The organism is Paenibacillus allorhizoplanae (assembly GCF_927798215.1).
GTDB lineage: Bacteria > Bacillota > Bacilli > Paenibacillales > NBRC-103111 > Paenibacillus_E > Paenibacillus_E allorhizoplanae.
On record NZ_CAKMMW010000007.1, the window covers coordinates 114613 to 171530 of the forward strand.

A 56918-nucleotide genomic window follows, 5' to 3' on the forward strand; every position below is an offset into this window, starting at 1 on the left:
TGCCTCCTAGCTTGCGCAATTCAATGAAACTTGAATACTAGTAGTGGTCTTGATACGATTAAACAATAATGACTAGGGAGTGTGGCTTATGTCCTCAGAAAGATTTCAAATTAATCTTGAAGAATCGGAGAAGTCAATTCAGCTCATTATCCATGGGGAGCTTGATTTGGCAGCAGCACAAGCCTTCCGCCAGGCACTTGAGGCCGTCGTTCATCGTGAAGATAAAGCATTAATTCTCAATGTGAAGCATTTGCGGTATATCGATAGCACGGGGATTGGCATCGTGGTATCTACTTTGAAAATTCGCGATGAAATCAAAGCACCGTTCGCCGTTCGTGATATTCAGCCAGGAATACGGAAATTGTTTGATCTGACGGGGATTACTGGATTTCTGAATGAAGGGATCGAAGGCACCTTATGAAGGTCATTCGCTTACATATTCCAGCAGCAGCGGAGCATTTGGAGATCGTAAGACTTAGCTTGTATGGTGTAGCAACGAAACTGGGCTTCTCGTATGAAGACATTGAAGACATGAAGGTGGCTGTATCCGAAGCTTGTAATAATGCTATTCTGCATGCGAAGCCTGGAGATAACAGCGGTCACATCGACATTAGTTATGAACTTAGTGATGATGCCCTCCGAGTGAAAGTGAAGGATAACGGTACTGGCTACGACGCGTCTAGCGAAAGTCGGCAATCGGGTCCTTTCACGGGAACGATGCCGAGTGAGCTTACCGCCGGTGGTCTGGGTATTTATCTGATGGAAGCGTTGATGGATGAAGTTCTGGTCGATACAACGGGTGGCACTGAGGTTACTTTAGTTAAATATGTTCACAGCAAAAACCACGGAATGACGGAATAACCGCCAAACCGTGGTTTTTCTTACATGTCTATTTGCCGAGATAGGCTGCCAGCATCCAGCTGTGTTTCTCCAAGGAAGAACGGATGGTAATTAGCATATCCGCTGTGGGCTGATCCTTTTGGTCTTCAGCCAGCTCGATCCCTTCGGTCAATTCGGAGCATAACAAAGTGAAATCATCAACGAGCTGTTCCACCATGAGGTTAGCATTATTTTCAGTCTTCTTGGCTTCTTTAATTGAAGCCATTTGCAGATGCTCTTTCAGAGTGGCAGTCGGAATCGCACGCAGGGAAAGCATTCTCTCAGCTATTATATCCAAATGGAGAGTGGCTTCCGTGTACAATTCTTCGAATTTGATATGTAGGGTGAAGAAATTCTCACCTTTCACATACCAATGGTAATTATGAAGTTTCATATAGAGTACCGAGAAGTTGGCGACCTGTTTATCGAGCATGTCTGTTAGCGGGCTAGCCTTCGTTATAGTTGAATTAACCATGATCATTCCTCCACTTAATTGATTTAGTTGTGTCTACAACAAATAAGTACCCTTATGAGGGCTAAGTGAAACAGTTAAGTTTAGATGAACTATTTTGTGCCTGATGTGTTTCAACTTTTTCTAACTTGGGTAACTACGTATTAACACGGCAAAATAGGAGGGATTCCCATGCTGCTTCAAATAAGTGTATGTGTTGTAGCAATTGCATTTGTGTTTCTGGTTTTTTATTTGATCCAAACCTTAAAATCCTTAAAGCATTCCCTTGATGAGATAACCTCAACAATGGGACAGATGAAAAATGAAGTGACGGAGATCAGTTCTGATGTGAAGGATGTCATTCTCAATACGAATGAGGTTGCGATCGATATGCGAATGAAACTTTCCACACTTAATCATCTATTCGGAACTGTGCAGGATGTTGGTCAAGTACTTCATGAGCTATCTTCTTCCGTTAAACAATCAGCTTCAAGCCTGATCGCTTCCGTCAAGCCAACTGAAGTGTCTGCGAAAACATCCCCGCTTAATGGGAAGTTGAAGGCTATTCTGCAAGGAGCGACTATGACGCTCGAGATTTGGGATAAAATTAAAGTGAAGAAGTCATCACCGCCAGCCGGTTCGATGAAATAGAGAGGGGTCATCACGTGAACGCTATACGTAAATTTATGTTTTATAAACAGTCAGATGGGAAAGAAAATAGGATATATCTCAGTGGAGAGCTTGATCTCTCAGCGGCGTCTTCCCTTGCTAACGTACTGGATTCTGTAGTAAGGAAAGAGGAAGAAACGCTTATCCTAGATTTGAAAGAACTAAAATATATAGACAGCACGGGAATTGGGCTCATCGTATCCGCGATTAAAGTCAGGGCTGCTATGCACGCAGCGTTCCAGATCGATCATATCCCAGCTAAAGTTAGGCGGTTATTCGATATTACAGGCGTTTCCAGTTATTTGCATAACAATGGTAGCTTAAGAGAAAATCAACGTGTAACTGAAAGGAAAGAAGAAATCATATGAGCCCATACATTGGCCTGACCATACCTGCACAAGCGGAATATTTGGATATTGTTCGACTCACCTTATACGGCGTTGCAACCAAAGCTGGCTTCTCCTTTGAGGATATTGAAGATATGAAAGTCGCTGTCGCGGAAGCGTGCAACAATGCCATTCTTCATGCCTATGCAGAGGGGCAGTCAGGTATCGTAGAGATTCAATTTGAGCCTAGCGAGGGCTATATGAAAATAACGGTGAAGGATGAAGGCGATAGCTTTCATTACATTCAAACGGCCCCCGAAGAAGTAACGCTGCACCACAAATCGATTCAAGAAGCTGCGGTTGGTGGACTCGGTCTCTTTCTAATGCAAGCATTAATGGACGATGTGCAGGTGTTTGCGCGCGGAGGCCAAGGAACTGAGGTCATTCTGACCAAGCAGGTGTATAGAAAAGAGGAGATTGTATGAATGCGAAGGGAACTGTCTCTTCCTCCGACCCTTTATATGAGATCTATGAAAAGAAGAAGATTTATAAGGAAACCGGATGTCAAGAGGCAGCTACCGCATTGCTCCTGCACTATGAACCGATTGTGCGAATGGCAGTAGCCAAAATGTCGCGAAGCCGCCCTGACCTCTATGAGGACCTCTTTCAAGTCGGTCAGATGTCGATGCTCAGGTTGTTTACGCAATATGACCATGCGATGGAAGTACCTTTTGAAGGCTATGCCATGAAAAGCCTCATTGGGCATCTCAAAAATTATTTGCGTGACAAATCCTGGTACATACAAGTCCCCAGACGCATTAAGGAAAAGGGAGCGCAGATTCAGCGTGCGTTGGACGAATTGACAGCTAAGCTGGAGCGCTCGCCGAAGGTGGATGAAATTGCAGCTTATCTAGAACTGAGTCCTGAAGAAACCATGGAGATCTTAGCGGGTCGTGATTATTATCACTACACGTCCCTAGATACCCCGCTCACAAGCGAGGGAGATGGGGCTACGATTGGGGATATGATTGCAGGTACTTCCGATGACTATCAAGCTATAGAACGGCGTATGGATCTTGCAGAAGCTATGGATTGCTTGAAGGAAGAGGAACGTACCGTCATTGGGATGATCTACCAAGAAGGGCAGTCCCAACGCCATATTGCCGATCAGCTAGGCATCTCTCAGATGAGTGTATCTCGTATTCAGAAGAGGGCGATGACGAAATTGAAAACAGCATTAACCTCGAACGTATAGAAGGTTAGTTACCTGCTAGGGGCTGAAAATGTGGTATAGTAGATTAGTACAATGTTATCTTACATTTGCTACCAACTGTACCAGGAGGCACTTTCTTATGTTTAATTCCATCCTATTTAAGATTAAACCCAAGATTATGCTGGGTTACATCTCAATTATTATCTGTCTAGGTCTAGCGCTACTAGTTGTAAGTAGTCGCGTAACGGATCTGCAGAAAGAAGTTAGTTTCATCTCATCCCATGATATGGAAGTACACGATCAGCTGCACGAATTACAGAAAAATATGCTCGATATGGAAACGGGCTTGCGCGGCTTTGTCATCACAGCGGATGACCAATATCTAGAGCCTTACAATGACGGAAATCGAGCTTGGCTAGAAACGTTTAATAAAATTCATCAGCTTGTCAGTGATAATTCCTCCCAGGTGCAAAGCTTGGATGCGATTAAAGAGACGATTCAGACCTGGTTGAAAACGAGCGGAGACAATGTCATCCGCATGAAAAAGGAAAACAATACAGCAGCAATCAATGACTATTTTAAACAGAATGCAGGCAAAAAAGTGATGGATCAGTTGCGGACGCAATTTGATTCCTTTCTCATCACGGAGAAGAAGCTTACCTCTTTAAGAGTCGAGCAAATCGCCAAAAGCAACTATAATCTTAAAGTTGTTCTTTTTACTATTTTGGCTCTTATTTCCATTGTGGCTATAGTTGTGGCATTCATTCTATCGAATTCGATAACGAACACCATTAAACAAGTTACCCAGAAGATTCGCGATATTACCGCAATGGAAGGGAATCTAGCTTCTCGGATTGAAGTGAGGACGAATGACGAGATCCGTGTGTTGGCTGAAGCAACGAATGAGTTGTTGGCGAGTTTAGAAAAACAGAGCTGGATTCAATCGGGTATCACAGAAGTTGCAACACTATATCAAGGCATACGTGATATAACATCGCTAAGTGAAGCCTTTATCCATAAGCTGGCACCCATGTTGGATGCCAGCTATGGCGTTATCTATCTAAGGTTGAACGAAGAAGGACAACCTTCTTATGAGAAAATTGCTGGATATGCAGCCTCCGGACAGGATCAAGCTGCTTCCCGGTTTCAACTAGGCGAAGGCTTAGTTGGACAGTGTGCAGTTGATAAACGAATTTTCCTGATGGATAACCTTCCTGATAATCATGTAAAAATAACGTCTGGGTTAGGAATCTCAACGCCTCGGAGCCTTCTATTAGCACCGATTCTTGTAGATGGAAAAACCGAAGCCGTGATTGAGTTGGCTTCTATTCATCAATTTCAGTCAAAGCATCTGACTTTGGTTGATTCTCTGCAAGAGAAGTTCGGGACGGCGATTACGAGTGTGCGCAGCCGTATGGAAGTGGAGCGTCTCCTCTCAGAGTCGCAAATTCTGACGGAAGAGTTGCAAACGCAATCGGAAGAGCTTCAGACACAGTCCGAAGAACTCCAAATGCAGCAGGAACAGCTGCGGATGACGAATGAGTTTCTGGAGGAGCAGAATCAATTTTCTGAGCAGAAAGCAGCGGAGCTCGAGAAAGCCAAAGACGAGCTTGAAAAGTATTCGTTGCAGCTGAAGACAAGTTCTCAGTACAAAACCGACTTCTTGGCTAATATGTCTCATGAATTGCGTACACCGCTGAATAGCATCATGATTCTTTCGCAAATGCTAGTGGAGAGTAGCGGAGACATGCAAATGTCCGAGGTCGTGGAGTATTCGCGTGTGGTGAATGCGGCGGGTCATGATTTGCTGTCACTGATCGACGACATTCTGGATTTATCCAAGGTTGAAGCTGGGAAAATAGAGATTATGCAGGACGAGGTTAATGTGACGGAGATTCCACAGTCCATGGAGCTTATGTTCGCACCAGTGGCTGCTAAGAAGGCGCTTGATTTCCATGTTATTCTGGATTCAGATGTGCCGTCCGTCATTGTTACTGATGGTCAACGCCTGCAGCAAATTCTGAAGAACCTGCTGTCAAATGCTTTTAAATTCACCGAAACAGGTTCTGTTACGATGAGAATAGCTCTCTCGGATTCAGCGCGTATTAGAGAACTTCTCCATCGAGGTTCCGAGGAAATGATTCTTGCAATCTCGATCAAGGATACAGGGATTGGGATTCCAATTGATAAGCAGCACATTATTTTTGATGCCTTCCAGCAAGTGGATGGTACAACCAATCGTCAGTATGGCGGGACAGGTCTTGGTCTATCGATCTGCCGCGAGTTTACCCGATTGCTTGGAGGCACGATTGTTGTGAAGAGTGAGCTGCAGGTAGGCAGTACATTTACCTTATATATTCCAAATTGCCCAGAAGAACGAGTTCATCCTGACGGTACCTCCGCACAAGATCAGATCGCCGCTTCTACTGAGCAGGTGATTTCGTATATGGGGGGAGCTTCCTATCCGAAGAGTTACTTTAGCGATGCTGAGCTATCCATAGATGTGCCAATTAACGCAGATGCACAACTGTTCGAAGGGAAGAGAGTTTTGCTTGTCGATGATGACGCCCGTAACGTATTCGCACTCGTTAGCGCATTAGAAATAAAAGGAGTAACGGTCGTTGTCGCCGAGAATGGCAGAGAAGCTATCGATCTGTTAACCGTGGAGTCAAATTACGATTTGATATTAATGGATATCATGATGCCAGTTATGGACGGTTACGACGCCATGAAGGAGATACGGGGAGGGCTGGAGTTGCGCCACTTACCCATCATTGCCTTGACAGCGAAAGCTATGAAGAGTGAGAAAGAGAAATGTCTCGAAGCGGGAGCATCGGACTATATTACGAAGCCGCTGCAGATGGAACAACTCTTCTCACTGATGCGGGTGTGGCTCACGAAGCAGGTGAAGAAGCATTGACACGGGAACCTCAGGATGTATGGAATGAGTTGGAAGAGTACGTCGATGAGAGGGAAACTATTGAGATCAATCTGCTCCTGGAGGGCTTATATCAAATGTACGGATTTGATTTCCGTCATTATGTGCGCTCCTCTTTACGCAGACGTATTCTAAATCGTATGAAGATGGAAAAGCTGCCAACGATAACAGCGCTTCTGGAGAAAGTGCTGCATGAGCCGTTATTCATAGACAAGCTACTGGGCGATATGTCGATTCGCGTGACGGAAATGTTCAGAGACCCCAGTTTCTTCAATGCTTTTCGGACCCAAGTCGTGCCAGAGCTTCGAGACTATCCGGAGATTCGAATATGGCACGCGGGTTGCGCAACAGGCGAAGAAGCCTATGCCATGGCAATCCTCATGCAAGAAGAGGGCTTGGCGGAGAAGACGCGAATATATGCTACTGACATGAACGAGCAAGCCATAGAATCGGCGCAAAAGGGCGCCTTCCCGCTGAAGCAGATGCAATTGTATACGACTAATTATTTGGAATCCGGTGGTACCAAAGCGTTCTCGGAGTACTACACGACGGATCATCAGTATGCGTATTTCAAACCGCAGCTGAAAGAAAATATGATGTTTGCTCAGCATAACCTAGTGACGGATGGCTCCTTTAACGAATTTCACGTTATCCTCTGCCGGAATGTGATGATCTACTTCGATCCGAAGCTGCAGCAGCAGGTGCACAGTTTGTTTTACAGCAGCTTAACCCCGCAAGGTTACTTGGGTCTCGGGAAGAAAGAGTATATTCTTCACGTGCCTGAAGGTGTGCAGTATGATGACTTTGTACCACATGAGCGTATATACCGTAAGAAATCATAGTAGGTGTTATCGGAAAGGGTGTCCCAAAGCCATGTATATGGTGGGGGCACTTTTTTTCTTTTGCACGAATGACCACATTCGTGCAAAAGCCTGTTTCAATCCTAGGAGGGATGGGTAATAGAAAGCATAGCAAGATGAACACTATCGAAAAGGAAGAGAGAGGTGTTGGGTATGTTAGGATGGGCTATGACGTTTCTAGTAATTGCGTTAGTTGCAGGTGTTTTTGGATTCTTTGGGATTGTCTCAACAGCAGTAGGTATCGCCAAAATCTTGTTCTTCGTTTTCCTTATTATGTTCGTAGTATCACTAATTTTCGGCAGACGTCGAAGCATTTAGAACAAAGTAGCTACTCAAGGTAACACGGTAACACCCTATAAAACCCATTGACGAGGAGGAATTGCCATGAGTACGTATACCAGAGTAAGTGTGACATCCAGTCTTGAGGATACGCAGAAGAAAGTACAGCAACTGCATAACGAAGGCTTTAAAAAGGATCATATTTATGTTCTGACACACAGTGCTGAAGGTACAAATTACGTCGCGGAGTATGCGGGTGCAGAGCAGATTTCGATGGCCGAAGAAGGGTTGTTCACGTCGATCGCCAATCTGTTCCGATCACGTGGCGAGGAGTTGAGAGCGAAGATCCTGGCGCTCGGCGTGCCTGAAGCGGAGACGGACAGACTCGTAACTGAGTTGGAGTGGGGGAAAATTCTCGTATTAGCTACCCCTCATATGAGTGAGGAAGATACCTTGATGATGTACCAAGGCGAAGCATTTCAGCGAACTATATATTAAGTGGATTAGCATTATATAGTCCTATAACAAGAAGAGCCCTTGTCTCCATTGGAGACAGGGGCTCTTCTGTGCCGGATTCATCGCCTGCTGCTTGTGTTCGATAAGGTTGGGAGCATCTTTAAATCCTTGACCATGGATGAATTGCAAATCGGACATGCGGGACTATCCGCGAATGAAAAGTTATCTCTCATCCAGCAAGAGCACTGATCAGTGCTGCAGGTCCAGATGCTGGTTTGTTCCTCCGGTACTGGTTCCAATGATTTTTTTGAAAAGTACAATCGAACTCCTCCTTGTCATAATTGACTCTGACGCGCAAGCAGTTAAAGCAATATGTGATGAAGGACTACAGCTTGACTACATTTTCAGCTTGCGGTCCGCGGTTACCTTGAACAACTTCGAATTGCACACGTTGGCCTTCATCCAAGCTTTTAAAACCTTCCCCTGTAATGGCGCTGAAATGAACGAATACGTCATTACCGCCTTCCATTTCGATAAACCCAAATCCTTTTTCTGCGTTAAACCATTTTACTGTACCTGTTTCCATGTGTTCATAAACCTCCAACAATAATTTGTGCCTGCGATTCTCATCGGCGGAATCAACTCGTTCCGAAGAGCTTGTAAGTCATTAACGCAGCTTTGATAATATATCCATTATTAGGGAAGCTTATTCCACTTTTCTGAAAAAACATCATAGTTATTTTCAACGGCAACCCTCTTGACGTTTCTTTATTAGCTGATCTATACTATTCCTAAATTTAGCAAAAGTTTACGACAATTTCATAGTTCGTATAACCTCGATAATTCGGTTCGGGGGCTCTACTGGGAACCTAAATCCTAACTACGAACACAATATATGCGTATATTGTGTTTGTGGTTAGGATTTTTTTGGTTCCCTTATTCTATTTTAGGAGGCTTATTAAAATGGGTTCCATCTTGATTCAAAATGCGAAGGCAATTGTAACGGTAGATGCAGAGGACCGCGTGTTGGAGCAGGCGGATCTGCTGATCGAGGGCAATCAAATTGTACAGATAGGGAAGGGATTATCTCCGAAGGATGCCTCCACGCAAATTATTGATGCATCCAACATGTTCGTGTATCCTGGTCTCATCAATGTGCATCATCACTTGTATCAGACGTTTACGCGTAACCTGCCGCAGGTGCAGAAGCTTGAGCTATTCGATTGGCTCCGCTATCTGTATGAGATCTGGAAAGGTCTTACGCCGGACGCTGTTTATCATAGCTCACTAACCGGAATTGCCGACCTCATGAAGAACGGTTGTACGACCGTATTTGACCATCATTATGTTTTTCCTGAGCAACATAGTGCTCATTTCATCGATAAACAATTCGAAGCGGCTGATCGGCTAGGCATGCGTTTCGTGGCTTCTCGTGGATCAATGACGCTGGGCAAGGATCACGGCGGATTGCCGCCGATGAGCGTCGTGCAGGATATTCAGACGATCCTCACGGATAGTGAGCGGCTTATTGACCTGTATCACGACGCAAGGGCAGGCTCGATGCGACAGGTCGTGCTAGCGCCGTGCTCGCCATTCAGTGTGTCCGCAGATATTCTGCGGGAATCTGCGGCACTTGCAAGAGCTAGAGACGTGCGTCTGCATACACATCTCGCCGAGACGAAGAATGAGGAAGCCTATACGCTCGAACGATTCGGCATGCGGCCACTCGCCTATATGGAAAGCTTAGGCTGGTTAGGCTCCGATGTGTGGTATGCGCATGGCATTCATTTCAATGATGATGAAATGAAGCTGCTCGCGCAGACGAAGACCGGCGTCGCCCATTGCCCCATTTCCAATATGAAGCTATCCTCTGGCATTGCCAGAGTGCCTGAGATGCTGGAGATGGGCATTCCAGTTGGTTTGGCTGTCGATGGCAGCGCTTCTAATGATGGCTCGAATCTGCTGGAGGAGCTTCGCATCGCCTACCTGCTTCACAGGCTGCAATCTAGCGCATTGGCGCCAACCGGATATGATCTATTGAAGGTAGCAACGAGGGGGGGAGCAGAGATCCTGGGTAGATCCGACATTGGGTCGCTGGAGGTAGGTAAATCTGCTGACTTGTTCATGGTGCGAATCGATCAGATAGACGCTGTCGGAACACATACCGACGCTAAGTCGTGGTTGGGGACAGTAGGCCTCAAACGCGCGGTCGACTACACGGTCGTCAATGGCCGAATCGTAGTGGAGAAGGGGATTCTAACGGGAGCAGATGAGGGAAGGCTGTATGAGGACTGTCAGGCCTCCTACCAGCGCTTCATTCAGCAATAACGAATAAAGCTCGCTCTCTCAGCCTAAGTGGCCTTGAGGAGCGAGCTTAATGTGTTTTAGGCAAGCAGTAGAATAACTAACAGTTCAAAAAGCACAAGCGTCAAAATTTGATTATATTGTGCTGGTGTGTAGATCGGTCTTTGGTGACCTTGTTGGTGTCCATGATGAGGATCCGTATTCAGATACACGTGATGACCATCTGCATTAATGAGAACACCTTCATGTGTATGCCCATCAATTGTCGTGACACGAATCTTACGGCCCATGTGTGGATGCAATGCATGCATGAGGGCATCTCTTTTGTGCTTCATCATGTGCTGCCAGTTGGGCTCAGCCTGATACAACATATGAGGTCCTTGGTGTCCGTGATGACCTTGCGGCCCTTGTTGATGCATAGGGTTTGTATACATAAACGTTCACTCCTTCTCGTACAACTGCGCTCTCGCAGCAGGCTTTCTGCCTAGGTTCATTACTAGACTATTCAGCTATACGAAAAGGGTGATCGCCTATCTTGAATTTACTTAGTCGCGGTGGATCGTGACAACACGCGTCTCATTATTGAATGAAACTACGCAGCCAAGCTGCTCAGCAATGAAGCGAATAGGAACAAAAGTTGAGTTGTCAGACAATGTAGCGGCACTCTCCAGCTCAGGAACAGCGGAGCCGTTTACAGTTGCATTTTTGCTATCCAATGTCAAAAGCAGTGTTTTCCCCGTGAGGAAATCAGTAATCGTAACTTGGCGTAGATCACCATTCCAGCCAACCTCAGCACCTAACTGCTCGGAAACAAAGCGAACCGGTACCATCGTCGTGCCAGTGGCATTAATAAATGGTTGAGGTGCGTCGTCTTTAGCTCCCGACCCGTCGGTAACCATATTGATATCTTTTTTGGTCACTTGCAGATCGTTTTTAAGCATTTTATAAAGCGTAGATTGCTTATCTAATGTAGCAAGCACCCTGAAGATTGCCGTAGCATCTGGTTTAAGTTGAAGTGCACCGGACGTATCTACCTTGCTAGCCGTAACCGGTTTATTCAAATTCCAAGATTCACTCACATAGGAAATCTTAATCGCGGAAGCTCCATTGTTTGATTTCGTAAGAGGCATATTGATCGCAATGTTCTGCTTACGAATTTGCTTGTCACCATCAATGAAAAGATCTGCTTGAAGCGATGCTTTGCTACTAAACATATCTTTCGTTGGATCAATGGAATCTGCCAATCCCGCTAGGTAATCATGGATAGGGGAGTACACAAAGCCAAGAGTCAGATTTTTATTCGTTAGAAGACTCAAAGCAATGCTTTTATCTCCAGCAGCGATCTGTTCTTGAATCACAGGAGCAAGTGCATCGTACAACTGGCTAAGCACTTTTTTGAGGCCAGCTTCATCGGCAAGAACGTTAGTTAGCAGCTTTTGCAGAAGAGAAGCTAATTCCGTGCCGCTAAGCTCTACATGTGCTTTTTGCAACGAGAGCGATTCATTATTGACTTTATCCGTTACGGAAGTAATTGCTAGATTAGCAGGATCCGTGGTATTCGCTAAAATAAGTTCAATGAGTCCTGATTTAATTTCAAGTAATTTATTACCGAATTGTTCTTGGATGGCCTTAGGTAAGAAACTTAAGAAAGAAATATCAGCCCCGCCTAAAAGATCAATAACGATCGGCTGTTTCGCACCTTCAATGCTAAGGTTGATCTTCGTACCCTCCATGGCAACGTTAAAAGGGATGCTACCTTTACTGTAAATAATCTTACCTTCAGCAGATAGACGTTGACTATCCTGCGTTTTTACTGCGAGCTCAACCTTTACATCCTGCAGGGCTGCAAGTGCGGCCTTTTCCCCCGCGGATAGCTTAGACGTATCGCCTGGGACAAGCTCAAGCTGCAAAGTACCTTTCGACTCGGAAGACTTCACATTAGCGCCATTCTGAACGGCTTTCGCCAGTTCCAAACCTTGTATTGATTGACAACCCGTTAGCGTCAACATCATGATTACCAGCGCTGCCGAAATTAACCAAGTCCATTTTTTTGAATGCATGGGATAATCTACTCCTTTTGTTTTAATAGATTTAACGATAAGTCATCGAATGATTATACGCAAGTAGTACGAGAAGGATGCGCTTTGTATGTTTAAAATAAACGAAGGGGAATTGCTGTCCTCCTATGCGATATAGGGGGATTTTTCTTTGAAGCGAAACCTTTTATTCCCAATTTCGTCTACATTTATGTGGGAGGTAAAGCCGATGATGACGATGTTTATTGTTTGTTTTTTTGTAGGTCTCGTACTTACGTTACTCATCACACTTTTCGGTGTGGACAGCTTTGAGCTGCATGGCGATGCAGGCGGTACACATGGACACGGGCATAGCAGCCCATCTTGGTTCAATATGTCTTCGTTGCTCGCGGGTTTGACGGTGTTCGGCGGCATGGGGTACATCCTTAACAAGGTTGGCATGACAAGCGGTTTACTCATTCTTCTCTGTGCTATTGCTGCTGGGTTAGTGATGGCGTGGCTCTTCTTTCTTTTGTATGCGAAGGTTATTTATAAGCACGATGACAGTATGAAGGAGAGCGATTTTGAGCTCAGCGGTCAGTTAGGGAAGCTTACAGTTCCGATTATTGGAAAAGGCATGGGTGAAATGGTGTATGTCCTCCAAGGAACCACGCGCTCCATCAGTGTTCGTTCCGAGAACGGTGAGTCCCTAGCGAAAGGGACGAAGGTTGTTATTTTGAACATGAGCAAAGGTGTGGCAACGGTGACGGAATTTAGTGAATTTGAATAGTAGGTTCTTGCTTTAAACAATAGTGAGGAATGACAGGGAGGTAGGGCAGGAATGATGTATTCAGTGCTTATCATGGTTGTTGCCATTGTAGTTGTTGTTTTTATCTTACTGGCTTCGATTGTAAAAGCGTATAAGAAAGTGCCGCCGAATGAAGCGATGATCGTGTTTGGTTTAGGTGGCAAAAGAGTCGTGCAAGGCGGCGGAACGTTCGTCATCCCCGGTTTTCAAAGTTACAAAACGATCTCGATGATGCTCACGAGCTTTGACGTGAAGCCTGATCAACCGATGTTCTCTCTGCAAGGTATTCGTCTCAAAATTGAAGCTGTCGCTCAAATCAAAATTCAAAGTGATCCCATCGCGATCGCAACCGCTTCCGAGCAGTTCCTGGATCATTCGATGGCGGAGCGGGAAGCGATGATTTTGCACTCAGTAGAAGGGCATCTGAGGGGGTTAGTTGGGCAGTTGACAGTAGAATCGATCCTCAAGAACCCGGATGAGCTTAATAGTAAGATGAGGGAAACATGTTCGGAGGACTTGGATAAAATGGGGCTAAACCTCATTTCCTTCGTGCTGAAACGGGTAGCGGACGATCAAGGCTACATCGAGAATTTGGGTGTACCTGAAGTGGAGAGGATTCGCAAAAGCGCGAGTATTGCCAAAGCGGAAGTCGAGCGAGATATTCAAATCCGGCAGGCGGATACGGAGAAGGAGTCGGCTATTCGCAAGGCGGAAGCCCATCAATTGACGATTGAAGCAGAGAGCGCGGCTTCGGCGAAGGAAGCTCAGTACCGCAAGGAGCTCAGCATGAAGGAAGCTGAGTTCAAGCAGGAGACGACGAGTCGTCAGGCGGAAGCGGATTTGGCCTATGAATTGAAGCAAAAACAAATTCAACAGCAACTCGTGACGGAGCAGGTACGGATCCGTCAGATGGAAGCGGAGGCGAACAAAACCGTTCGCCAGATCGAGGTTGAGCTGAAGCAGAAGGAGCTCGAGGCTTCTGTTATTAAACCAGCCGAAGCGGAGAGGCTGGCGGCCATTATGCGCGCCGAGGTAAGCAAGCAACGGCAAATCCTTGAGGCCGAGGCGGAAGCGGAGTCGACGAGAAAGCGCGGCGAAGCCACGGCGGAAGCGGAACTCGCCATAGGGAAGGCGAACGCGGAGGTCGTGCGCTTAGCGGGGCTTGCGGAAGCGGAGGCGCTGGAGAAGAAAGCCGAGGCCTACAAGCAGTACACGCAGGCGGCGGTGACGGTGGAAATCCTCCGCATCCTGCCGGAGCTGGCGGAGAAAATTGCGGCGCCGCTTAGCAACGTGGATAAGATCACCGTGATCTCGCAGGACGGTTCGACGTCCGGCGTCAACCGGATCACCGGCGATATTGCCAAAATGATCGCGCAGGTGCCGGAGATCACCCAGACGCTCACAGGCAAAAGCGTGACCGACTTAGCACGCGCGTTCCTTGGAACGGATGCTGACCCGACGTTGAAGCGGGAAGGATAGGGAGGGGCTTGTGCGGGTGCGGTAAGGCCCGAAAAGGCCCGAAAAGGGCCTTGAATTCTCGGACACGGAGCTAACGTGAAAGCTACACTCTTAACTGTAGAGTGTGGCTTTTTTCTTTTGCCAGAATAGCTAGCAAGTTAGTAAACTCTAATAGAGATATCGAGCGGGAATTGCCAGATTACGGTACAATAGAGGTGATGCGAGTCAACTTCGCAGTGAGGAAAGTTTTGGATAGAGGCGGGTGTTGTATGCTGATATATAGGAAGTTTCTACGAGATCTTTTGCGAAATTATATGATGGGGTCGGGTATTGCTGTGCTTGTTGTAGGCGGGGTCATTATTTCGACGACGCTCACGATATCGGGCGTTGAATTGTTCCGCTTATTAATCATTATGATTTTATCGTTATGTGTCATGATGTTTGCGGAGTTTCTGATATTTCAGAGGCACATAGGGCCAATTCGCGAAATGATGGGGCAAGAGAAGCCAGCGCTTACGACTATTCGTGCAGCCTACTTACAGACACATCGCTTTCCTGCCTTGTCGGTGATGCGGATCATGGGGCCGCACTTTTTGGGGCTATCAATTCCGGCAATGACCATGGCGAGCCTAGGGATTGCGTGGGGTTGGTTGACACTGCCTGCTTTTTACATAGGGCTGGCGGGCATCGGTGCCATACTGATTGCTAGTATGCATGCGTTGCTTGAGTTTTTTATGACGGCGCAAGCCATTCGGCCCATGCTGATACATATACGTGAGTTGGGGCAGCAGATTCATGGGGAGGACGTCTCGTTGGATGGACGCGTCATCGTGTCAATTCAGCGGAAGTTCCAGCTGAGTGCGTTTCTCATCGGCACGATGCCGCTATTTCTTTTTAGCTTAGCAACGCAAATTCGGTTGAGCACAAGCGTGGATTCCTCCCAGTTGATCGCTGATTATTGGAAGTGGGCGGCGATTATTCTGTTGCTGGGCGTTGGCTTCTCGTCTTTGGGAGCACGCTTGCTGGCCAGTGATATTCAACAGCCTATTGAGGATTTACATCGCGTGATGAAGCAAGTGCAGTCCGGTGATCTCAAAGTTAGGGCGTCTGACTTATACTCGGATGAGTTCTCGCGGTTGATTGCGGGCTTTAACCATATGGTGAAGGGCCTCGATGCCCGTGAAAAAATGAACAATCAGCTCCTGCAGAGCTATTACGCTACGCTTGCGGCAGCTCTAGATGCGCGAGATGCTTATACGGCAGGGCATTCAACGCGCGTCGCCAGGTACTCCTTGTTGATTGGACAAGCGGTTGACCTGAGCGAACAGGAGCTTGACTGGTTGTACAAAACGGCGCTGCTGCACGATATCGGCAAAATCGGCGTGCGCGATGCGGTGCTGTTAAAGGATGGCCGACTCACCGACGAGGAATTCGAGCAAATCAAGCGTCACCCGGATCTGGGTGAATCGATTTTGAAACAAATTGAGCCCGCTGAGGCGATGGCTCCTTTGCTTCCAGGCGTGCGCTCGCATCACGAGCGCTACGATGGCGCGGGCTATCCGGATGGCCTGAAGGGCCAGGATATCCCGGTGTTCGGCCGCATCATTGCGGTAGCCGATGCGTTCGATGCGATGACGTCCGATCGGCCGTATCGGAAGGGAATGCCTACCCGGAAGGCGATGGCCATTCTCGCAGATGGGAAGGGGAGCCAGTGGGATCCCCGTTTTGTTCAGGGCTTTATGGATGCGTACAAGGCCTAGTTGCTGAGAGTGGTAGTCAGGGAGTCAGAGGCTACAGGGGAGTAGATAGCTGAGTAAGCTGAGTACTTGTGGCACCAACTAAATGGAAAACATACAGCTAATTCATCCGTATTTGATGGAATCGAACGAATAGATGGAAAAAGTGAAGCTAAAATTGCCAGGATTGGTGATATTGCCGTTTTGGGCGGGAATTACCTACATGAAATCCAGCTATTCTCACGTTTGCGTGAAAATCAACAAAATTAGCTACATATAATCCAGTTAAATTTGTTGAAGTGCATCTGGAGCGGCGGGGAGACGTTTGGGGCGTAGAAGTAGAAGTAGCTAACCCAACCGAAACCACATAAAACCCGCTGTCCAAGAGGACCAGCGGGTTTTATGATCTAGCGGGTTTTCACTTGTGCTTCCACTTCCACGGGCCGAGACTCTGTCGCAATGGACAGGTAGCGCCCGACCTTGTCGATCCACTCCTGAACGTAGTGATCTGTGGCCCATTGTGCCATGACCAGCTGTTCACCAGGCTCCAGGTCTAAGGTAAGCTGGGGAATGCTGCCAGGTGCTTGCCCGTAGGAGTAGAATTTGAGCGTATCTCCCTCGAAAATGACGAGCATATCGTCCAAGGGGGAGGTTAGCGCATCCGTAGCTTTCGGCCACGAGGACTTGATATTGGTCCAAGAACAACAGATCTCGTCGTGATTAACGACTTTGTCAGGCAATTGGCGTGGGAAATCACGCAGTACGTAAGAATCAGGTCTCGATAAACTAGCTTTCGGTGTTTCAGCAACCTTGCCAACCCACTGTCCTGCCTCACGCTGCACGGTCCAACTCTGTCCCGATACCTCGCTCATTGCATTGTCTGCCATGGTCGACATCCTCGCTAGATCCGTACTCGTACTTGTGCCAAAGACATCCATCAAGGACACGTGGTTCTTGTCCACTGGCTTTTTGTAGAATTGCAAGGTGCGTGCTTCCTTCAATTGTGGAAGCGTGCGCACCCAGATGCGATCCGCATGATAAGGCGCATTGCCATTCCAAGTTGCCTCCGACTCGGCAATGGAGACGTACTGGTTGCCTGCAAACAACAGTGTTTCTACGCGATTAAATTCTTGATCCTCTGGCTCTGTGAAGCGTTCTGTCTTGATGGGCTGATCAGCCAAATGAGCAGATAAATAGTGAGACTCACCTTTGTTCGTCAGATGTGTGAGGGAGTCGATTTTCCAGAAGTTTTGCTTATACGGCATCAAAATACCAGTGCCTTCGGAGGTCTTCTGTAATTGCCCGCGAACGGGCGCTATGAGCATCGTCCGATAGGTGCTGTAACGAAGTGGCGACAGCACGCGCCCTTGGCCGCCACTTGTGGCAGACTCATGCTCTGTCCGTAGCCCAATGAGTAAGGCTGTGTTGATGGGAGCAGGAGGGGGTGTGGAGACGGTAACCGCCGCCGGCATCAATTTCCCTTCGAGCGCAGCAGCCTCACTTTGCGTATGCATCGTATGCCATGGGAAAAGAAGTACAACAGCCATGACTGTACCTATACCAGCAACGCAGAGAAGAGGCTTTACCTTGGACTTGTTGCGCTCCTTCTTTCGAATCTTTTGCTCAATATCCTGCTGAAGCTTGGAGGTGAACCCCTTCTGTACGAGGGGCGCATCTTCCAATTGCTTCTGGAAGTCATCCGGCTCAGGAGTGTTCAAGCGCTTCACGCTCCTTCAGACTAAGAACCTTAAGTCTGGCGTGGTGAAGTCTGGATTTAACGGTTCCTTCCGAAATATCCAGAATAGCTGCCATTTCCTTGGTTGTCATCTGATAATGTGCGTGAAGAATTAAGATTTCTCTATATTTTGCGGATAAAGACATGACCTTCTGCCAAATTTCACTTGCATATAAATTTTCAACCGCTTCTGTTTCAGCCGAACTTGCGGTACCTCCCGATTGCACGAATCCAACCAGAGTCACCTTGCGCCAAAACGCTTTGCGCATATAATCATAAGCGGTATTGCGGGTTATCGTAAGCAACCAGGTTTTAACCGCAGCTTCACCACGGAAAGTCGTCAGATTGCGATATACTTTTAAGAAAGCATCCTGTGCAATATCGTCAGCTGCATCTTTATTGCGACAAATACTGAAGGCATAATTCCACACATCATTCCCGTAGGTTTCCATTAAATTACGAAGGATCACCTTCTGATCTGTTGTTTCTGCAATGTACTTCAAATAATCAAATACATGGACACCCGTCGTTTCCAATTCTCTCACCTCTCCTATATAGACGCATCTATTCCCGAAAAGTTCACCATTGGAAATAAAAACTTTACTTATAACTTTCGTAAGCCCCTGCCCCTTTGTGCCTCATCAGAGCCTATTCTTTATTGAAACTGTTCATGCCCAATAGTTAGAGCGTGATCGGCAGGAAATTGTACCTAGAAAACAGAACAATTAAAGATAGAAACTGGAACGTATGCGTTCTTGCTTGACAACGAAGCGCTTTAGCACGCAATATGAAGGAAGGACTAGATCCTTCGGAGAGGAAGAGCAGCATGAATTTCGTTGAGCATATAGCAGATCATTTGCGATCCGGGCTAATAAGCAATTATCCGCAGCCGATTGCCCTGAACCTAGGTTTAGTGTACACCGTGAAGCTAGAAGACAAGAAGACGAATTTAATTTGGCTTCCTTATGAATATACAGGTTTAGCTTACATCGATATGGGCCTGCAGGTGAATATTTACCCGTACTACCGGGGCACAATTATCGAGGAAATTGAACTTTCCCGAGGAACGGATCTCTACAAGCCACAGACGGAAGAAGCGTTCACGAAGACTCTCTATACAAAGGGGTACGAGCTGCACCAACTGCTGCAAGAAGAGCAATACAGTCATTTACAGGGGAGTGCACCTGATTACCTAGCGAAAATGATGTACATTGTCGACTGGATGCGCTATTACAATTCTGCTAAAGCGGTAGCAGGGACGAAAAAGAAAGAGTAATCATGTTCACGATAGCGGATCTTGCTTTCTACCTAGTAGAGGGCAGGGTCTTTTTAGCCTTTTATATGGCTATAGACCCAGTTAAGGGGGGCTTATCCTGCCTCAATGAATGGGCTTTTTAGCATGTTCTCAAAGACTAGTAGAAGGCTTATCCTAGAGAATGGTAGAAGTTGGTGCCGAAAATTAGGATAGAAGCGGAGAAATTGGCGATGATACGATGGAATAAATGGCTGACAATTGCGACGATCGGTTGCCTATTAACAATAGGTGGCCTGCAAGGTAGAAGCGAGGCAGCAGGGTTTAAGGATATTGGGGGCCATTGGGCGGAGCAGACGATCGATCAGATGGTGCAGCAAGGTTTATTGGACGGCTTTCCAGATGGAACATTCCGACCAGATGAGACCGTTACCGCAGATCAATTTGTGAAAATTGTACTGCTGGCCTTCACAGATAAGTTCCCAAATGGGGAACGGAAGTGGAAGACAAGCTTTTTGCAAACGCTGAGTGCAGGTAATCAAAATATTTTACAACAGGATTACCGGGATTTCACGTTTAAGCCGAACACGGTTGGTTACTGGGCTAAGCCATATTTGGATTTGGCAAGTGATCTTCATTTTATAAGCAAGGGGCAATTCAGTGATTATAAAGCTTCATTGAAGCGAGAAGATGTCGCGGAGATTTTGTACTATTTATTGAAGGAAACGGAATATTTGGAGGACGAGACGTATAGTCTTGCGGCAGCATCTCATTTCGGAGATTTACAGAGCGCAACGAGCAGGCAGCAGAAGTTTATCGGAGAGTCGATGACGAAGGGGATCATGGAAGGGTATCCGAATGGTTACTTCGGGGTAGGTCAATATGTGACACGTGCCGAAGCGTTGCAAATTATTACGCGTTTGCAGACGAAATCAAAGCGCGTCAGCGTGAAAAACGATAACGAAGCTTTCATCAAGGTCGTGCCAACCAAGGATGGCAGCTACAAGAAGCTCGTTTTCCCAGATGAGCGCATGTTGCAAGCCTACGAAGTGATGGAAGGGGCAGGCAAGCTGCGCGGGACGAATTACGATTTGGAAGAAACGACGCTGCGTCTATTTCGGAATTCAGAAGCCAAAGCGCAATCTCTGAGCGGAGCTACGGCGGAAGCGCGCAACAGCAATGAAGCTTCTCTCTGGTTGGATCCACAGTTTGCGACCTATGGCGTCACTGTCCGTCTGGAGGACGGGGTGCTGGCTCGTAATACGGAAAGCATCCGCAAGTTTACGGATTTCTTATTCGGGTATGATGCAGACATTTTCAACCGCCAATTTACGGATGCCTGCGCACGTGCCGCAGCGAAAGGTGTTCTTGAAACAACGACAACGCAAATCGGTAACTATTCGGTGGAAACACGACTGGAGTCGGATGGGAAGACGATCGTTTTCTCTATTATCCATTCTTAAATGGTCGTTATAAGCTGTACATACAAGTTTAATTATATGCCTATTATTTTCGAAACATCTAGCTAACATGTACGTACAAGTGTATAATGTCGGTATATATGTACATTTTATCGGAAGGTGTTGAGCTCAGATGCTAGAGGAATTGAGACAGCAAGTTTTGGAAGCCAATTTGGATCTGCCCAAATATCGACTAGTTACGTTCACATGGGGCAATGTCAGCGGAATCGATCGTGAGCAAGGACTCGTCGTGATTAAGCCGAGCGGCGTACCTTATGAGAATTTGAAGGCAGAAGACCTCGTTGTCGTGGATCTGCAGGGTAACCTTGTGGAAGGCAAAATGAAGCCATCTTCGGATACGCCAACGCATTTGGCTTTGTATCGTGCTTTCCCATCGATTGGCGGCATCGTTCACACGCACTCGCCGTGGGCGACAAGCTGGGCGCAGGCTGGCCGCGCGATTCCGGCACTCGGTACGACACATGCCGATTACTTCTACGGCGAAGTGCCGTGCACGCGTCTGATGACTGAGGCGGAGATTCAAGGGGCTTACGAGTTGGAGACAGGCCACGTGATTATTGAAACGTTCCGTGAGTTGGATCCCGCGATGGTTCCGAGCGTGTTAGTGAACTGCCATGCACCATTTAGCTGGGGTAAGGATGCGCACAATGCGGTTCATAACGCCGTTGTATTGGAAGAGGTTGCGAAGATCGCGTATCGTACGTACAACTTGAACCCTGCCATTCAGCCGATGGATCAAACCTTGCTGGATCGTCATTTTCTAAGAAAGCACGGCGCAAACGCATATTACGGACAAAAATAAGATCTTATGAGGGCAATCTGCTGACTTAGCGGATTGTCCTTTTTGTACACATACATAAGGAGAGGAGTTAGTCGATGAAAGAGATTAACTCCAGCTCGCCAGCAGCAATTGTAGAAGAGATAGTCGGCTTTGTAGACTAACTCGGGCGCTGCTAGTGGTAATTGTAGAGGAGTTAGTCGCTCCAGTATCTTTTGGCGGGGAGCCTTTCATTTGGTATGATGAAAAGTAGACTAGGCAGAAGAGGATGATGACAGATGTTTGCGAAATCGAATTATAGCGGAACAAGAGAAGAACAATATACATTGCTGATCGGGCAAGCCCACGCGCTAATACAGGATGAACCGAACCGTATTGCGAATCTGGCGAATGCATCTGCATTGCTGGGGCAGTTTCTAGAAGACATCAACTGGGTAGGATTCTACTTGGTGGATGAGCAGCTTGAGCGGAAGGAGCTTGTGCTCGGACCCTTTCAGGGATTGCCGGCCTGCGTGCGAATTCCTTTCGGTAAAGGGGTGTGCGGTACGGCTGCTGAGCGCATGGAAACTGTGCTTGTTCCTGATGTCCACGCTTTTCCAGGACATATCGCTTGTGATGCGGCTTCGCAATCGGAGATCGTGATCCCGATTGTAGTGGGAGCTGAACTTGTCGGGGTGCTGGATATCGACAGCCCAAGCCTCAATCGGTTCGATGATGTCGACCAGCGTTATCTGGAGCAGTTTGTGCAGCAGCTCGCCGCTGCGTTGTAACCTAGATATCTAGCGAGCTCTCGCGGCGATTTTCTGGAAAATAAGTTCCGCCGTCATTTCGGCGAAGGGACGTTTCACAAAGGAACCGCCAGCTGCTCAAGCAACTGGCGGTTCTTTTGGTCTCATTATGAAGGGTAAGCGTCGGTACTGATAATAGCCGATAGAAGCTTGCGCATCGATCGCGTTCCGACTTTATCCATGATTTTCTCGATGTGTACTTTAACTGTTTTTTCACTGATAAAGCAATAATCAGCGATTTCTTTGTTGCTATAACCACGCAAAGCGATAAGGCTAATAATTTCGGCTTCACGCGTTGTAAGGACATGTCGAGATGCAAAATGTGTGATAACAGAAGGTAGTTTGGTAGGAAGAAGATTTCTTACAAGGTTCTCATGAACAGGGGGCATGCTTAAACGACCTCAATATCTCAATAAATGTCTAGCGTATCCTTGATTATAACAGAGTTAGCTATCCTATAGCAGGGAAGAGCGTGTCGAATTTCCAAATTTTTATGTAATTTTTGTCGAGTTAAACTTACGGAACGCTGATTCCACGGTCAATTCTAGCCGGCTTTAGAAAAATAGAAAGAGTGGGAACCAGCATCTCACTAATCCTTGCTTTGAATCACAAGCAATAAGCCTGAGGAAACCTCAATGAGGCCTTCTGGCTCAAGGAGAATATTACTGATGCCAAGCGACATCCCAATTTCAAGTGTTGCTTGATGAAGGGGATATTGGAACCCGTGCAGCGTGATCCCTGTAACCTCTAGGCTTAGTGGAAGCAGGGAGGTATGTGTGTACGGACCCTTCCTCACGCGAGTCGGTCGATCGATCACCATAATGAGATTATTAGCATCCATAATCGCACAGGGAATGCCATGCGCAATGCCTTTGCGAAGCAAATGCACATTAGCAAGGGAATGATCGAACCGTGTGCCTAACGCGCCGACGAGCAGAATTTGGCTAGGATTTTGATCCAGCGCCCAATTAAAAGCCATCTCCGTATCCGTCAGATCCTTATAAATCGGATCGCAGTCTATGAATTCTTGGCTGGAAGCTCGAATGAGGGCAAGCTCCTCGGTTGTAACGGAGTCGAAATCCCCCATCGATATATGGGGGAGGTGGCCGTTTTGAATGAGAAAAAGGGCCCCGCGGTCGGAACCAACCAGAATATCATCCGCGCGAATCTCCTCTAGCGCCCAATCGCCAAGTGTGCCGCCTGTTATTATCATTATGCGTGTCATATAGGAATCCCCCGGGGAAAATTAACCAATGTATTCCCCCTAGTATAGCACAGAAGAGAGAAAAACCGAGAAGCCATAGAGGCCACTCGGTTTCTTTGTGCAGGATGGACGCTTAGTAAAGCTTAGGTTCTTGCATCTACACGCTTACGCATGGGGTTAAGTTCCGATTGATCATGATCAATCTCCGCCTCATCGGCAAAGCCTTGCAGCTCATACGTACTACGGCCTAGAACCAGGTCGGCGGGGAACTCATCACCTCGTTTAAGTGTAACCTCTTGTCCAGCCTCATTGGCATAAATACCGTCGGTTTCGACCGTATCGCCAGTCATGGGATCCATTGATTTGTTCTTCGACATTCAACATGCCTCCTTTCCTGTTGCTTATCCTTACCATTTCCAAGGTTGCAGGAAATTATGAGGAGAATCATGTAGAATGAGAAGGTCATTATAGCTTGTACGCAGAGAGGAATGAAAGGCATGGCGCTATGGGGGACGATCGTGAATGCAGTTGCCATTATTATCGGTGGATTATTAGGCATCCTGCTGCCCCGCATCTCAGAAAGTATAAAAAACACAGTTCTGCAGGGCCTAGGGCTCGCAATCACTGTGCTAGGTATTACAATGGCACTCAAATCAGATCAACTTGTGCTCGTTATCATGAGCATTGTGATTGGCGGTATCCTCGGTGAGCTCATGCGGATAGAAGCGAATCTCACCAAACTTGGCGATTGGCTGCAGACCAAGATAAGCAAGCAACCGACATCTCATCCAGCGGCCCCAACTAGCCTATCAGAAGGCTTCGTCACCTGTACGCTTGTTTATTGCATCGGTGCTATGGCGATACTAGGCCCTTTGGATGGCGGGCTGCGTCATAATCATGATATTTTATACACCAAGTCGCTGCTGGACGGGTTCTTATCCATCATCTTCGCATCGACATTGGGGATTGGCGTTGTTTTCTCTGCCGCATCCGTGTTCGTGATGCAAGGAACGATTGCGTTGTTGGCAACCGTGATCGCCATGGCGTTCAGCCAAGCGTCTCTGGATGCCATGATTGTACAAATTACCGCGGTAGGTGGCGTGTTGGTGATAGGTGTGGGAATAAATATTTTGCAAATAAGAAAAATCAACGTAGCCAACATGCTGCCTGCTCTTGTCATTGCCGCGGCAGCGGTGCCTCTCCAGCAGGTCATAACGGAGTGGCTGCATCGCTAGATTTACATAGCGGATCCGTTAAATTTGTAACCTACGCCTCGTACAGTAATGATGTAGCGGGGCTCAGCTGGATTAAGCTCAATTTTTTTGCGTAAATTGCTGATATGTACAATGAGTGTGCGTGGATCGCCCATGCTGTCCAAGCTCCAGATGAGTTCAAAGAGGTGTTCGATCTTATAAACACGGTTAGGTGTCTTGGCCATCAGGGAGAGCAGGTCGAATTCTTTGGCTGAAAGGGAGATCGTTTGGCCATGCGCACGTACGATGTGGCTCACGAGATCAATTTCTAAACCAGGGAATTTAACCAATTGGGGATCATCCTGATGCTGCTCACGAATGGAGTTGCGGCGAAGAAGTGCTTTGACCCGGGCTACAAGTTGACTAGGGCTGAATGGCTTCGTCATATAATCATCGCCACCCATGCTGAGACCAAGAATGATGTCAATATCCTCACTTTTACATGAAATAAATAGGATTGGCGTATTGCTCGTTTTGCGGAGCTGACGACACACCTCTATACCATCAAGTCCTGGCAGCAAAATATCCAGAATAATGAGATCAGGCCTATGTTCTCTAACAATGCCAAACACATCATGTCCGTTATTGGCACTGATCACTTTATAGCCTTCACGCGCCAAGTAGAGTTGAATTAACTGGACAATTTCTTGCTCGTCATCAACGACTAAAATGGTTTCTCCTGCCATGTTTGAAATCCCCCTCAGTGATGAAACAACTCCTAATGTAAGAAGGGTGTTTCCCTCTCTCGAATATTACATATATTAGCCATTATAGAACGATTCGCTCAGTGATTCTATCCTTTTATTGACAATATTCGGGCTTTAGCATAGTTTAGCAATATATTTAGGTATAAGGCAGCACTCCTGTATCCTATTTATGTAATAAAATGACAGCAAACGCTATTTTTCGACTTTTTGTTGATATAAATTTAGGCATGATTTAATTTTGTTTTTATGTATTCGTGCTATGCTTCCAAAGTCTCTATTTATGTCAGAAGAGAGGGAGGCAGAAGCTATGAGCAATGAAACAAGTTCAGATTTTATAATTTCAAAGTTACCCAAAACGTTACTCGCAAGACAAATCATCGAGCAGGCGTGGGAGTTATACTGTCAGTTCGATGTGCATGGCAAGTTGATTTATGCATCTAGCCGATTTAACGAACGAATGGGATTTGTACCTGACCATATTGAACAATTCATTGAGGCGGTTGAATCGGACTTTCGCCTAGACGTGTATAAATTGGTTGTGAATACGTTAAAAACGAAGACTAGCAGTAGACTTGAGTTTCGTGCAAGAGGGGCAGGCGAGGCTTACTTATGGCTGGAGTGCACAGCGATTCCTTTCTGTGATGAAAAAGGTGAGCTCATTGAGATTGCCTTCGCGCTTCAAGATCGCACACGGAACAAAAGTCAAGAGAGTCACCTCGTTGCGATGGCTTTCCATGACCCGCTGACAGGACTGCCGAATCGCCGGTTGTTCAAAGAAAGATTGCATCAATTGCTGCAGCTGGCAAAGCGAACGGATCGTGTATTTGCTCTACTGTATGTGGACATTGATGATTTCAAAATCATTAATGACACGATGGGACACGATATCGGAGATGCGTTTTTGCAGGTATTTGTCGCTCGGGTTCAGGGCTGTCTTCGAGAGAATGATACGTTTGCCCGAATGGGAGGAGATGAATTTACTATATTATTGCCGGCCGTGGACTGTCTGGAGCATGTGGAAAGCATTGCTCAGCGTATTCTAGCGAGTATCGAACAAACGTGGGAAATACAGGGGCATTCTTTTCACTCAACGGTTAGTATAGGCATTACGATGTATCGTTCTAATCTAACGGACGCCACACAGATGATGAAAGAAGTAGATATCGCCTTATATCAAGTGAAAGGCAAAGGGCGAAATCACTATCAATTTTATAGTCATTGATAATCTGCTAATACTACAGACAAACGAGTGAAATGAGCGATCGCACATATTTGGAAAACCGTTATGTAAGGGTTGAATCCCTTGGATGTAACGGTTTTTTGGCGTATCTCCAGTATGTTCCCGGTGTTTGAAAAAAATTATTATTCCGGGAACTAGGAGTTTGATTCGGTGGTGATGGAGTTGGATGAGAAGTTCCCTCTATTCATGCTCAAGCAAGAAATTTCGTATTGCTACGTAATTGAAATTAACAGCCATGTCAGAGACATCCCCATTTTTATTCATCCAGTGTGCCAAAGCGGTGAGCTGCCATTCGATTTTATCTCTTGTCCCCAGGATCCAATCGTCGACGTAGCCTGATAGAAGATGATGTGGAAGGTTCTCCCATATCTGAAGGATGCTAGCGGCCTTCACTTCCTTATTCTGTTCGGCCATCGCTTGTTTTAGGTTATGTATCAAATCGAGCAAATCGCAACGTATATTCCCTTGTAGGGTTACATGCTCGCGGTCGATCCGCAGAAACTCATTCTCTTCTGAATACTGCTCAAGTAATGATTTCAAATGATTCAAGCAGACACGTAAATAATTTTGTGCTTTCTTCAGTTCGTAATTCGGCCATAAATCGTCGTACATTTGTTGCCGCGTTGCATTGGGGAAGAGCAACAAATACAGCAATAGTTGCTTGGCGAACCGTTTGTTCCAGCCAGTAGGAAGCTCAACACCATTTACACAAATCCGGAACGAATGCAGAAACTGAATATTCAATTCCTGCGCATTATGTAAAAGATGTTGTCCCGATTGAATGACTTTATGTAAGGAAATGGTGGTATCTGGCATCATATTTTCTGTATCGATCGTATTGGAAGACAATGTGTCGATATGTTTACAAACCCAATAAGCTGTCCACTTGGGCTGATCTAAGAAAACGAGGTTAGCGGCGCCAGGAATGACCTGGAAGCGTCCTTGTGGAATATAGCTGGCACTTATAGCAGAAAGCACAGGTGTATAAACGGGATCCTGCTCTCCTCCCAAAAGGATGGTTGGTGTATTCAAACTCTTTAAATCAGCAATCGTATCGTTGTCACGGAACAACTGTAAGAGTTTGAGATAGTTCCCTGTATGGACATTTTGATAGGCTTGAGAGATACGAGATCTTATTTCATTGGATTCATGCTGAACCGTCAATGAAGGCAGGATATGCGTAATAAAACTCGTGCGATCACTGCTTAGCATAAGTTTTATTCTATCTTCAATCCCTTGTTTCAAATATTCAGATGGAATAAATCCTGGCAAGGAGAGCAAGCTGAGCGATTGTATACGTAAGGGGACTCGTAATGCTGCTTTAACAGCGAGATTGGCTCCAAGTCCATGGCCGATGAGATGAACGTTGTTTAATCGGTTTTTATCCAAAAAAGAGACGAATTGGTCGCATATATCAGGCCAAGTGATTGGGAGTGGATGTACATGCTCATTCCCGTGGCCTGGCAAGTCATAGGTGACCACGTAATATAAATCATACAAATAAGGCGTCAAAGTCTCCCATAAGTTGCTATTCAGTCCTAATCCATGAATAAGTACGACAGTTTGTTTGGGTCTCTCGAGCCAACTAGAAGGAGGTTCGTAATCGAAAATATCATTAATAAGGCGCATGACAAACTCCTTAATGTGTCTAAAGTGCTAGCGTGTAATGCTATTGTAATTCCTTGTTTAGTAAGATGGAAGTCGAAATACTAGAAATTTTGTTAAATTATGTATAGGAGGAATGGCGGGGAATGAGTAAAAAGGCATCATTACGTTGGTTACAGCTTGCGCTTGCCGTTATATTGTTGTTCGGCAGCAGTGTACCAGCGTTCGCAGGAGTTCAGGAAGTCAATGGTCTAATAGCCCAAGTTGAAAATGACACGGGTGCACCTATGCAAGATGGAGAGGTGAATCTCTACTCATACATGCACTATTCTTCAAACGGGGAACAGCAGTATTATACGAATCAGGCATTCACGACCAAGGTTCGTAATGGGGAGTTCTTCATCCCGAATTCTTTTATTTTACAAGGTAAGCAGTATGAGCTTCAAGTGAGAGGAACATCTTCCATTGGTGAATCCATTGTTTACCATTATAGCTTTATAGGTGGAGATATAAGCAACTTGAATTTCGGCAAAGATCAATTAAGAAAACTGACATTCACACATAATAAAACCGCAACAGGCAATTTGCTGCTGGTGCCCACAGATATTTATGGCAAGACAGATAGGGTATCTTACCCTATGTATACCCGTCAATTCAATGAGCAGGGTAAAGTGACAGCATGGGTAGCTTCAAACGCAGCATTTAAAGCATATGCATCACTGGTGACACAAGGTAATGCAGAAACTTATTTGCTAGAGTCAAGTATTCCTGCCGATGTGCAAAGTGGGCAATCCATTTCTTTCGGCGGTGACACGGTCAAGGTTACACCACCGACGGGTTATAATAACGCAGGGGTAGCGCTTGGCTTGCAAAACATGGGGTCAGAATTTCAGGCTCAAGTAGGTTATGTTAGCAAAGGCATGTTAGGTAGCGTAAATTTCAGTGTCGTAAAAGATAATACGAGATATATTTTTTCAAGAGGCAATATGTCTTTTACTGAAGACGTGACGCTACAACTGGACAGCGCATTTCGAGGGACAGTAACTAATGTATACAGCAACGGGAATGGCGGATACGCTACACAGACGTATTACTTAGATAGATACAACAATCAATTGCAATTCGTAGATACCGTATCAACGGGTGCGTTCAGCACGTCTGTGCAAGAGACGGGATTATGGAATGAAACGTTAGGTGCGAATGGGACGCCGGTTCGTTCTTCGCTCAACGGCTCAGGGACTGGCATCGATCCAACTGGTAGTGTACAATCCCTTAATTGGGATGACGCTGTATTAGAGTATCAACTTAGCCAGAATGGCACATTCCTGAGAACGATCTCAGGGATAAGACAAATCTCATATCCACTTCAATTGAATAATGTGTCTCAAGGCATATATCGTCTTAAATTGAACAGGCAGTTGTTTCCTACCAATGTCGTGTCTTTATCCTTGGATCAGTCCATTCAGATTGGACAGAACAATAGCTCGAAGTCGATTGGTGTTCAACTACCCCAAGGTTATTCAACCAGTAATTTAACTAGAGGGACAATTCTTGAACTTGACGGCAGTCGTGTGACAGCTAGTTACACAATGTCTGGCGGCAGTCTTGAATTGTATCAAGTGATTAATCCTCAACGGCAATATCGAATAGCGGCCGCATATCTACTTTCGAGTACGACGGGGAGTCCAACTGCCAGTTATCTGGTAGACCAAACTTTTACAGGCGAACAAATGCAGAATCTACAATCGCTGCCGCTGCAAAGCGGACTTGTTCGGACGATATTCTCTCTGGACGGAACATCGATTACCCGAATGGCAAATGTGTTGTTATCTTTACCAATACCAGCTTTGAATGACCAGTTATCATTCTCAGCGCCAGGTGTATTATTAAGTGCGCCAATTACGTTGGATGCATCCCTTGTTGGTACAGATGGCTCAACGAATGCGTATCATTACAATAAGTCGGTTACGATTCCAGCACAAGAGCAGAACACCGTAAGTTTCGCTGAGTTGGCGAACAGCCTCATTACAGTGGAATTGAAGAACGGTCAAACCAACGTTCCTTTCGAAATGGTCAGTGTGCTTAAAAGCAATTATTCCTACTCGTCTGGCGTGCCATCCAGCAGTATAACGGAAGAGAATGCGTTAACGAAATTGTATACAACGCCAGGGGAATATCGCTTCCAGTTTTCTCAGATTAAGAAAGCGGACTATGAAACACCGTGGCGCTACATATGGAGTTCGGAACGAAGAGTTTATTCAGAAGCTACGAGCTTGAGCTTTTATGATGATATTCAAGGCGTTTTCGGCCCAATTCAGGCCTATGATTATACGAATCCTGATCGGACGTTACTGTACACATCGGCCATCATCAAAGCTGGTGACTTGAGTCTTAATCAAGTGTTCGTCAAGCAAGGCAAGAATTATCAAACGTTTAGCACTGCAATTATAGGGAAAGGTCCTTATGATGACGGAGGGTACAGCTATTATAATGCCGTCCCTGGGACGCTTACAGTCAAAGATCAGAGCGGCACTGTTGTGATAAAATCGGATTCTTCTTATTCGGATTCGGTTTATGCAGAGGTTCCGAACAAAAACGGCAATTATCTGTTAACCTACCAATTACCGATTGGACCTGGACAAGAAATTGTAATTTCTCAGTCATATCCTGCAGGCGATCCTAACGCTCCTCCTGGCAAGCCAGATCCGAAAGCAACCTTCGCTGGCCAAGGGCTTAAGTTGACTTGGGATGCTGTTCCCGGAGCGTCGTATTACGACATCTATGCGGCAGAGCAAGGTCAATCTTTGGTCAAAATCAAAGGAAATGTTACGGGAGCATCGTTCACTTACGCAGAGGCCCAACCTGGCAAGATCTACGATCTCAAGGTTGTTGCGGTAAATAGCAAGGGCATCAGCACGGAATCCAACGTTATTCACTTCGCTGTTCCAGCATTTGCTGTGTCACAGCTAGATGTGAAGTCATCCACAGTTCAAAGCTCTGCAGGGCTTCTCAAGATAGGCAGCCAAATGCCCATTGAACTGAGCGGATCTATCGGAGAGGGAATTAGCGCAAAAGCGGTGGTTTCTTTCAAGAAAGGTACGGCTGCAGAGGTGTTCACGGAGGAGGTCGTTCTCACTCCTGGGCAAGGCAAGTACCTAGGTACATTCGAGATTAAAGAAGGTGTGACCGAGATTGTTTCGGTTAAAGCTTATTTGACGAGAGACGGAACGAACTCGGATGAGAAGAAAGTAGAGTTGAACAAGAAAGTCGGCGCAACGCTGGCAGGTACCGTTAAGCAGCGCGATGCAGCTGTCACAGATATACCGGCCATAGAATTTATCATTGACGGCCAATACGTGAGAGTAAATGCCGATGCGTACGGCAACTTTACGGCAGCAGGTCTACCGAGAGGTTCTGTTAAAATCAATGTGATTGACACAGGCACAGACCGCTACACAGATGTGGTTCAGGGAATTACAACTGAACTTGGTGTCAAACAGACGGGTATTATTGTTAAATTACCAGTGCTGCAGAACGTGAAGCTTCGTTTGCTAGAACAAGGAACGCAGGTGCCTGTAGCCAGATCGCTACACGTTTCGATCACAGGTTCTGTTAATAAAGAAGGGTATATCGGACAGGACGGTTACTTCGTGACCTACTCTGGTGAATCGGAGCTTAAACGATTAAAGCCGGGCAGTTATACCATTTCCATTATGGGTGATAGCTTATATGAAGAAACGAAAACGACATTTAACGTAGATGAAGTTTCCAATTACGTAACAAATCCGGTAACGATCTCAGTTGCCAAAAAAATCAAGGGAATTGCCAATGTGACGTTAAAGCTCTTCATGCCAGAGGGTGCTCAAACGAATCAGTTGGAATCTTATTATCTTTATAGTTCCACAGCTTCTCAATCATTTGGTTGGGAGTCAGGCTATCTCTATGGGTACAATCAATCCATGACCGTATCGGAACGTGTCTATGTGCCGAATCCATCGCTTGTGCTGGAAGGTGCAGATTCAACGGTTACTCAAAAAGTATATGGATATTATGGTACGCTATCACTTCCTGGGATTGCGGCTGCAAATGACTACACACTTAACGTTTCCGTACCTGGCCTTCAACCTGTGAACAAGTCCCAAGTATCCGTTGTTACAGGAACTTCGACGCTTGAGGTTGCGCTTCAGCCTTCGGTTGTTTATACCGGTCGGATCGTAGATGAAGCTGGACGTCCAGTCGTGGGTGCTGATGTATCTGCGTATGCAGGATCATCTTACGCGTATGCGCGTACGGATGCGGACGGCAGCTACAGACTTGATCGATTGGGTGAATCGAATCAAATTCAGATCTCGGTGCATGCTGTTGGATTTACGGATAATATGGCGGTTCAACAGGTTACTGATCATCAAATTCCGGTGATTACGCTTGAAAATGATCAATTCATACACGGTAAGGTTGTCGATAAAGACAATCAACCCCTGAAATATGTGAGTGTGTATGCAAGCAACAGCAAAAACAGCGGATGGGCAAGAACTGATGCCGATGGTTATTTCAAAATCCGTGGATTGTCTGCGGGAACTTACAATTTCACTGCGTCATTGTACGGTTACCCGAGCTATGCAAATAATCTCGCAACTAGTGCAGATCAACGAACCATCGTTCTTCAGTCACAAGGTGGACACTTCTTCGGAGAAGGGAATAGCTTTGCTCCGTCTGTGGCTACAGTTATTTTAGGAAAAGAATTTAGCTACAGTTTGAAATATAAAAATAATAGTACAACGCCATCCAGCAGCACGACATGGCAGTTTGAACTGCCGTCCAATGTGAAGTTGGTCAATGGTTCTGTAGAATTGAATGGCAAAATAGTAAATGCAACGGCAACAAACGGCGTACTTCAAGTTCCAGCCGGAGATGTTATTGCGGGGGGAAGCGGTGAGATCAGCTTTAAGGCTCTCGTCGATCAAGCGGATGAAGCTTCGATTCGTACATCTGCTTACCCGGTCATTAACGGGAATAAAGAAGAGCCAACACAGATCGCTACTTCAAATGTATTGTATGTGACTTTGAATGCACCGGCAGTAACCGGGGATAAGAAGATCAAAGTATACGGGTCGACAAAGCCGGGATCTACGGTGGAAATTTTTGCAGGCTCCATGAGTCTGGGACGTGTGACAGCAGAAGGCCGTTGGTGGTATGCAGATGTTGTATTGCCAGTAGCCGCTGATGCGGATGAAGCTGAGCTTCGACTTACTGCACAGGTTGTAGAAAATAATCAAAGCCAATCTTCGGAAGCTGTGAATGTGAAGTATAAGTCTGGCGTACCGGGGATTGATGAGGCTAGAATTACAGCAGGTTGGAACGTAGATGTGAAGTTGAATCCAAAAGTTTCAGTAGCTACATTCGCGGTTACGGAGAAAACGCCGATTTCAACAAAAGTTGTATTTAAAGAGGCTGTCGATCAGGCGTCCATTTCCTTTATTGGAAGCACGTATCAACTGACCAAAGCTAGTGACGGGAAAACCTTTACAGGCGAAGTGCCTTATGGATGGAGCTCATACGGTGAGCAAATGCTTACGCTCACTTATGTTAAGAATGGGCTAAGTGTTACTGTGCCACTGATGGAAGTTATCGTGCTCATCGATCCATCTGGTTATGTGTTCGAAGGTAGTATGGATAACCGTGTCTCTGGTGTGACGGCTATCGTTCAACAGGAAAATAACACGCAGTGGACTAGTTGGAATGCAGACGATTATGGTCAAATCAACCCGCAAACCACGGATGTTGAAGGCCGCTACGGTTGGGATGTCCTACAAGGCAATTGGCGTGTATTGTTTAGCAAAGAAGGCTATGAAGACTATACTTCGAGGGTCGTAGTTGTGCCTCCAGCGGAAACACAGTTGAATGTACCGCTAGTTCGTACAACAACGCCAGAGATTACATCGATCACACCTGCGAACAATGCGCAGGATGTTAATGTAAGCTCGAATGTGGAAATTGTCTTTGATCGCCCTATGGATGAAACGAGTTTGAATACGGATGTTATTCAGCTTGTGAAGGTTGAGGGAGTGCAAGAGACACCGATTGATGTTACGTTTGAGTATCAGCACATGAAAGGCTACAAAGAAGATCTATCATTGCGAGATGCCCAACTTCTAGATGGCAATAACCAGAGTGGTTGGTTTATCGAAGATGATTCGAAGAAATTAAGTAAGAAGCTGACGCTGAAACCGCGGACTGCGCTTGCGTCAGGTTCGACATATAAAGTTATCGTTAAAGGCAACTTGCTTGACTATAGCGGCAGCAACGTACTCGTAGCTGACACAAGTTATACGTTTAAGACAGCAACTTCCAAAACGCCAATTATAACTGGTGGCGGTGGAGGTGGTGGCGGTAATTTCGTTGCTTCAATTGAAGTGGAACTGGATTTCGTTATGTTAACCAAATCCGTGGCAAACAATGAAGTCATTGTACCGCTGGCTGACAAACAAGATACACTTCTCGTCAAAGGGAATGTATGGAACGCCATTCAATCCAAAGGCTACATCGTGAAACTGCAGCATAACGATGCTGAGGTCACGATTCCTGCCAAGTCGTTTGCCTTGAAAGACGACGAGACATTGGAACTAGTCTTGCAACATAGCAAAGTAACTTATCCTGTCGGTTATACAGCTTCAAGCCAAACGCTTCAAGTTAGCGTGGGCAAGAAGAATAACGGTAAAAAAGAAGAGCTTACAGCTGCTGAGTCATTGATCTTGAGGCTTTCAGCAACGCCTTCGAATGAACCTGAGTTGCTAGGCGCATACGAATTCGTTAAGGGTACGCCACATTACCTTGGTAGAGAAATCAATGTATCCTTCACTGCATCAGGAACATTTGGGTTGGCTAAATTCGAACGCAATTTTACGGATGTGGATAACCACTGGGCAAAAAAAGATATTCAATATTTAGTGTCTCATCATATCGTTGATGGTACCACGGATACGGAATTTGATCCTGCAGGTACAACGACACGTGGGCAAATTGCCAAATTGTTTGCACAAATGCTGCAATTAAAGATTTCAGATACAGCGTCTTCCTTCGCAGATGTGCCAGCAGATGCCTGGTATGCGGATGCAGTAGCAGCTGTAGAGAAAGCAGGTATTTTCCAAGGAGCAGATGGACAATTCCGTCCTGATGCGGCAATCAGCCGACAAGAGCTGGCTGTTGTGATTTCACGTTTAGTGAAGCAAGCCGATCAGGTGGTTAACAAAACATTTGCGGATCAATCGCAGATTGCGGATTGGGCAAAAGCAGGTGTGAACGTATCTGTGAAACTGGGTATTATCCAAGGGGATGATGCTGGAAAATTCTTACCGCAAGCTAACGCAACCCGCGCAGAGGCAGCGGCTATGATTCATCGTCTAATCCAAGCTTTAGACAAAGAATAGAAAGATCTAGCGGTGAATAACCGTTTGATTTTGACCGTTATGGCAGCGTGCAATCACGCTGCTGTAACGGTTTTTTTACGTATCTCCAGTATTTACTCGTAGCGATTTTGGTAGCTTTCTAGGATGATAGAAGGAATCATAACGAATCGAATAGGGGATGAGACAAGGTGAAATCCAAAAGTGGATGGCGAAGGCTTGTTGTGGCCCTAGTCGTCGTCGGTGCGATGTGTCAGGTTACGTTCGTATACAAGAATGATGTTTTGGCAGGGGCTACGGTGGCTCAGGGGAAGTTCAATATGTCCTACTTATTCAGCGGAGCGCCTAGTACGTATACGTCACAAGTCAATAAGAGCGGAGATACTTTAGATGTGGTGTCGCCAAGTTATTTTCACATAAAAGATGATGGTAGTTTAGAAGTCACAGATTTACAGGCGTCCTTCATAACGGAGATGCACAGGCAAGGGAAGAGAGTTGTGCCATTTCTAAGTAATGATTTTGACAGAACGATTGGTGGAAAAGCGATCGATGAACGCGAAACTCTAGTTAAAGAACTTGTCGCAAGTATCAAAGCTAATCAGCTAGACGGCATCCAGTTAGATATTGAAAATGTAGGAGCGGAATACCGAGACAAGTATACCGATTTCGTTAAAAAGCTGCGCGAGGAGCTGCCCAGTACGATGGAGGTTTCTGTTGCGGTGGCTGCGAATCCAACAGGTTCTACGACGAACTGGATCGGTCTGTATGACTATAAGGCCTTGGCGGCGGTCAGTGATTATCTAATGGTCATGACCTATGATGAGAGCTATCCTGGCGATCCTACGCCGGGTCCTGTTGCTAGCTTGCCCTTTGTTGAAAAATCCATTCAGTATGCGTTGTCCCAAGCTCCAGCGAATAAAATCGTATTGGGCATGCCGTTATATGGCCGCTATTGGAACCAAGATCCTGCATCCGATGGGGCAGGGATCGCTGCTAAGAGTGTTCAAAAGCTGGTAGATCAATATCGAGGGACAATCCGTTATGATGCAGCAAGCCAATCACCTGTTGCTACATTTACGATTCAACCAGCGGATATGAAAGCAACCGTGAACGGCAAAGAGTTGACAGCCGGTACTTACACGATTTGGTTCGATAATGAGCAATCTATGAAAGCTAAGCTAAAGTTAGTAGGGAAATATGGGTTAAAAGGAACAGGCAGCTGGAGCTTGAATCAGGAAGCTAATAATACTTGGAGCTATTACCAGCTATGGGCGGATGGTTTTTACTTCACCGATATGCAAAAGCACTGGGCACAGGCCGACGTCCTGAACGCCGCGAATCGCGGCTGGATGCTCGGCACAGCCGCAGACACGTTCGCGCCCGACGCGGCGCTCACAAGGGCTGAAGCCGCGACGATTATTGTGCGCGCGCTTGGGTTAGAGAGCGCGGCGGCCGTCATCAGCGCCGCGTTCAAGGATGTGCCTGCGACCCACTGGGCGTCGCAGAATATCGCGATCGCGCAGCAGCACGGGCTGATGCAGGGCATCAGCAACGATCGCTTCGCGCCCGATCAGAGCATGACGCGGGAGCAGATGAGTGTGCTGCTCTCCCGCGCGTTAAAGCTGACCACGCCGGCTAGTGGCGCGGCGAAGAAGTTCACGGACGTGCCAGCGGACGGCTGGTCGGCAGAGGCCATTGCTGCGATGAGCAGCAGAGGCCTTGTCGATGGCTTCGAGGGCGTCACGTTCCGTCCGCTCGCGTCCTTGACGCGAGCGCAGATGGCTGCGCTGCTGAGCCGCGCGCAGCCGCTGCTCACGCCGTAAGGAGAAGAGGGTCCCAGCCATGTGTGTGGCTGGGACCCTTTTTGCGGTGTTTTGCGATAATCATCTGTTCAAGATGTGTTCGTGGTGTGAATACAAATGCGAAGGAGCTTGCAAAAGTGCAAAAATGCACCCTTTTTGTTCGAATCAGCTTCTCGATACAGAAATAATTACAAAAAAGCAACTATTTCTGCCTGCGTCCGCCATTTTGGTAGCTTTAGGCGCTAAAGGATGCCTTTTCGCACGTATTCCTCTTGTTGAGCTGTTTACGCTGAAAATAAGTGTCTTTTAGCATCTTTGATTTCTACGCTTACCTAATTTATTCGTCTATGTTAGTGTGTTGTGCCACTTAGCGCCATTTTCAATCCTTACGTTGGTTTAGATTGCTGCTGTTGGGTAACGAACACCATACGTGGCGGTTTGTTCTCAACGGTTTCTTTCGGCTTCGTTGGGATATCGCCAATTGCGTCATCCGTCCCTGTATACACAAATGTCTGTTGCCCCTTGGGACCAGGTTTATTGGTCACGAATTGACGAATATTTTTGATGCGGGTTTCGGCGGTCGTGACACGATTGCTGCCAATTTGAAAAAGAGATGAAGCTGCGACTCCGAGAATACGTATGTTACGAACCGTTATATAACTCCCTAAGTTATCCACACACATTGTGAAAGGTTCGGGAGGCTGAGGAATAGGGAAAGGTCGTTGGTAGAAAGGGTAAGCCGCGAAGCTGCCTTCATTCCCATAATAAATAGGCACTTCACGCTGGACAGCAAAAACTCGGTTCTGCAAGGCAGTATAAACATTATCCCCCGTATGCATCGTGCTTGCTGAGCCTATGCTATTGATATAGATGTTGCCAACAATCGATAGTCGAACCATCGATTAGCCCTCCGAAGCAAGTGGAACGAAAGGGGCGATGATGACCGATTCCGGTGGCGTGTCAAACATGGAGGATAAGGAGATGACCTCTGTATCCCCGATCAGGAAAACGGACGCACTGGATACCCCAACGATACGGACATCGCCAACACAGATTTGTTTGTTTTCAACATGTAAATTAAACATCTTTAGCCCTTCTCTCCCTTAAAATAGTTGATCTAGTTAGAACCATTTACTTGGGCAGACTGGATATGTAAGTCTCTATTGCTGTAAGGATGTCTTGCTTCGTTTTGTCCATGATATTGTTGGTTACCGCCTCCAAAGGTTCTTTGAACCCAACGCCGCGGTATTGATTCACATAATGTTGGATACGTGTATCCAGTTGCTTGCGAATATCTTCGATGATCAAATCTTTGTAATCCTCATCGAGTGGATGCTGATATTTATGTTCAAGGTTATTAATATCGCCCTGTACGCCAAACTGCAAATACTGTTCAATGCCGCTAGCGACATCCGCTTGAATGTCTTTCCCTTGCTTTGCAGCTTCTCCGCGCACTGTCTCTTGACCCGCGCCGATCCCCCCGCTTGGTCCTGTCCCCTGATATTGCCCGCCCTGGTAAAAAGGATTCATATCCATTGGAGCCATACCGCCACCGTTACTTTCTTTGTTCAAGGAATTACCGTTCACACTGAGATCCTCAATTTGATCTATTGCGCTAGGACTGATTCCGATCGTTAGCGTCCCGTCTAGCTTTTCAACCTTAAGCTGATCAAAATTATATTCTATTTTATCAATGTGAATGCGCTTCTCGTCCTTCATGGCTTTCAGATCCGCCTGCAGCTTGTTTACGGTTTGCTCTAACTTATCGATGCGCTGTTTCTGCATTTCGAGACAGGTGGTGATCTGCTGGGCCCATTGCTGCCACGTGATCGCGTTATTCATTTGAACATGTACCTCCTTCCGGATTACTCCGTTATTCAAAGGACTGCCTGGCTAATCTTGAAGCGCAGTAAGTAAGATTTGGTTAGCATTATGTCGGTGCCGGCAGAGGAACAAGGGCAACAGGATTAACTTCACTTGTTCCAAGCTCAGGGGCAGGCTCTACGAAACCGCCTGTATTGTACAGATTAGACAAGGAACGAATCGATCCCGCTGTGCCAATTTGGAGGACGGATGAGTTGGCGACAGAGTTTACTTTTAGCTGCTGAATCATAATGGTTTGATGGATGGTCCAGTTCATACGCTGTGGAACACCTCGCTCTAAGCTGACAATTGTCAGAGGATATTGCCGCTCGCATTCGCATCGATAAAGTCAGAATCATTGGTGACCGTCGTACTGTACGTATTATAGACACGCGGAAAATCCCCGGTATTAAATGAACCGGCTCCAGCGAAAGTCTTGGAGGAGCTAGTAGGTGAAATAATAAAGGAATCGCCGAAATGAACGACAGAGCTGGAGCCGACACTAATAATTTTCACATTCCCGACGATAGCTGGCATAATCCGATCCCCCTTGCGTTATCACACCTACAGTATATGAGGTATCCGCCTAGAGGTGCTCTGAATTTTCGGAAGGGTGTCACATCGGGAGGTAGGCACATATACTGTTAGCAAAATGAGGTGATAGGCTTGAGCGGATTTAATCGCCATCCTTGGCTGAAGTGGGAACAGGTTGAGAAGTTTCTTGGACAAAAGCTGCCATTCGCCGAAAAAGGGCAGACCTTTCTAGATAATATGACGTGGGCTGAAGGATATGTACAGGACATGCTGAAAAAAGCGATGCCAGGCATGGATGCCAACATTTCATCTTCTGGAACCATCGGTACAGAAATTTTTGAGACGCATGAGCACGTCATTGTTAAGGTGAAAATTGCAAAGGAAGAAGATCCAAGAGCGCTCCAAGTTTTCGTCAAATCGAATCAAATTAAGCTGACAGGCTTTACGAATGGTAAGAATCGCATTATAAAAGTGCCAACGCTGGTGCTGCCGAGAACTGCCAATGTCACCTATAAGCAGCGAGTATTGGAGGTCAAGATTCGCAAGCGAGGGTTGAAGGAGAGCTATCATGAGGCGTATATCCGGTACTAGTCACCGCGCTGTAAACGAAAGAACGCCCTTAGGCCTTGTGGCTGAGGGGGTTCTTTTGGTTTGGTGTTGAGGGAGGGGCAGTCCCAAAACTCATCGATTCCCCGCCACACGTAGCGTAGCACGTTCACCTCCGGCACCACTCCCTCGCTTCAAATTAGATGGATTTCCTGTAGTTATTTCCGCGGAAAACAAGCTGAATTTGCAAACAAATGGTTTTTATGCAGCTAATTTCAGTGATTCCTTCCTGTTCGCCCAAATAGCCCATATTAACGGGAGTAAATCCATTTATTTTGTTTTATTACGCAAAAAGAGCCGAAATAGATGGAGGTTTTCCATCTAATCCGACTCGACTCTTTTTCATTTGTTATTTAAGCAGTGGCTGTCGTTAACCTACTACAGCACGCGACGTGCTGTCATATAACGGGAAGACCAAGTACCGCTGTTCAGATCAGTAACGCGGACGCCACCTGCACCGTAGGTTTGAAGGATTTTATTATTACCAGCATAAATCCCTACGTGGTGAATGACGCCTGGCTTACCCGGGATCGAGAAGAACACCAAATCGCCAACACGCAGATTGCCACGGGATACATACTTACCTACACGTGCTTGTTGTTGAGATGTGCGCGGCAGGCCAACGCCTACTTTTTTAAATACATATTGCGTGAAGGAGGAACAGTCAAAGTTACGTGTTTGGCCTGCAGTAGCGCCGAATTTGTAAGGTGTTCCTAAATATCTTTTACCAATGGAAATGACTTGACTGCCTCTGGAAGTCGATGTTGCTGACGCTGTAAGCGCTGTAGCATTGGCTACTTCGGTTGACGCACTCGTAGCTGCTTCTGCCTTACCTGGTGTAGCTGCTGCAGCTACTGATAATCCTATAGATACGGACAATGCCGTAACGACTAATTTTTTGTACCAAGTTTTTTGTGGGTTTTTCATGGGGTTTGCCTCCTTAGAGTTTTCGCTGAGTTTTCGCCAAACTATCTTGCATTGAAGATTAGATACTTCAAATGAATGTCTGCAAGAATCTTGGTCAGTTGACTCTTAATTGAGTAACCTTGCGATGTGGTTGTCCACCTGAGACTCAGTATACCAGATGAAAATTGCCCTATTATTTACCATGCAACCTTGTAAATAGCGCTATATCAGGGGGAAAGCCCAATTCTGAGAGAATGATGAGAATCCCCTTATAATGTTCTTATTGACAGGTTTGTGGAAGCGTTACAATGGCCGTGGAGCCTACTCCTAGACTACTTAGGAGCTCTATGGTTCCTAGATGTTTTTGCACAATATGCTGGGCAATAGCGAGCCCAAGACCTGCTCCTCCTTGCTTACGGTTCCTAGCTTTATCAGATCGATAGAAGCGGTCAAAGACATGGGGGAGGTCCTCTTCCGCGATGCCAATACCTTGATCCATGACTTTGATAATTACCTGTTTCTCCTGCACACAGATGCGGATATCCACGATCTTTTGACTATATTTTAAAGCGTTGTCTATTAAAATAATAAGCAACTGCCTGATCTGATAGGGATCGCCTGTCATCGGGAGTTCCTTCATATTGTGCTCGGACTGTACCCGAATATCTCGGGAAGAAGTGACACGGAGAGACGCGGCAGTTTGCTCTACTAGTGGAATAAGGTCGAATTCTGTATTCTGCTCACAATTTGTACGGTTTGTATTCGTGAGTGAAAGCAGATTTTGCGTGAGCAGCTTCAGCTGGGCAGACTCAGATACGATGGCTTCTAGGGCCTCTTCCCGCAATTGATCATTGCTGGAAGCCCATCTCCGCAAGAGACTCGCATAGCTTTCAATAATCGTGAGCGGGGTTCGCAGCTCATGAGAAGCATCTGCGAGGAATTGCTCCTGTTTACGAAACATATCTTGCAGCCTGTCAATCATGCGATTGAAGGTGTTGCCAAGCATCATCAGTTCATCATTAGCTTGGTTGTCAGGCAGTGTAATATGACGGAATGAACCGCTTTCCTCAATGTTTTGCATGGTAGCAATGAATTGTTTAAGGGGTCGAAACAGCACATTCGTATAAAAATAACCCCCAATGAGAGCCAAGATGAGCGCACCAATGGAAGTCAGGACAAGAATCGAGATCAACATTTCGGAGTATGTGCCAAGCCTTCGCAGGCTGCGTCCTATTTCTAAGAGGGCTACTTGTTTTCCGTCCTTGAATACGGGTGTCCGAACGAATAGTATGATGCCATCTGCATCGGTTAATAGGGTTTCAGTTGCCTTAGTCGAATAGATTGCTGGGTAACTGGCGAGATTCGTATCGGAATAAATCTCATGTGCGACCTTCGAGTCTGGTGTAATATATCGCAGCATTTCTTGGGGGATGAGCAGCTCATCCATTTGCATATTATCTTTCCAATACTCGGGATGGTTAGGTAGATCCTTCAACAACAAAGCGCTGGCTTTATCCTTCAAAAGGTCAATTTCACCCTTCGTAGTCACGCGGATAAACATGTAATACACAAAAGTAAAGCTGAAGAATAGGATCACCATCAAACCGACTGATACCCACAACGTAATTTTTAGTCTCAGGCTCATACAGATTCCTGCCCATCGGAAGAGGAGTTGGAGGAGTTGCCTTCTGAATCCGTCTTTTCGGCCTTAATCAAATAGCCGATGCCGCGAATCGTCTGAATCAGCTTGGTGGTGAAAGGCTTGTCCACTTTCTGACGTAAATAACGGATATACACATCGACAACATTTGTGTCACCGATAAAATCATAGCCCCATACTTCAGTGATAATTTGCTCACGCGACATTACCTCGTTCTGATGCTGGATCAGGAAGCGCAGCAAATCAAACTCCGTTGGCGTCAGCTCAATGGCAGTGCCCTCACGCGAGACCGCACGGCTCTTCAAATCCATCGTAAGCTCATCGATTTTCAGCAAATGATCCTGTTCGGGCACTTGCTCCTGCAGGCTCTTCTGCCGGAGTAGACTGCGAATGCGCGCTAGCAGCTCTACAGTGGCAAAAGGCTTCGTGACATAGTCGTTAGCGCCCTGATCCAGCCCACTGACACGATCAGGGATGGCATCGCGCGCAGTCAACAGAATGACAGGTAGCGAGGCATTGACCTGTCTAAGACGCCTTAGAACCTCAAGTCCATTGAGCTCTGGGAGCATAACGTCAAGAAGGATGAGATCCCATCCTTCTTCGCTCAAGGCGGCTTGAAGTCCAGATCGCCCATCCCCACAAATAAGTACCTCATAGCCTTCATGCTCAAGCTCTAACTGCAGCACACGGGCAATACGTTCTTCATCTTCAATTAGCAAAATGCGGCTCATAGCGGCTCATATTCACTCCCAAAGCCACTGGATACAGGCAGCGGCATTTATTTGTATGGATTCGGCGTCCAGAAAATCTCTTCACATTTGATAAAAGATTGTAGAAACTCCGGTTCAACTGGAATCTGCGTACGGTAAGCAAGCAGCGCCTGCCACTTGCAATAGGCTTGAGCCAATGTCAATGACCGGCGGATCGGCGGCGGCCAAGGTACGTTCAACGGAACGCGATGTCCCTCTACAAGATGCGCTTCGAAAGGAAGCTCAGGCGTGATGCCTCGTGGCCATGGCCACTGAGATTCTGCACCGCTATGGATCAAATACGTGTAGACCGCACCCATATACCCAGTTTGCAGGATGGCTTCCATGACGAAAGCGTTAGTAACCCCATGGTCGAGATGGGTATCAGCGGCATCCGTGACATAGATTTCTTTGGGCTGCAGCATCGTAATCAATGCCTTCGTATCACCGAGGGCACAAGCCTTCCGATACGGTGCGGGGCAGCCGTAATACATCGAGTGAAAATCAGGCGCGAGCCCGCCGTAGGTTGCCTGCCGCTGCGTAAAACGCTGCTGAAAGGGCGGCATAGCGCCCGTAGTGGCATATACGCGGCTCAGACCGGCATCTGGATAGCCGAGGAACGTCAGATCCTGTGGGCGAAGCCCGATCAGCGCCGCGGCTGCCAGAGCCTCTTGCTGGCGTATACGCGCCAGCTCCAAGTAATGAGCTGGTCCTAGCTCTTCTGGCGGCTTACCGAATAAGAGGGTAGCCGCTTCCGGATAGCCATCACCATTCGTGAAGAACACGACATGAACTTTCTTGCCGCAGGCAATGGCGTCCATGATCGTGCCAGCTGTCCCCAGTATTTCATCATCGGGATGCGGAGCAAATATAAGCAGATCAACCGGGTATATCTTCAAACGCAATTCCTCCCACGATTACATTAATCAATGAGATTAATGTATGTGGGCAGAAGCGGATGTGTGTTAACCAGACCTACTTCCAGCCAGGGAATAAGGGTTTTGTAGGTTCTGGAAGACGGAATCCGCCGATAAAGGCGCATCCGATCCCCCAAGCTAAGATCATCCAGATGAGAAAGACCATCGCTTGTTTGCGGCTTCCCTGTTTCGTCCAATAGGATATTTGCTGGATGGCGATGAGGATGGATGGAATCGTAAGGGCGGTCATTTTGAGCCACATTATTGACTAATCTCATCCTCTCTTAAGTAATAGGGAGCGCCCTGAACACCGATTTGATAAATATTAGCGTCAACCTTGAACTGAACGTCCACTTCAGGAAAAATAGTCTCCCAATCTTTCTCGATTTTTTTCCACAACTTTGGATATTTCCGATAGACAGATTGTCCGAGACCTGCGTTGTCTGTCTTGTAGGTCGTTTGCAGGGTGTGAAAGAGTTTCTGATAACTCTGCGTTAGTTGCTCTTGAAAGGACGCATTTAGTTTCTCCATAACAGCCGGATCACTTGGATCCAGCTTTGAGCGATTATCCATGATACGGCCAGTAGCTGTAATATCCAAAATAAAATGAGGTTGCTCATCAGAGGAGACTTCCACTCGTTTTTTAGCAGATAACGAAGTGACTCGAACAGACAATTTACTTTCCTGATCGGGGAGAGCTACATCCACGTCGCCCAAGGGCTTTCTGCCTAACAGACTTGTAAGGGCAACAGCTTGCATATCATCCACATAGCCTACCAAAGTGGTTTTATTAAACAAGGCAACACTGCTCAGTAGAACTTTACCGTCTTTATCTTTGGAAAACGCTGCCGCAATGGGTTCAATACCAGCAGCAGCGGAGGAGGCATAGAAATTGCGGAGCATCGAAGGGACCTGCATTTTACGAACAATGATTTCACGCAAGGCTTCTTCCTTCGTGGCTTCCAAGGTATACTCAGTCTCGACGAGACTTTTGGCATCGGTATCCCGAGCAACAACAAGATAGGTACGTAATCGATTTTTGGGACTTCTTGAAATCAAATCTAGCATGGGCGCGATGTTTTGCCGGGCTAATGATTCTCCAACGATGAAAATCCGTCGGTGTGACGGTAACATATCTCTTGACAGCTTACGCTCTAGCTTCATGGTCATAGCCTCAATATTTTCGCCATAATTAATGACCGGCATGTACGTCTTCTGTTGCGTGCCACCACTTGAGGTCAATTGGCCAGCACCAATTGATTTAGGAATGGCAATCTGAATATAGCCACGGTACTTGCCTGTATCCGGCATCAAGTCAAATGCGGAAAGCTGAACAATGGCAATGTCATTAATTTCTTTGCGATCCCAGCACCCCGTCAGAAGGCTAAGAATCATGGTAAACGTCATCAGTAGTAGACTCATTTTTTTTATCATTCGTGCCTCTTAGTATCCGCCTCTGGCGAAGTTTCAACCAGATCACGGTCAAGGATCCAATGCGGGGAACGGACCATAAAGTCCCGTAGTCCTTTTAATCGCAAAGGTGCAATCGGAGATAAGTAGGGAACGCCAACAGAGCGGATTCCTGTCAAATAGAGAGCCAGCGTAAACAGCCCAAGCAGGATTCCGACGAAACCGAGCGTACCAGCGAGCAAGAGCAGCAGTAAGCGCATTATTCGAATGGAGAAGGTCATGTTATAGCGGGGAATCATGAAGGAAGCGATTCCCGTCACTGAAACGACGATGACCATAGGGGTCGAAACGATACCTGCTTGTACAACCGCTTGTCCGATAACGAGGGCGCCGACGATACTAACCGTTTGTCCCATGACGCGCGGTAACCGGAGTATCGCTTCTCGGAGTGCTTCGAAGGTAATTTCCATGATGAGTGCCTCGACCATAGCAGGGAAAGGAGACGCTTCACGGGCTCCTGCAACAGCAAGCAGTAAATTCGTCGGCAGCATTTCAGGGTGGAAGGTTGTAATGGCCACATAGAGAGAAGGCAATAGAAGAGCCAGAATGATGGACAAAGAGCGAATAAAACGTATGAAGGTTGCACTGGTGAACATTAGATAGTAATCTTCACTGGACTGAAAGGCCGACCAGAATTGAAACGGAGCAATTAATACGAAAGGCGTATTATTAGTGAAAATAGATACCTTCCCTTCCAAAAGAGCGCCTGCTACCACATCGGGTCTTTCCGTGTATTCCATGGTTGGGAAAATACTGAAGGGATTATCCCGAATCATTTCTTCGATATAGCTGCTTTCCAGTACGGCATCAATATGAATAGCGGATAGCCGTTTCATTATTTCATCGACAATTTCTTGATCCGCGATACCTTCCAAATAAATGAGCCGTACCTCCGTTTGGCTGAGCGCGCCGATTTGCCAGGTTTTGATCCTCATTTTGTCTGTTTTCAAACGACGTCGAAGTAAGGCGACATTCGTTTCCAAATGCTCTGTAAAGCCCTCCCTGGGGCCGCGGACACCAGATTCTGTTTCAGGCTGCTCAATATTACGATGTGGCAGGCAGGCCAGATTGGCCAATAGCACCCGCCTCTCCCCTTGCTCGGCGATCATAACAAAACCAATCAGCAGACTATCGATCAACGTTTCAAAGAGATTGGTTTGTTTGACTTCCGGCGTCAGAAGATGGGAGGAAAGTGTTTCTGTTGTCGGCTGCGCTTCAGATAAGGGTTTGGTTATCTCGCGTTCAATCCGCTCTGCGTCAACCAAGCCTGAGATGTAAGCTATAAGGGTAGAACGGATGTGTACAAAGACTAAATCTGGATCGTGATCAAGCTGCTGATTGATCTCAGCTTGCAGCTGAGCAATATCGATGGCTTCATCAACGGGTGTTTGTTGCATCCGATTTCCCTCCTTAGCTCCCTACGCTGCGTTTTTTGAATAACCCGTTCAAGATGAAAATAACCAATGGGATTACGACGAATAAAGGGAGTTCAATAATCCAAGGAACAACCTTCAGGCCTACAAAAATATGGCTGGCAATGTTTTTGGCGGTGTAGATGGAAATAAGCCAAATCAGTAAAGCGACCGGTATAATAACTGCGCGATGATTTCCAGTTTTCCACTGCATGGTGATTGTTGTACAGGCCGCATAGGCGTACAGAATGATTTTGAACAAGCCGCCTGTAATGAAAGTTGTTACGACAAAGGGATCCAAATTATCGATGAAATCGGCAATTCGGATTAACTGAAAGCTGGTGAGCAGCGGGTAAAAGGAACGGTAGAACAGGTCTGGCCCTAGCGTACTAACGGCAATGAGATCAAGCACGACAAAAACAGCACCGACTAGAAGGGAAGAGTACAGCGCAGCCTTGCGAAACTTGTTAGGGCTGACAGTTAATTTCCAGAATACAGCGAAGACAATAATTTCACCGAAGGTTGTTGTTAAGCCTAGGGGGAATACCGTTACACCAATGCTTCGCCAATCCGATGCAACAGGCAGCAGCCATGAGAAGTCAATAACATCCGAGAAAAGAAGCAGAATGAGCTGGATGCATGTAAACAAAAAAACGATGATAATACTGAGTTCAGCTAACCGAGCAATTCGTTCAATCCCGGCATAACAAGCATAAGCAACTAATAAGACAAGCAGCAGCATTAAGAACGGGGCTGGTGTACTTGGGAGTAGAAATGTGCTCATTAACTCACCTAAATCCCTTAGAATACGCCCCGATTCGTAAATAAAAGCAAAAATATAGAGAGTGGTTAACAGGTGGCCCACATACTTGCCGAAGGTTATTTGAAGCAGGGAAACCAAGGTTTCACCTGGATTGCGTTCATAAATACGAGAAAACATCCATACGATGCCTATTCCAATGGTGGCACTGAGTAGGGCAGCTAACCAAGCGTCCTGCTTAGCACCGCCAGCGAAGCCAAATACAATGGTTGTACCCAGCTGGAATAAAAACAACAGACAGAATGTTTGCCATGTCGAGAGCACTTGAATCACGCAGAACCCCCCTGACGTGCTGATGATCTTACTATTTTCAAAATAGGGAAAAAATATCCTTCCTTGCCTTTAAACACCTGAAGTCGCAAAGAATAGAGAAGTGAAATTGTCCATTAGCCTAGTCCACATGACCCGATGCCGACATAAAATAAACCCATAGACGTAATGAAGGAGTAGAACCTATGAGCATATCTCCCAAAAAGAAGGTGCGCATCAAAGTCAAACACAAGGTAGCGATTTTACTCCAAGATCGTGATGCTACTGCTAAAGTTTACGTGGAAATTCTTGGGGACTTAAAATCGCGGGAAGTTATGACGGAAGCCATAAAACGCTTAGAAGATGGGTTAATCTATACGGATGAGAAATGTACGATGCTAATTGATAGTGAATATATCGAGGTGCTTCCGAGAAGGAATCTCAGTCGTAGAGAAGGGGAGGACTTCATTTTCTTAATCGATCGAGCTTATGCAGAAAACTATGTCGTTTCGGCGAAAATTATCAAGTAATGGTTTCTATGTGGTGCAAAAAACCCCTAGTCGTGCAGTCAGGAGTTAATCTTTCCTGAACTGGCGAATAGGGGTTGTTGAGGTTACGTTGATTATTTCTTGCTTGCAGATGGGAATGTTTCTACGGAAGTTAAACGATCGTAGAAATCAGTGAAATTATTTCTTTCAGGTGAATCAAGCAATGCCATTGCTGTGCGAGGGTGCTCGTCTAGTGCACCAACGATCATGTATGGAATGAGGTAGCCCCAATCCCATTTCTCACGCATTGTGATCATGTGCTTCTCAATGATTTCAAGAACAGGACGTACATCGTAGCGTGCACCCTTGAGGTGGCTGAGCAACAATTCGGTTGTACAGTTACCAGCAGCGCGACCCATACCGTACACGGATGAATCCAAGAAAGTTACGCCTTTGGAGGCTCCTGTGATCGTGTTAGCGAAAGCAAGCTGCATGTTGTTGTGCATATGCAATCCTAGCTCCTTCTCAGGAAGTAAGCGTTGGAATTTGGATACGAGGTAGTCAATATCTTTGCTGCCCATGCTGCCGTAAGAATCTACGACATAAACAACGTCAACTGCGCTTTTGTTGATTTCTTCAAAGGCTTCTGTTAATTCGTTCTCCATTACGTGGGAAAGCGCCATGATGTTTAGGGATGTTTCGTAACCCATGTCATGGAATTTCTGAACCAGCTCAAGACCTTTATCAACATCCTTGATGTAGCAAGCGACACGGATTAGGTCAAGTAAGCTGTCTTCACGAGGCAAAATGTCTTTCTCATCCACACGTCCGATATCAACAAGAGCGGATAGTTTTGTATCTGTTTTTTTGGTGATAACATCACGCAAGAAGGATTCGTTTAGGAATCTCCAAGGGCCGGAAGATCCGCCTTTTAGTAACTTTTCTGAGTTTTTGTAACCAATTTCCATATATTCTACGCCGGCAGCGCTCAAGCCGCGATACATATCTTGGACAAACTCCACGCTAAAATCCCAATCGTTAACTAAACCGCCGTCTCGAATCGTACAATCCAAAATCTTGTGTTGATGATGCTTTACCATACTCGCAAATACCCCTTTCGACAGCTCTTGTCGCCTTCTGATTTTGCTATATTATCACTTATGAACAGGTGGCTTGTCAATGCAAGCGTAGGCTTTCACGCAACTTTCCTAGGTAGGATATGGTAATATGGAAGGGACAGAAGTGATCACGTGAGGAGGATGCACGGAATGAATCGGAACGAATGGACATTAGCAAGAGAGGTTGCTGTAGGAGCAGCTGTGAAAGCAGGTGAATTGGCCAAGAAACGTTTTGGTGGTCAATTCATCCTTGAACACAAAGATGAGCGTGGTGATCTCGTGACTGAGGTGGATGTGCAGGCGGATCGTCTTATCGTGGATGACATCCTGAGTGTGTTTCCGACTCATCGCATCTATAGTGAAGAAGCGGGTGAGGGTGGGTCAGCAAGTGACTGGGTGTGGCACGTGGATCCCTTGGATGGGACGAACAATTTCGCATTGGGTATCCCCTTGTACGGTGTTTCCATTTCTTTGAGTTATCAAGGTCGGATTGTACTGGGTGTCGTACATGATTCGGCCATGGAACTGACTTATGTGGCTGTTCAAGATGAAGGAGCTTGGCAAGGTGACAGGCGGTTGCTGGCGAGGCCTAGCGGTGCGCTGACGAAGTCTACCGTTTCATGGATTCAAGGGCATGCCGTAACGAAAGACGATCAGCGGGCATTAGCGCTCCGACATCATCTGGAGTATTCGCTCAAAAGAGTGATGCGCTTATGGGCGCCTTCCATTGTATGGGCGATGCTGGCCAGAGGAGATCTGCACGGGGTTGTTCTGTACAACTCCGAAGGGGAGGATCTTTATGCTGGCTTACTGCTTGCGCAGGAGGCTGGTGTGAAAGTGACGGATTTCGCGGGGAATCCGGTAGCTTTGCTCGGTGGTACCGCAGTTGTCGTAGAGGAAGCGGTGACGGACGGAGCTAACTATCTGGTCGCAGCTGTGCCGGCCTACCACGCCGAGCTGCTCCAGCTCGTTCAAGAAGCACTGATGAAGACGGCGAAATAGGTTCCCGAATAGGATAGGAACAATTGGTTAAACCTAATGGCAGACTTTCCATTTGAGCTTATGCTTACGATGCTAGTTTTTCTGGCGAAAAACTTTTAGAAGAAAGGGTGCTGTTAGATGAAGGACTTTGTTCCTATCTTTTTTGAATTCGATCAAACGCGAGATGCGTTGCTGGCGTTAGACACATTAGAAGAGCTCGGCTACAAGCCGGAGCTGCTGGAAGTGGAGCGCGCAACGCTGCACATTCATCTAGATGCGCAGGAGATCACCTCAGCCATCGAGATTGCTCAGTCCCACGGCGGACGGCTCGTGGATCGGTCGCAGATGCAATCCGAGCAGGCCACCTTCGCGATGGCTTATGACCTGGAGGGTTCCATCCGCATTCCGGCACATACCGTGAATGAGGATTGGCCCGACAGCTATGCCGCATCCGCGGCGGTTGCGGACCGCGATGCGGTACCGAGCGATGACGAGGCGGCTTTCGATCCTTCGGCGGATGACTACAATCACTTTAGCGCCGGTATTCGTATTTAACTGGCGTTAGTTGCGCAGGTGGTGGACGGTGGCTGAACTAAAGAACCTGAGGAGGGGTATCCTCAGGTTCTTTTCAACTTTATTTTATTCGTAGAGGCATAGTCTGTAACCTTTCACACCCTGCATACGTTTGGTGTAATAAGGAAGATATGTGAAGAAGGAGTGGTTCTCATGGGAAGCAGGAGGAAGATTGTCACTGCCGTGGTGTTGGTTGGTTTGGTCAGCGCACTAGCAGGCTGCAGCGAAAAGATGACCGTAAACGGGGGCACGAGCAGCTCTGGGCCAACAACGACGCAACCAACAACGAGTGTCACTTCGTCGCCCTCCCCTGTTCCAACGACACCAGTTGCTACGTCTACGCCGCAGGCAACAGCTAGCGTGAAGCCTTCTCCAGCTCCAACGCCTCCCAGCTTCTCGACATCGGCAGATGCGAAGAAAGCGATTGAATCCCGTGCCCAAGAAGTGATGGCTGCTCTGAAAGAGAAGAATTTATCGAAGCTTGCAGGTCTCGTTCATCCGCAGAAGGGTGTTCAATTCTCCCCGTATTCCTACATTCACACAGCGACAGACATTCAAGTGCAAGGCAGCAATCTTGCGACGTTATGGGCTAGCTCAAGTCTCACGCATTGGGGAACTTTCGATGGGTCAGGTGACCCCATTGATCTTACGATGCCTAACTATTGGGCTAAATTTGTGTATAACGCTAACTTTGCCGCCGCACCTCAGATAAGCTATAACACGATTATTGGCAAAGGGAATATGATCAACAATGTGTTCAGCGTGTATCCTACGTCTTCCTATATAACAGTTGAATACCATTTCCCTGGTTTCGATCCCCAGTATCAAGGTATGGATTGGACCAGTTTGCGGTTAGTTTTTGAATACACGGGATCACAGTGGTATGTGGTTGCGATCGTCCATGATCAGCACACGATGTAGAAGATTTACACGAAATTTTATAAAAAAGATCTAAAGCCGAATCGACCTTCGTATAAATAGGAGGAATGTTCGGTTTTTTATGTTAATTGGAAATTGTAACCATTGACAGCCTATGTGAGTTGTCATATATTTATCACAATTAAACCGAGTTATCTTATAGGGATTGGGAGATGTCGATCATGCAAAACAACTTAGTAAGCGCATTTCAAACCAATTGGGTCAGTTTGGTCGTTTCATTAGTAGTGATTGGATTTATCTATTTTTTAGGTAGAAAGAGAGTCAGTTTCGGTAACCGAGTATTCATCGGTTTAGGACTTGGTATCATCGCAGGGGTCATTTTCAATCAAGCAGGTCTGCAATTTAAAAGTGTTAGTACGATCGGAACGATTTACGTCAATCTGATCAAAATGCTTGTTATGCCATTGGTATTTATTTTAGTTATTAACAGTATTTCGTCGTTGTCCAGCATGGCTCAGCTTCGTAAATTGGGTTTCAAGACTATTGGTTGGTTCCTACTCACAACGGGAATCGCAGCTTTAATCGGTCTACTTGTGGCATTGGCGATTGATCCAGGTAATGGGATCGCTCAAGCGGTTCCGAAGGATTTTAAAGCCAAAGAAATTCCGACTTTCTCCCAAGTTATTTTGGATCTAGTACCATCCAATCCAATTAGCGACATGGCGAGTGGTAAGGTTGTACCGGTTCTAATCTTCGCGATTTTCGTAGCTGTGGCGATCGTATCCATAGGCTCCAAAAAACCTGAAGCAGTTGCATCCGTGAAGTCTTTCGTTACTTCAGCAGCTGCGGTTATGCACCAAGTTGTTAAGTATGTTATTCGTTTGACACCTTATGGGGTGTACGCGTTGATCGCGGCTATGGCAGCTAAATACGGTTGGGAAACATTGGAGCCGTTAGCAAAAATCATTTTGACTTCCTACGTGGCATTAATTATTCACTTCGTCTTGGTATTCGGTGGCCTTGTGCTGCTGGTAGCGAAAGTGAATCCAATTAAATTCTTCAAAAAGGCATATCCGACGATCGCTGTTGCTTTCACAACACGTAGTAGCTATGCAACACTTCCTGTGAATTTGGAAGTTATTACGAAACGCCTTCGCGTTTCACCGCGTATCGCAAGCTTCGTGGCACCGCTTGGGGCAACGATGAACTTCAACGGATGCGGCGGCGTTTGGCCGGCGGTAGTAGCGATTTTCGTAGCAAAAGTATACAATCTTCCACTAGGTATTTCTGAGTATCTATTGTTAATCCTAGTAGCTGTAATCTCTTCCATCGGGGTAGCTGGTGTACCAGGTCCTGCATCCATCTCAACAACGGTTGTATTGACTGCACTTGGCTTACCGCTTGAAGGTATGGGTCTAGTTCTAGGCGTTGAAGCCTTGATCGACATGGGTCGTACAGCTGTTAATGCAACGGGAACAACAGTTACAGCATTGCTTGTAGCTGAATCCGAAGGTGAATTCGACCGTGCTTCATTCGATCGTGATGAGGAAGATGAGTTGGAATTAGCAACTGCTTAATAAATTGACATGCAAAAAGACGAACAGCACCTTGGGTGTGTGTTCGTCTTTTTGGTTTTGGGGTAAGCGATGCTACCCCTTTGTCGATATCTCTAAAACAGCGGGAATACGAAACGAACCAAGAAATACAGTAGTCCGAAAATGATAATGATGTACGCTGCATATTTGATAAAGGTTGATGCGACAAGTCCCTTGTCAAATTTTTGCTCAATTCGCTTCTGCTCAATGTCCACGCTTTTCGTCGGTTCCATCGTTTTCAGCTCCCTTGTTTGGTATGGGTTGATCTCTATACCAACTAATACCCCTTAGGGAGAAGGCTGAATCATCGGACGGCCACGTTTTCGCTAAAAAGTTTTTGTGGAGATATCACTCCTGCATCGCCGCATGCGTACCCGCCATATAGCCCGTCGAGAATGCTGCGGTGATGTTATACCCACCCGTGTATCCGTGGATGTCGAGGATTTCTCCGCAGAAATAGAGTCCATTCACGAGCTTGGATTGCATCGTACTCGGATCCACTTCCTTGAGCTGAATACCGCCGCCAGTCACGAAAGCTTCTTCCAAAGACAGCGTCCCCTTGACGATAACAGGGAAGGCCTTCATGAGCTTGCACAGCTCCAACCATTTCTGCTTTGGAATGTTGTCATACGTCAGCTGCTCGTCCAGCTCCGATTTCGCGAGTAGAAGCGGAATGAGCCGCTCGGATAGCAGGGACTTGAGTACGTTTTTGATCGCTTTCTTCGCGTCGCTTCTAGCGAGCGTCATGCTCTCATTGTACACCTCGTCGGTGCTCAGATCAGGGAACAAATCCACCGTGACGAGCACTTCCTTGCGCTCGGACTTGTTCAGTTCCTTCACAACGAACTGGCTGCAGCGCAGCGCGATCGGCCCTGACAGGCCGAAGTGGGTGAACAGCATATCGCCGCGATGCGCGATGATCGGCTTCCCCTTCGCGTTCAGCACGCTGAGCGTCACGTCGCGCAAGGACAGCCCTTGCAGCTCGCGGCTGCGGATAAAAGGCTCCTTCGAGGTTAGCGGGACCTCGGTTGGAAACAGCGGCGTGATCGTATGCCCGCCTGCCTCAGCCCACGCATAACCGTCTCCTGTGGAGCCGGTATGCGGCACCGAGCACCCGCCGGAGGCCACGATCACAGCACGGCAGTTCAGTGTCTCTCCGCCTTGCAGCTGAACGCCGCTCACGGTGCCGTCTGCGTACAAGACCTTTTTGACCGGACTGTTGGTCCGGATCTCCACGCCCTGGCGCCGCACTTGGCCGATCAACGCGTCGACGACGGTTTTGGCCTTGTCGCTGATGGGAAACATCCGACCATTGTCCTCTTCCTTGAGCTGGATGCCGAGATTCTCAAAGAAAGCAATAATATCCTTATTCCCAAAATGGGTGAATGCACTATAAAGGAATCGCCCGTTGCCAGGGATATGCTTGATCAATTCATCCATGTCTTTGTTGTTCGTCACGTTACATCTGCCGCCGCCAGAAATGCCGAGCTTGCGCCCCAGCTTATCTCCTTTATCGACGAGCAGCACTTTTGCGCCGTTCCTGCTTGCGGCAATACTAGCCATGAGACCAGCAGAACCGCCGCCAATTACGATTACATCATATGTCATTCCATAAAGCCCCTGCCTCGCGTATTTTCTATATCATAGCATGTAAAGAGCTAGATATTCAAAAGATACACACAACGCGTGGATAACTTGTTGATAAAACAGCTGATTTCGTGGATAACTGACCCATCGTCTGTGGACAAACACAGGTGAATTGTGGATAACATTCATTTTTTCCTGATTTCATCCACAAATGATCTTCTATGCAATCCTTTAGGTGAAACTATCAACATCCTGCTTGCCATGTCCGTCGCTAAAATGATAATGATCGACCTGGAGATCCAGCCATCGCTGCCCGAGGGAGGTTTCCGGCCCGTAGTAGTGAAGCTCATCATGCTTGGTAAGCACAATCGCTTCACAAGCGTCACTTCGTTTGGCGAAGAGGGACAGGCCAGCCTCTAGCCCAAGAGAGCCTAACAATCGTGCCCATACATGGCATGCCACGAGATCCTGACCAGCAACTGTGCATTGCAGTACATCGTTGCCAGAGTCAGCATCTCTGCGATCCTCGAGCGGACTGTACGTAGATAGCGCTCCCTCTGGCATCGCAATCGCACCTAACTTGGCGTTCTCGTGCCATGGATTTTGAATCCCGATCATCCATGGCTCCTGCTCGGAGCTAGATGGTCCCCATACCGTGACGTCGCCCTGAGATAGCAGGCGTCCCCGTGAAATGGATAAGGTTTTCTTCAAATAGTCGGTTAATCGTTTCAGGGACCAACTTTTGTCTAGTCCTTGCAAATGAATACACGTATGCTCCGGCAGTGTAACTGATTTGGTCGTAGGATTTACCCTCCAGCCTTGCGTTGCAGGAGCTGGTATTTGGGTTAGCGTGGTCTTCTCTTTATATAGA

General features: G+C 46.7%; 59 protein-coding genes and 1 riboswitch (2 of these 60 only partly in view). Of the genes, 30 read left to right on the forward strand and 29 right to left on the reverse strand.

The window, feature by feature from the left end:
- The 3 genes from L6I86_RS14135 to rsbW (L6I86_RS14145) all read left to right on the forward strand — a co-directional run.
- Positions 1–10: the final stretch of a SpoIIE family protein phosphatase gene (locus L6I86_RS14135; RefSeq protein ID WP_236288011.1), read on the forward strand. The gene continues 1127 nt to the left of window position 1, outside the view; 10 of the gene's 1137 nt are visible here — the last part of the coding sequence; its start codon lies beyond the left edge, outside the window; the stop codon is at positions 8–10.
- A gap of 78 nt (positions 11–88) precedes the next feature.
- On the forward strand, positions 89–421 hold the full coding sequence (locus L6I86_RS14140; RefSeq protein ID WP_236288013.1) for an STAS domain-containing protein: 333 nt from the start codon (positions 89–91) through the stop codon (positions 419–421).
- Positions 418–861: an anti-sigma B factor RsbW gene (gene rsbW / locus L6I86_RS14145; RefSeq protein ID WP_236288015.1), complete on the forward strand. Its 444-nt coding sequence runs from the start codon at positions 418–420 to the stop codon at positions 859–861. The genes L6I86_RS14140 and rsbW (L6I86_RS14145) overlap by 4 nt, the downstream gene beginning before the upstream one ends.
- A 28-nt stretch (positions 862–889) precedes the next feature.
- Here the strand turns inward: rsbW (L6I86_RS14145) and L6I86_RS14150 are convergent, their stop codons facing one another.
- Positions 890–1354, reverse strand: a complete 465-nt coding sequence (locus tag L6I86_RS14150; protein WP_235550393.1) for a Dps family protein — start codon at positions 1352–1354, stop codon at positions 890–892.
- A gap of 168 nt (positions 1355–1522) precedes the next feature.
- Here L6I86_RS14150 and L6I86_RS14155 point away from each other — a divergent pair, with 168 nt between their 5' ends.
- From L6I86_RS14155 to L6I86_RS14190, 8 genes are all read left to right on the forward strand, one after another.
- Entirely contained in the window at positions 1523–1981 is a 459-nt protein-coding gene (locus L6I86_RS14155) for a DUF948 domain-containing protein (protein ID WP_236288018.1), read from the forward strand.
- 14 nt (positions 1982–1995) lie between these two features.
- Positions 1996–2367: an STAS domain-containing protein gene (locus L6I86_RS14160; protein WP_235550392.1), complete on the forward strand. Its 372-nt coding sequence runs from the start codon at positions 1996–1998 to the stop codon at positions 2365–2367.
- The gene (rsbW, locus tag L6I86_RS14165; RefSeq protein ID WP_236288020.1) at positions 2364–2810 is read left to right on the forward strand and encodes an anti-sigma B factor RsbW; all 447 of its coding nucleotides are present in this window, start codon (positions 2364–2366) and stop codon (positions 2808–2810) included. Before L6I86_RS14160 ends, rsbW (L6I86_RS14165) begins: the two co-directional genes overlap by 4 nt.
- Entirely contained in the window at positions 2807–3580 is a 774-nt protein-coding gene (locus tag L6I86_RS14170) for a sigma-70 family RNA polymerase sigma factor (protein WP_236288022.1), read from the forward strand. Before rsbW (L6I86_RS14165) ends, L6I86_RS14170 begins: the two co-directional genes overlap by 4 nt.
- 97 nt (positions 3581–3677) lie before the next feature.
- Positions 3678–6458, forward strand: a complete 2781-nt coding sequence (locus L6I86_RS14175; protein ID WP_236288024.1) for a CHASE3 domain-containing protein — start codon at positions 3678–3680, stop codon at positions 6456–6458.
- Positions 6353–7318, forward strand: coding sequence for a CheR family methyltransferase (locus L6I86_RS14180; RefSeq protein WP_236288026.1), 966 nt, complete (start codon positions 6353–6355; stop codon positions 7316–7318). Before L6I86_RS14175 ends, L6I86_RS14180 begins: the two co-directional genes overlap by 106 nt.
- 171 nt (positions 7319–7489) lie before the next feature.
- The gene (locus L6I86_RS14185; RefSeq protein ID WP_236288028.1) at positions 7490–7654 is read left to right on the forward strand and encodes a DUF1328 domain-containing protein; all 165 of its coding nucleotides are present in this window, start codon (positions 7490–7492) and stop codon (positions 7652–7654) included.
- A 66-nt stretch (positions 7655–7720) separates the two neighbouring features.
- Entirely contained in the window at positions 7721–8113 is a 393-nt protein-coding gene (locus L6I86_RS14190) for a YflT domain-containing protein (protein ID WP_236288030.1), read from the forward strand.
- A gap of 77 nt (positions 8114–8190) precedes the next feature.
- Here L6I86_RS14190 and L6I86_RS14195 read toward each other — a convergent pair whose 3' ends face one another.
- Together L6I86_RS14195 and L6I86_RS14200 are read right to left on the reverse strand one after the other, a co-directional pair.
- Complete coding sequence (locus L6I86_RS14195; RefSeq protein WP_081787428.1) at positions 8191–8391, reverse strand: cold-shock protein; 201 nt, start codon at positions 8389–8391, stop codon at positions 8191–8193.
- Between the two features lie 65 nt (positions 8392–8456).
- Entirely contained in the window at positions 8457–8657 is a 201-nt protein-coding gene (locus tag L6I86_RS14200) for a cold-shock protein (protein WP_028555458.1), read from the reverse strand.
- A gap of 220 nt (positions 8658–8877) precedes the next feature.
- Positions 8878–8974: riboswitch (purine riboswitch) on the forward strand.
- A gap of 60 nt (positions 8975–9034) precedes the next feature.
- Between L6I86_RS14200 and L6I86_RS14205 the strand changes: the two genes are divergently transcribed.
- On the forward strand, positions 9035–10399 hold the full coding sequence (locus L6I86_RS14205) for an 8-oxoguanine deaminase (RefSeq protein ID WP_236288032.1): 1365 nt from the start codon (positions 9035–9037) through the stop codon (positions 10397–10399).
- A gap of 56 nt (positions 10400–10455) precedes the next feature.
- On the opposite strand, the gene L6I86_RS14210 is transcribed toward L6I86_RS14205, so the two are convergent.
- Both L6I86_RS14210 and L6I86_RS14215 read right to left on the reverse strand, forming a co-directional pair.
- The gene (locus tag L6I86_RS14210) at positions 10456–10809 is read right to left on the reverse strand and encodes a hypothetical protein (protein WP_236288034.1); all 354 of its coding nucleotides are present in this window, start codon (positions 10807–10809) and stop codon (positions 10456–10458) included.
- A gap of 111 nt (positions 10810–10920) precedes the next feature.
- The gene (locus tag L6I86_RS14215) at positions 10921–12435 is read right to left on the reverse strand and encodes a copper amine oxidase N-terminal domain-containing protein (protein ID WP_236288036.1); all 1515 of its coding nucleotides are present in this window, start codon (positions 12433–12435) and stop codon (positions 10921–10923) included.
- 148 nt (positions 12436–12583) lie between these two features.
- On the opposite strand from L6I86_RS14215, the gene L6I86_RS14220 reads away from it, so the two are divergent.
- The 4 genes from L6I86_RS14220 (at position 12584) to L6I86_RS14235 (ending at position 16662) form a co-directional block, all read left to right on the forward strand.
- Positions 12584–13180, forward strand: coding sequence for an NfeD family membrane protein (locus L6I86_RS14220; protein ID WP_236288038.1), 597 nt, complete (start codon positions 12584–12586; stop codon positions 13178–13180).
- Positions 13181–13231: 51 nt separating this feature from the next.
- The gene (locus L6I86_RS14225; protein ID WP_236288039.1) at positions 13232–14677 is read left to right on the forward strand and encodes a flotillin family protein; all 1446 of its coding nucleotides are present in this window, start codon (positions 13232–13234) and stop codon (positions 14675–14677) included.
- A gap of 248 nt (positions 14678–14925) precedes the next feature.
- Positions 14926–16416: an HD domain-containing phosphohydrolase gene (locus L6I86_RS14230; protein ID WP_236288041.1), complete on the forward strand. Its 1491-nt coding sequence runs from the start codon at positions 14926–14928 to the stop codon at positions 16414–16416.
- A gap of 66 nt (positions 16417–16482) precedes the next feature.
- On the forward strand, positions 16483–16662 hold the full coding sequence (locus L6I86_RS14235) for a hypothetical protein (protein WP_236288042.1): 180 nt from the start codon (positions 16483–16485) through the stop codon (positions 16660–16662).
- A 137-nt stretch (positions 16663–16799) separates the two neighbouring features.
- Here the strand turns inward: L6I86_RS14235 and L6I86_RS14240 are convergent, their stop codons facing one another.
- A complete protein-coding gene (locus tag L6I86_RS14240) occupies positions 16800–18110 on the reverse strand; it encodes a hypothetical protein (RefSeq protein ID WP_236288044.1) in 1311 nt (436 codons plus the stop codon).
- Entirely contained in the window at positions 18097–18663 is a 567-nt protein-coding gene (locus L6I86_RS14245) for an RNA polymerase sigma factor (protein ID WP_056610767.1), read from the reverse strand. The genes L6I86_RS14240 and L6I86_RS14245 overlap by 14 nt, the downstream gene beginning before the upstream one ends.
- 290 nt (positions 18664–18953) lie before the next feature.
- On the opposite strand from L6I86_RS14245, the gene L6I86_RS14250 reads away from it, so the two are divergent.
- From L6I86_RS14250 to L6I86_RS14265, 4 genes are all read left to right on the forward strand, one after another.
- The gene (locus L6I86_RS14250) at positions 18954–19403 is read left to right on the forward strand and encodes a hypothetical protein (protein ID WP_236288045.1); all 450 of its coding nucleotides are present in this window, start codon (positions 18954–18956) and stop codon (positions 19401–19403) included.
- A gap of 209 nt (positions 19404–19612) precedes the next feature.
- Complete coding sequence (locus L6I86_RS14255; RefSeq protein WP_236288047.1) at positions 19613–20842, forward strand: S-layer homology domain-containing protein; 1230 nt, start codon at positions 19613–19615, stop codon at positions 20840–20842.
- A 130-nt stretch (positions 20843–20972) separates the two neighbouring features.
- Positions 20973–21662, forward strand: a complete 690-nt coding sequence (araD, locus tag L6I86_RS14260) for an L-ribulose-5-phosphate 4-epimerase (protein WP_236288049.1) — start codon at positions 20973–20975, stop codon at positions 21660–21662.
- Between the two features lie 254 nt (positions 21663–21916).
- Positions 21917–22408, forward strand: a complete 492-nt coding sequence (locus tag L6I86_RS14265) for a GAF domain-containing protein (protein ID WP_236288051.1) — start codon at positions 21917–21919, stop codon at positions 22406–22408.
- A gap of 125 nt (positions 22409–22533) precedes the next feature.
- Here L6I86_RS14265 and L6I86_RS14270 read toward each other — a convergent pair whose 3' ends face one another.
- From L6I86_RS14270 to L6I86_RS14280, 3 genes are all read right to left on the reverse strand, one after another.
- Positions 22534–22815, reverse strand: coding sequence for a response regulator transcription factor (locus L6I86_RS14270; protein ID WP_236288053.1), 282 nt, complete (start codon positions 22813–22815; stop codon positions 22534–22536).
- A 200-nt stretch (positions 22816–23015) separates the two neighbouring features.
- Positions 23016–23651, reverse strand: a complete 636-nt coding sequence (locus L6I86_RS14275; protein WP_236288055.1) for a thiamine diphosphokinase — start codon at positions 23649–23651, stop codon at positions 23016–23018.
- Between the two features lie 122 nt (positions 23652–23773).
- Positions 23774–24007, reverse strand: coding sequence for a hypothetical protein (locus L6I86_RS14280; protein WP_056610744.1), 234 nt, complete (start codon positions 24005–24007; stop codon positions 23774–23776).
- 120 nt (positions 24008–24127) lie between these two features.
- Here L6I86_RS14280 and L6I86_RS14285 point away from each other — a divergent pair, with 120 nt between their 5' ends.
- On the forward strand, positions 24128–24865 hold the full coding sequence (locus tag L6I86_RS14285) for a DUF554 domain-containing protein (protein WP_236288261.1): 738 nt from the start codon (positions 24128–24130) through the stop codon (positions 24863–24865).
- A 2-nt stretch (positions 24866–24867) separates the two neighbouring features.
- On the opposite strand, the gene L6I86_RS14290 is transcribed toward L6I86_RS14285, so the two are convergent.
- Positions 24868–25569: a response regulator transcription factor gene (locus L6I86_RS14290; protein WP_236288057.1), complete on the reverse strand. Its 702-nt coding sequence runs from the start codon at positions 25567–25569 to the stop codon at positions 24868–24870.
- A gap of 328 nt (positions 25570–25897) precedes the next feature.
- On the opposite strand from L6I86_RS14290, the gene L6I86_RS14295 reads away from it, so the two are divergent.
- Entirely contained in the window at positions 25898–26812 is a 915-nt protein-coding gene (locus tag L6I86_RS14295; protein WP_236288060.1) for a sensor domain-containing diguanylate cyclase, read from the forward strand.
- A 198-nt stretch (positions 26813–27010) separates the two neighbouring features.
- Here L6I86_RS14295 and L6I86_RS14300 read toward each other — a convergent pair whose 3' ends face one another.
- On the reverse strand, positions 27011–28459 hold the full coding sequence (locus tag L6I86_RS14300; RefSeq protein WP_236288062.1) for an alpha/beta fold hydrolase: 1449 nt from the start codon (positions 28457–28459) through the stop codon (positions 27011–27013).
- Positions 28460–28581: 122 nt separating this feature from the next.
- Here L6I86_RS14300 and L6I86_RS14305 point away from each other — a divergent pair, with 122 nt between their 5' ends.
- Positions 28582–35862, forward strand: a complete 7281-nt coding sequence (locus L6I86_RS14305; protein WP_236288064.1) for an S-layer homology domain-containing protein — start codon at positions 28582–28584, stop codon at positions 35860–35862.
- Between the two features lie 167 nt (positions 35863–36029).
- Positions 36030–37661, forward strand: a complete 1632-nt coding sequence (locus tag L6I86_RS14310; protein ID WP_236288065.1) for an S-layer homology domain-containing protein — start codon at positions 36030–36032, stop codon at positions 37659–37661.
- Positions 37662–38026: 365 nt separating this feature from the next.
- On the opposite strand, the gene L6I86_RS14315 is transcribed toward L6I86_RS14310, so the two are convergent.
- The 5 genes from L6I86_RS14315 to L6I86_RS14335 all read right to left on the reverse strand — a co-directional run bounded on the left by L6I86_RS14315 (position 38027) and on the right by L6I86_RS14335 (position 40040).
- On the reverse strand, positions 38027–38539 hold the full coding sequence (locus L6I86_RS14315) for a spore germination protein GerPE (protein WP_236288067.1): 513 nt from the start codon (positions 38537–38539) through the stop codon (positions 38027–38029).
- Positions 38540–38542: 3 nt separating this feature from the next.
- Positions 38543–38725, reverse strand: coding sequence for a spore gernimation protein GerPD (locus L6I86_RS14320; protein ID WP_236288069.1), 183 nt, complete (start codon positions 38723–38725; stop codon positions 38543–38545).
- 46 nt (positions 38726–38771) lie between these two features.
- Positions 38772–39482 (reverse strand): spore germination protein GerPC, encoded by a 711-nt coding sequence (gene gerPC, locus L6I86_RS14325; protein WP_236288071.1) that lies wholly within the window; start codon positions 39480–39482, stop codon positions 38772–38774.
- Positions 39483–39570: 88 nt separating this feature from the next.
- A complete protein-coding gene (locus L6I86_RS14330; protein WP_173118046.1) occupies positions 39571–39780 on the reverse strand; it encodes a spore germination protein GerPB in 210 nt (69 codons plus the stop codon).
- A gap of 35 nt (positions 39781–39815) precedes the next feature.
- Entirely contained in the window at positions 39816–40040 is a 225-nt protein-coding gene (locus L6I86_RS14335; RefSeq protein ID WP_056610720.1) for a spore germination protein, read from the reverse strand.
- A 129-nt stretch (positions 40041–40169) separates the two neighbouring features.
- Here L6I86_RS14335 and L6I86_RS14340 point away from each other — a divergent pair, with 129 nt between their 5' ends.
- Positions 40170–40628: a hypothetical protein gene (locus tag L6I86_RS14340; RefSeq protein WP_236288073.1), complete on the forward strand. Its 459-nt coding sequence runs from the start codon at positions 40170–40172 to the stop codon at positions 40626–40628.
- Positions 40629–41021: 393 nt separating this feature from the next.
- Here the strand turns inward: L6I86_RS14340 and L6I86_RS14345 are convergent, their stop codons facing one another.
- The 8 genes from L6I86_RS14345 to L6I86_RS14380 all read right to left on the reverse strand — a co-directional run bounded on the left by L6I86_RS14345 (position 41022) and on the right by L6I86_RS14380 (position 48850).
- Positions 41022–41570, reverse strand: coding sequence for a C40 family peptidase (locus L6I86_RS14345; protein WP_236288075.1), 549 nt, complete (start codon positions 41568–41570; stop codon positions 41022–41024).
- A 259-nt stretch (positions 41571–41829) separates the two neighbouring features.
- The gene (locus L6I86_RS14350; protein ID WP_236288078.1) at positions 41830–43194 is read right to left on the reverse strand and encodes a sensor histidine kinase; all 1365 of its coding nucleotides are present in this window, start codon (positions 43192–43194) and stop codon (positions 41830–41832) included.
- Positions 43191–43940 (reverse strand): response regulator transcription factor, encoded by a 750-nt coding sequence (locus tag L6I86_RS14355; RefSeq protein ID WP_236288080.1) that lies wholly within the window; start codon positions 43938–43940, stop codon positions 43191–43193. The genes L6I86_RS14350 and L6I86_RS14355 overlap by 4 nt, the downstream gene beginning before the upstream one ends.
- 47 nt (positions 43941–43987) lie before the next feature.
- The gene (locus L6I86_RS14360) at positions 43988–44857 is read right to left on the reverse strand and encodes a PIG-L deacetylase family protein (RefSeq protein WP_236288082.1); all 870 of its coding nucleotides are present in this window, start codon (positions 44855–44857) and stop codon (positions 43988–43990) included.
- A 76-nt stretch (positions 44858–44933) separates the two neighbouring features.
- Positions 44934–45137 carry a hypothetical protein gene (locus L6I86_RS14365; RefSeq protein WP_236288084.1) on the reverse strand — a complete coding sequence of 68 codons (204 nt, stop codon included), beginning with the start codon at positions 45135–45137 and terminating at the stop codon, positions 44934–44936.
- Positions 45137–46297 (reverse strand): Ger(x)C family spore germination protein, encoded by a 1161-nt coding sequence (locus L6I86_RS14370; protein WP_236288087.1) that lies wholly within the window; start codon positions 46295–46297, stop codon positions 45137–45139. Before L6I86_RS14370 ends, L6I86_RS14365 begins: the two co-directional genes overlap by 1 nt.
- Positions 46298–46305: 8 nt before the next feature.
- Positions 46306–47742, reverse strand: coding sequence for a spore germination protein (locus L6I86_RS14375; RefSeq protein ID WP_236288090.1), 1437 nt, complete (start codon positions 47740–47742; stop codon positions 46306–46308).
- A 13-nt stretch (positions 47743–47755) separates the two neighbouring features.
- On the reverse strand, positions 47756–48850 hold the full coding sequence (locus L6I86_RS14380; protein WP_236288092.1) for a GerAB/ArcD/ProY family transporter: 1095 nt from the start codon (positions 48848–48850) through the stop codon (positions 47756–47758).
- Between the two features lie 182 nt (positions 48851–49032).
- Between L6I86_RS14380 and L6I86_RS14385 the strand changes: the two genes are divergently transcribed.
- A complete protein-coding gene (locus L6I86_RS14385) occupies positions 49033–49356 on the forward strand; it encodes a hypothetical protein (protein ID WP_236288094.1) in 324 nt (107 codons plus the stop codon).
- Positions 49357–49448: 92 nt separating this feature from the next.
- On the opposite strand, the gene L6I86_RS14390 is transcribed toward L6I86_RS14385, so the two are convergent.
- Positions 49449–50414 carry an aldolase catalytic domain-containing protein gene (locus L6I86_RS14390; protein ID WP_236288096.1) on the reverse strand — a complete coding sequence of 322 codons (966 nt, stop codon included), beginning with the start codon at positions 50412–50414 and terminating at the stop codon, positions 49449–49451.
- A 168-nt stretch (positions 50415–50582) separates the two neighbouring features.
- On the opposite strand from L6I86_RS14390, the gene L6I86_RS14395 reads away from it, so the two are divergent.
- The 4 genes from L6I86_RS14395 to L6I86_RS14410 all read left to right on the forward strand — a co-directional run bounded on the left by L6I86_RS14395 (position 50583) and on the right by L6I86_RS14410 (position 54442).
- Positions 50583–51434, forward strand: a complete 852-nt coding sequence (locus tag L6I86_RS14395) for an inositol monophosphatase family protein (RefSeq protein ID WP_236288099.1) — start codon at positions 50583–50585, stop codon at positions 51432–51434.
- Positions 51435–51551: 117 nt separating this feature from the next.
- Positions 51552–51968 (forward strand): hypothetical protein, encoded by a 417-nt coding sequence (locus L6I86_RS14400; RefSeq protein ID WP_236288101.1) that lies wholly within the window; start codon positions 51552–51554, stop codon positions 51966–51968.
- A 171-nt stretch (positions 51969–52139) separates the two neighbouring features.
- Positions 52140–52907 carry a hypothetical protein gene (locus L6I86_RS14405; RefSeq protein ID WP_236288103.1) on the forward strand — a complete coding sequence of 256 codons (768 nt, stop codon included), beginning with the start codon at positions 52140–52142 and terminating at the stop codon, positions 52905–52907.
- A 179-nt stretch (positions 52908–53086) separates the two neighbouring features.
- The gene (locus tag L6I86_RS14410) at positions 53087–54442 is read left to right on the forward strand and encodes a dicarboxylate/amino acid:cation symporter (protein WP_056610673.1); all 1356 of its coding nucleotides are present in this window, start codon (positions 53087–53089) and stop codon (positions 54440–54442) included.
- Between the two features lie 92 nt (positions 54443–54534).
- On the opposite strand, the gene L6I86_RS14415 is transcribed toward L6I86_RS14410, so the two are convergent.
- The 3 genes from L6I86_RS14415 to L6I86_RS14425 form a co-directional block, all read right to left on the reverse strand.
- On the reverse strand, positions 54535–54693 hold the full coding sequence (locus tag L6I86_RS14415) for a hypothetical protein (RefSeq protein WP_236288105.1): 159 nt from the start codon (positions 54691–54693) through the stop codon (positions 54535–54537).
- Between the two features lie 115 nt (positions 54694–54808).
- A complete protein-coding gene (locus tag L6I86_RS14420; protein WP_236288107.1) occupies positions 54809–56068 on the reverse strand; it encodes a BaiN/RdsA family NAD(P)/FAD-dependent oxidoreductase in 1260 nt (419 codons plus the stop codon).
- A 210-nt stretch (positions 56069–56278) separates the two neighbouring features.
- Positions 56279–56918, reverse strand: partial view of an FAD:protein FMN transferase gene (locus L6I86_RS14425; protein WP_236288109.1) — the 3' portion only. The gene runs 290 nt beyond the window's last position; only the last 640 of its 930 coding nucleotides appear in the window; its start codon lies beyond the right edge, outside the window; its stop codon occupies positions 56279–56281.

Excerpts from the sequence above, each read along its gene's own strand:
- L6I86_RS14285 (WP_236288261.1), top strand. The coding sequence starts at position 24,128 with ATGGCGCTATGGGGGACGATCGTGAATGCAGTTGCCATTATTATCGGT.
- rsbW (WP_236288020.1), top strand. The coding sequence starts at position 2,364 with ATGAGCCCATACATTGGCCTGACCATACCTGCACAAGCGGAATATTTG.
- L6I86_RS14420 (WP_236288107.1), bottom strand. The coding sequence starts at position 56,068 with ATGACATATGATGTAATCGTAATTGGCGGCGGTTCTGCTGGTCTCATG.
- L6I86_RS14140 (WP_236288013.1), top strand. The coding sequence starts at position 89 with ATGTCCTCAGAAAGATTTCAAATTAATCTTGAAGAATCGGAGAAGTCA.
- L6I86_RS14365 (WP_236288084.1), bottom strand. The coding sequence starts at position 45,137 with ATGTGGCTCAAAATGACCGCCCTTACGATTCCATCCATCCTCATCGCC.
- L6I86_RS14185 (WP_236288028.1), top strand. The coding sequence starts at position 7,490 with ATGTTAGGATGGGCTATGACGTTTCTAGTAATTGCGTTAGTTGCAGGT.
- L6I86_RS14335 (WP_056610720.1), bottom strand. The coding sequence starts at position 40,040 with ATGCCAGCTATCGTCGGGAATGTGAAAATTATTAGTGTCGGCTCCAGC.
- L6I86_RS14225 (WP_236288039.1), top strand. The coding sequence starts at position 13,232 with ATGATGTATTCAGTGCTTATCATGGTTGTTGCCATTGTAGTTGTTGTT.
- araD (WP_236288049.1), top strand. The coding sequence starts at position 20,973 with ATGCTAGAGGAATTGAGACAGCAAGTTTTGGAAGCCAATTTGGATCTG.
- L6I86_RS14375 (WP_236288090.1), bottom strand. The coding sequence starts at position 47,742 with ATGCAACAAACACCCGTTGATGAAGCCATCGATATTGCTCAGCTGCAA.
- L6I86_RS14330 (WP_173118046.1), bottom strand. The coding sequence starts at position 39,780 with ATGAACTGGACCATCCATCAAACCATTATGATTCAGCAGCTAAAAGTA.
- L6I86_RS14205 (WP_236288032.1), top strand. The coding sequence starts at position 9,035 with ATGGGTTCCATCTTGATTCAAAATGCGAAGGCAATTGTAACGGTAGAT.
- L6I86_RS14175 (WP_236288024.1), top strand. The coding sequence starts at position 3,678 with ATGTTTAATTCCATCCTATTTAAGATTAAACCCAAGATTATGCTGGGT.
- L6I86_RS14270 (WP_236288053.1), bottom strand. The coding sequence starts at position 22,815 with ATGCCCCCTGTTCATGAGAACCTTGTAAGAAATCTTCTTCCTACCAAA.
- L6I86_RS14250 (WP_236288045.1), top strand. The coding sequence starts at position 18,954 with ATGAATTTCGTTGAGCATATAGCAGATCATTTGCGATCCGGGCTAATA.
- L6I86_RS14275 (WP_236288055.1), bottom strand. The coding sequence starts at position 23,651 with ATGACACGCATAATGATAATAACAGGCGGCACACTTGGCGATTGGGCG.
- L6I86_RS14215 (WP_236288036.1), bottom strand. The coding sequence starts at position 12,435 with ATGCATTCAAAAAAATGGACTTGGTTAATTTCGGCAGCGCTGGTAATC.
- L6I86_RS14345 (WP_236288075.1), bottom strand. The coding sequence starts at position 41,570 with ATGAAAAACCCACAAAAAACTTGGTACAAAAAATTAGTCGTTACGGCA.
- rsbW (WP_236288015.1), top strand. The coding sequence starts at position 418 with ATGAAGGTCATTCGCTTACATATTCCAGCAGCAGCGGAGCATTTGGAG.
- L6I86_RS14180 (WP_236288026.1), top strand. The coding sequence starts at position 6,353 with ATGTCTCGAAGCGGGAGCATCGGACTATATTACGAAGCCGCTGCAGAT.
- L6I86_RS14405 (WP_236288103.1), top strand. The coding sequence starts at position 52,140 with ATGGGAAGCAGGAGGAAGATTGTCACTGCCGTGGTGTTGGTTGGTTTG.
- L6I86_RS14255 (WP_236288047.1), top strand. The coding sequence starts at position 19,613 with ATGATACGATGGAATAAATGGCTGACAATTGCGACGATCGGTTGCCTA.
- L6I86_RS14190 (WP_236288030.1), top strand. The coding sequence starts at position 7,721 with ATGAGTACGTATACCAGAGTAAGTGTGACATCCAGTCTTGAGGATACG.
- L6I86_RS14395 (WP_236288099.1), top strand. The coding sequence starts at position 50,583 with ATGAATCGGAACGAATGGACATTAGCAAGAGAGGTTGCTGTAGGAGCA.
- L6I86_RS14370 (WP_236288087.1), bottom strand. The coding sequence starts at position 46,297 with ATGAGTCTACTACTGATGACGTTTACCATGATTCTTAGCCTTCTGACG.
- L6I86_RS14400 (WP_236288101.1), top strand. The coding sequence starts at position 51,552 with ATGAAGGACTTTGTTCCTATCTTTTTTGAATTCGATCAAACGCGAGAT.
- L6I86_RS14300 (WP_236288062.1), bottom strand. The coding sequence starts at position 28,459 with ATGCGCCTTATTAATGATATTTTCGATTACGAACCTCCTTCTAGTTGG.
- L6I86_RS14415 (WP_236288105.1), bottom strand. The coding sequence starts at position 54,693 with ATGGAACCGACGAAAAGCGTGGACATTGAGCAGAAGCGAATTGAGCAA.
- L6I86_RS14320 (WP_236288069.1), bottom strand. The coding sequence starts at position 38,725 with ATGTTTAATTTACATGTTGAAAACAAACAAATCTGTGTTGGCGATGTC.
- L6I86_RS14410 (WP_056610673.1), top strand. The coding sequence starts at position 53,087 with ATGCAAAACAACTTAGTAAGCGCATTTCAAACCAATTGGGTCAGTTTG.
- L6I86_RS14305 (WP_236288064.1), top strand. The coding sequence starts at position 28,582 with ATGAGTAAAAAGGCATCATTACGTTGGTTACAGCTTGCGCTTGCCGTT.
- L6I86_RS14170 (WP_236288022.1), top strand. The coding sequence starts at position 2,807 with ATGAATGCGAAGGGAACTGTCTCTTCCTCCGACCCTTTATATGAGATC.
- L6I86_RS14265 (WP_236288051.1), top strand. The coding sequence starts at position 21,917 with ATGTTTGCGAAATCGAATTATAGCGGAACAAGAGAAGAACAATATACA.
- L6I86_RS14200 (WP_028555458.1), bottom strand. The coding sequence starts at position 8,657 with ATGGAAACAGGTACAGTAAAATGGTTTAACGCAGAAAAAGGATTTGGG.
- L6I86_RS14295 (WP_236288060.1), top strand. The coding sequence starts at position 25,898 with ATGAGCAATGAAACAAGTTCAGATTTTATAATTTCAAAGTTACCCAAA.
- L6I86_RS14210 (WP_236288034.1), bottom strand. The coding sequence starts at position 10,809 with ATGTATACAAACCCTATGCATCAACAAGGGCCGCAAGGTCATCACGGA.
- L6I86_RS14280 (WP_056610744.1), bottom strand. The coding sequence starts at position 24,007 with ATGTCGAAGAACAAATCAATGGATCCCATGACTGGCGATACGGTCGAA.
- L6I86_RS14355 (WP_236288080.1), bottom strand. The coding sequence starts at position 43,940 with ATGAGCCGCATTTTGCTAATTGAAGATGAAGAACGTATTGCCCGTGTG.
- L6I86_RS14290 (WP_236288057.1), bottom strand. The coding sequence starts at position 25,569 with ATGGCAGGAGAAACCATTTTAGTCGTTGATGACGAGCAAGAAATTGTC.
- L6I86_RS14155 (WP_236288018.1), top strand. The coding sequence starts at position 1,523 with ATGCTGCTTCAAATAAGTGTATGTGTTGTAGCAATTGCATTTGTGTTT.
- L6I86_RS14230 (WP_236288041.1), top strand. The coding sequence starts at position 14,926 with ATGCTGATATATAGGAAGTTTCTACGAGATCTTTTGCGAAATTATATG.
- L6I86_RS14315 (WP_236288067.1), bottom strand. The coding sequence starts at position 38,539 with ATGGTTCGACTATCGATTGTTGGCAACATCTATATCAATAGCATAGGC.
- L6I86_RS14350 (WP_236288078.1), bottom strand. The coding sequence starts at position 43,194 with ATGAGCCTGAGACTAAAAATTACGTTGTGGGTATCAGTCGGTTTGATG.
- gerPC (WP_236288071.1), bottom strand. The coding sequence starts at position 39,482 with ATGAATAACGCGATCACGTGGCAGCAATGGGCCCAGCAGATCACCACC.
- L6I86_RS14385 (WP_236288094.1), top strand. The coding sequence starts at position 49,033 with ATGAGCATATCTCCCAAAAAGAAGGTGCGCATCAAAGTCAAACACAAG.
- L6I86_RS14390 (WP_236288096.1), bottom strand. The coding sequence starts at position 50,414 with ATGGTAAAGCATCATCAACACAAGATTTTGGATTGTACGATTCGAGAC.
- L6I86_RS14150 (WP_235550393.1), bottom strand. The coding sequence starts at position 1,354 with ATGGTTAATTCAACTATAACGAAGGCTAGCCCGCTAACAGACATGCTC.